At 77.1% G+C, this 55,945-nt stretch carries 58 protein-coding genes (2 of these 58 cut by a window edge); 26 read left to right on the top strand and 32 right to left on the bottom strand.

Translation table 11 applies throughout. From position 1 onward, the window contains the following. Positions 1–1,662, bottom strand: partial view of a carboxylesterase/lipase family protein gene (locus WA616_RS03305; protein WP_336027283.1) — the 5' portion only. Its footprint begins 12 nt before the window's first position; 1,662 of the gene's 1,674 nt are visible here — the first part of the coding sequence; its start codon is at positions 1,660–1,662; the stop codon falls past the left edge of the window. Positions 1,663–1,794: 132 nt separating this feature from the next. On the opposite strand from WA616_RS03305, the gene WA616_RS03300 reads away from it, so the two are divergent. Next, positions 1,795–2,970, top strand: coding sequence for an MFS transporter (locus WA616_RS03300; RefSeq protein ID WP_336027282.1), 1,176 nt, complete (start codon positions 1,795–1,797; stop codon positions 2,968–2,970). 7 nt (positions 2,971–2,977) lie between these two features. Here WA616_RS03300 and WA616_RS03295 read toward each other — a convergent pair whose 3' ends face one another. Beyond that, positions 2,978–4,048, bottom strand: a complete 1,071-nt coding sequence (locus WA616_RS03295) for a DUF3616 domain-containing protein (protein WP_336027280.1) — start codon at positions 4,046–4,048, stop codon at positions 2,978–2,980. A 63-nt stretch (positions 4,049–4,111) separates the two neighbouring features. Here WA616_RS03295 and WA616_RS03290 point away from each other — a divergent pair, with 63 nt between their 5' ends. The 4 genes from WA616_RS03290 to WA616_RS03275 all read left to right on the top strand — a co-directional run bounded on the left by WA616_RS03290 (position 4,112) and on the right by WA616_RS03275 (position 7,951). Beyond that, positions 4,112–4,582: a TFIIB-type zinc ribbon-containing protein gene (locus WA616_RS03290; protein ID WP_336027278.1), complete on the top strand. Its 471-nt coding sequence runs from the start codon at positions 4,112–4,114 to the stop codon at positions 4,580–4,582. 70 nt (positions 4,583–4,652) lie between these two features. Then, positions 4,653–5,594 (top strand): ribonuclease Z, encoded by a 942-nt coding sequence (locus WA616_RS03285; RefSeq protein ID WP_336027276.1) that lies wholly within the window; start codon positions 4,653–4,655, stop codon positions 5,592–5,594. A gap of 32 nt (positions 5,595–5,626) precedes the next feature. Continuing rightward, on the top strand, positions 5,627–7,111 hold the full coding sequence (locus WA616_RS03280) for a mannitol dehydrogenase family protein (RefSeq protein ID WP_336027274.1): 1,485 nt from the start codon (positions 5,627–5,629) through the stop codon (positions 7,109–7,111). 9 nt (positions 7,112–7,120) lie between these two features. After that, complete coding sequence (locus WA616_RS03275; RefSeq protein WP_073420162.1) at positions 7,121–7,951, top strand: hypothetical protein; 831 nt, start codon at positions 7,121–7,123, stop codon at positions 7,949–7,951. Here WA616_RS03275 and WA616_RS03270 read toward each other — a convergent pair. Further along, entirely contained in the window at positions 7,948–9,114 is a 1,167-nt protein-coding gene (locus WA616_RS03270) for a 4-hydroxybenzoate 3-monooxygenase (RefSeq protein ID WP_336027273.1), read from the bottom strand. The two genes, WA616_RS03275 and WA616_RS03270, sit on opposite strands and share 4 nt — an antisense overlap. A 50-nt stretch (positions 9,115–9,164) precedes the next feature. Beyond that, positions 9,165–9,941, bottom strand: a complete 777-nt coding sequence (locus tag WA616_RS03265; protein ID WP_073420160.1) for an IclR family transcriptional regulator — start codon at positions 9,939–9,941, stop codon at positions 9,165–9,167. Positions 9,942–10,008: 67 nt separating this feature from the next. Between WA616_RS03265 and pcaH the strand changes: the two genes are divergently transcribed. The 5 genes from pcaH to pcaC are packed head-to-tail and all read left to right on the top strand — an operon-like array spanning position 10,009 to position 13,981. Continuing rightward, positions 10,009–10,755, top strand: coding sequence for a protocatechuate 3,4-dioxygenase subunit beta (gene pcaH / locus WA616_RS03260; protein ID WP_175562845.1), 747 nt, complete (start codon positions 10,009–10,011; stop codon positions 10,753–10,755). Further along, positions 10,752–11,411, top strand: a complete 660-nt coding sequence (gene pcaG, locus WA616_RS03255) for a protocatechuate 3,4-dioxygenase subunit alpha (protein WP_336027268.1) — start codon at positions 10,752–10,754, stop codon at positions 11,409–11,411. Before pcaH ends, pcaG begins: the two co-directional genes overlap by 4 nt. A 34-nt stretch (positions 11,412–11,445) precedes the next feature. Next, positions 11,446–12,777: a lyase family protein gene (locus WA616_RS03250; protein WP_336027266.1), complete on the top strand. Its 1,332-nt coding sequence runs from the start codon at positions 11,446–11,448 to the stop codon at positions 12,775–12,777. Next, positions 12,774–13,553, top strand: a complete 780-nt coding sequence (gene pcaD / locus WA616_RS03245) for a 3-oxoadipate enol-lactonase (protein ID WP_336027264.1) — start codon at positions 12,774–12,776, stop codon at positions 13,551–13,553. The genes WA616_RS03250 and pcaD overlap by 4 nt, the downstream gene beginning before the upstream one ends. Further along, a complete protein-coding gene (pcaC, locus tag WA616_RS03240; RefSeq protein WP_336027262.1) occupies positions 13,550–13,981 on the top strand; it encodes a 4-carboxymuconolactone decarboxylase in 432 nt (143 codons plus the stop codon). Before pcaD ends, pcaC begins: the two co-directional genes overlap by 4 nt. Before the next feature lie 7 nt (positions 13,982–13,988). Here the strand turns inward: pcaC and WA616_RS03235 are convergent, their stop codons facing one another. After that, positions 13,989–14,180: a hypothetical protein gene (locus WA616_RS03235; protein ID WP_073420156.1), complete on the bottom strand. Its 192-nt coding sequence runs from the start codon at positions 14,178–14,180 to the stop codon at positions 13,989–13,991. A 201-nt stretch (positions 14,181–14,381) separates the two neighbouring features. Then, the gene (locus WA616_RS03230) at positions 14,382–15,899 is read right to left on the bottom strand and encodes an HNH endonuclease signature motif containing protein (RefSeq protein WP_336027259.1); all 1,518 of its coding nucleotides are present in this window, start codon (positions 15,897–15,899) and stop codon (positions 14,382–14,384) included. Positions 15,900–16,049: 150 nt separating this feature from the next. Between WA616_RS03230 and WA616_RS03225 the strand changes: the two genes are divergently transcribed. The 4 genes from WA616_RS03225 (at position 16,050) to WA616_RS03210 (ending at position 21,432) form a co-directional block, all read left to right on the top strand. Further along, the gene (locus WA616_RS03225; RefSeq protein WP_336027257.1) at positions 16,050–17,510 is read left to right on the top strand and encodes a benzaldehyde dehydrogenase; all 1,461 of its coding nucleotides are present in this window, start codon (positions 16,050–16,052) and stop codon (positions 17,508–17,510) included. A gap of 114 nt (positions 17,511–17,624) precedes the next feature. Next, positions 17,625–19,379, top strand: coding sequence for an FAD-dependent oxidoreductase (locus tag WA616_RS03220; RefSeq protein ID WP_336027255.1), 1,755 nt, complete (start codon positions 17,625–17,627; stop codon positions 19,377–19,379). After that, the gene (locus WA616_RS03215; protein WP_336027253.1) at positions 19,376–20,359 is read left to right on the top strand and encodes an intradiol ring-cleavage dioxygenase; all 984 of its coding nucleotides are present in this window, start codon (positions 19,376–19,378) and stop codon (positions 20,357–20,359) included. Before WA616_RS03220 ends, WA616_RS03215 begins: the two co-directional genes overlap by 4 nt. Then, positions 20,356–21,432: a maleylacetate reductase gene (locus tag WA616_RS03210; protein ID WP_336027252.1), complete on the top strand. Its 1,077-nt coding sequence runs from the start codon at positions 20,356–20,358 to the stop codon at positions 21,430–21,432. The genes WA616_RS03215 and WA616_RS03210 overlap by 4 nt, the downstream gene beginning before the upstream one ends. On the opposite strand, the gene WA616_RS03205 is transcribed toward WA616_RS03210, so the two are convergent. From WA616_RS03205 to WA616_RS03195, 3 genes are read right to left on the bottom strand one after another with little or no spacing between them, the layout of a single operon-like run. After that, positions 21,429–22,259 carry a biotin-dependent carboxyltransferase family protein gene (locus WA616_RS03205; RefSeq protein ID WP_336027251.1) on the bottom strand — a complete coding sequence of 277 codons (831 nt, stop codon included), beginning with the start codon at positions 22,257–22,259 and terminating at the stop codon, positions 21,429–21,431. The genes WA616_RS03210 and WA616_RS03205 overlap by 4 nt on opposite strands. Continuing rightward, positions 22,253–22,861 (bottom strand): 5-oxoprolinase subunit B family protein, encoded by a 609-nt coding sequence (locus tag WA616_RS03200; protein WP_336027579.1) that lies wholly within the window; start codon positions 22,859–22,861, stop codon positions 22,253–22,255. Before WA616_RS03200 ends, WA616_RS03205 begins: the two co-directional genes overlap by 7 nt. Next, a complete protein-coding gene (locus WA616_RS03195; RefSeq protein WP_336027250.1) occupies positions 22,861–23,613 on the bottom strand; it encodes a LamB/YcsF family protein in 753 nt (250 codons plus the stop codon). The genes WA616_RS03200 and WA616_RS03195 overlap by 1 nt, the downstream gene beginning before the upstream one ends. A 115-nt stretch (positions 23,614–23,728) precedes the next feature. Between WA616_RS03195 and WA616_RS03190 the strand changes: the two genes are divergently transcribed. Together WA616_RS03190 and WA616_RS03185 are read left to right on the top strand one after the other, a co-directional pair. Then, positions 23,729–24,784: a chemotaxis protein CheB gene (locus WA616_RS03190; RefSeq protein WP_336027249.1), complete on the top strand. Its 1,056-nt coding sequence runs from the start codon at positions 23,729–23,731 to the stop codon at positions 24,782–24,784. 3 nt (positions 24,785–24,787) lie between these two features. After that, positions 24,788–26,773 (top strand): CheR family methyltransferase, encoded by a 1,986-nt coding sequence (locus tag WA616_RS03185; RefSeq protein WP_336027247.1) that lies wholly within the window; start codon positions 24,788–24,790, stop codon positions 26,771–26,773. A gap of 10 nt (positions 26,774–26,783) precedes the next feature. Here the strand turns inward: WA616_RS03185 and WA616_RS03180 are convergent, their stop codons facing one another. From WA616_RS03180 to WA616_RS03125, 12 genes are all read right to left on the bottom strand, one after another. Continuing rightward, positions 26,784–28,073, bottom strand: a complete 1,290-nt coding sequence (locus WA616_RS03180) for an ANTAR domain-containing protein (RefSeq protein WP_336027245.1) — start codon at positions 28,071–28,073, stop codon at positions 26,784–26,786. Beyond that, the gene (locus tag WA616_RS03175) at positions 28,070–28,459 is read right to left on the bottom strand and encodes a hypothetical protein (protein WP_336027243.1); all 390 of its coding nucleotides are present in this window, start codon (positions 28,457–28,459) and stop codon (positions 28,070–28,072) included. Before WA616_RS03175 ends, WA616_RS03180 begins: the two co-directional genes overlap by 4 nt. A 62-nt stretch (positions 28,460–28,521) precedes the next feature. Next, on the bottom strand, positions 28,522–30,024 hold the full coding sequence (locus WA616_RS03170) for an amino acid permease (protein WP_336027242.1): 1,503 nt from the start codon (positions 30,022–30,024) through the stop codon (positions 28,522–28,524). 45 nt (positions 30,025–30,069) lie between these two features. Then, a complete protein-coding gene (gene pdxY / locus WA616_RS03165) occupies positions 30,070–30,939 on the bottom strand; it encodes a pyridoxal kinase PdxY (RefSeq protein WP_336027240.1) in 870 nt (289 codons plus the stop codon). A gap of 5 nt (positions 30,940–30,944) precedes the next feature. Further along, on the bottom strand, positions 30,945–31,853 hold the full coding sequence (locus tag WA616_RS03160) for a beta-carotene 15,15'-dioxygenase, Brp/Blh family (protein WP_336027238.1): 909 nt from the start codon (positions 31,851–31,853) through the stop codon (positions 30,945–30,947). Beyond that, on the bottom strand, positions 31,850–32,794 hold the full coding sequence (locus WA616_RS03155; protein WP_336027237.1) for a bacteriorhodopsin: 945 nt from the start codon (positions 32,792–32,794) through the stop codon (positions 31,850–31,852). The genes WA616_RS03160 and WA616_RS03155 overlap by 4 nt, the downstream gene beginning before the upstream one ends. A 2-nt stretch (positions 32,795–32,796) precedes the next feature. Beyond that, complete coding sequence (locus WA616_RS03150; protein ID WP_336027235.1) at positions 32,797–33,216, bottom strand: phage holin family protein; 420 nt, start codon at positions 33,214–33,216, stop codon at positions 32,797–32,799. A gap of 186 nt (positions 33,217–33,402) precedes the next feature. Further along, positions 33,403–34,164 (bottom strand): phosphotransferase, encoded by a 762-nt coding sequence (locus WA616_RS03145; protein ID WP_336027234.1) that lies wholly within the window; start codon positions 34,162–34,164, stop codon positions 33,403–33,405. Positions 34,165–34,235: 71 nt separating this feature from the next. Continuing rightward, on the bottom strand, positions 34,236–34,430 hold the full coding sequence (locus WA616_RS03140; protein WP_336027233.1) for a hypothetical protein: 195 nt from the start codon (positions 34,428–34,430) through the stop codon (positions 34,236–34,238). Between the two features lie 94 nt (positions 34,431–34,524). Beyond that, positions 34,525–34,695: a hypothetical protein gene (locus WA616_RS03135; RefSeq protein WP_336027231.1), complete on the bottom strand. Its 171-nt coding sequence runs from the start codon at positions 34,693–34,695 to the stop codon at positions 34,525–34,527. Positions 34,696–34,775: 80 nt separating this feature from the next. Continuing rightward, complete coding sequence (locus tag WA616_RS03130; RefSeq protein WP_336027230.1) at positions 34,776–36,017, bottom strand: RNA polymerase sigma factor; 1,242 nt, start codon at positions 36,015–36,017, stop codon at positions 34,776–34,778. Next, positions 36,014–36,421, bottom strand: coding sequence for a YciI family protein (locus WA616_RS03125; RefSeq protein WP_336027227.1), 408 nt, complete (start codon positions 36,419–36,421; stop codon positions 36,014–36,016). The genes WA616_RS03130 and WA616_RS03125 overlap by 4 nt, the downstream gene beginning before the upstream one ends. A gap of 154 nt (positions 36,422–36,575) precedes the next feature. Here WA616_RS03125 and WA616_RS03120 point away from each other — a divergent pair, with 154 nt between their 5' ends. Next, positions 36,576–37,649: a zinc-binding dehydrogenase gene (locus WA616_RS03120; protein ID WP_336027225.1), complete on the top strand. Its 1,074-nt coding sequence runs from the start codon at positions 36,576–36,578 to the stop codon at positions 37,647–37,649. Positions 37,650–38,181: 532 nt separating this feature from the next. On the opposite strand, the gene WA616_RS03115 is transcribed toward WA616_RS03120, so the two are convergent. The 3 genes from WA616_RS03115 to WA616_RS03105 form a co-directional block, all read right to left on the bottom strand. Beyond that, complete coding sequence (locus WA616_RS03115) at positions 38,182–38,970, bottom strand: hypothetical protein (RefSeq protein ID WP_336027222.1); 789 nt, start codon at positions 38,968–38,970, stop codon at positions 38,182–38,184. Between the two features lie 231 nt (positions 38,971–39,201). Continuing rightward, a complete protein-coding gene (locus WA616_RS03110) occupies positions 39,202–40,986 on the bottom strand; it encodes a glycosyltransferase (RefSeq protein ID WP_336027220.1) in 1,785 nt (594 codons plus the stop codon). 16 nt (positions 40,987–41,002) lie between these two features. Further along, the gene (locus WA616_RS03105; protein WP_336027218.1) at positions 41,003–42,259 is read right to left on the bottom strand and encodes a glycosyltransferase; all 1,257 of its coding nucleotides are present in this window, start codon (positions 42,257–42,259) and stop codon (positions 41,003–41,005) included. Positions 42,260–42,336: 77 nt separating this feature from the next. Here WA616_RS03105 and WA616_RS03100 point away from each other — a divergent pair, with 77 nt between their 5' ends. Beyond that, positions 42,337–43,398, top strand: coding sequence for a glycosyltransferase family 9 protein (locus WA616_RS03100; protein WP_336027216.1), 1,062 nt, complete (start codon positions 42,337–42,339; stop codon positions 43,396–43,398). Then, on the top strand, positions 43,395–44,435 hold the full coding sequence (locus tag WA616_RS03095; protein WP_336027214.1) for a glycosyltransferase: 1,041 nt from the start codon (positions 43,395–43,397) through the stop codon (positions 44,433–44,435). Before WA616_RS03100 ends, WA616_RS03095 begins: the two co-directional genes overlap by 4 nt. Before the next feature lie 97 nt (positions 44,436–44,532). Here WA616_RS03095 and WA616_RS03090 read toward each other — a convergent pair whose 3' ends face one another. The 4 genes from WA616_RS03090 to WA616_RS03080 all read right to left on the bottom strand — a co-directional run bounded on the left by WA616_RS03090 (position 44,533) and on the right by WA616_RS03080 (position 46,665). Further along, positions 44,533–44,946, bottom strand: a complete 414-nt coding sequence (locus WA616_RS03090) for a rhodanese-like domain-containing protein (protein ID WP_336027212.1) — start codon at positions 44,944–44,946, stop codon at positions 44,533–44,535. Beyond that, entirely contained in the window at positions 44,943–45,515 is a 573-nt protein-coding gene (locus WA616_RS03085; RefSeq protein ID WP_336027210.1) for a cysteine dioxygenase, read from the bottom strand. The genes WA616_RS03090 and WA616_RS03085 overlap by 4 nt, the downstream gene beginning before the upstream one ends. Positions 45,516–45,588: 73 nt before the next feature. Next, positions 45,589–45,669, bottom strand: a complete 81-nt coding sequence (locus WA616_RS24440) for a putative leader peptide (protein WP_425283680.1) — start codon at positions 45,667–45,669, stop codon at positions 45,589–45,591. Positions 45,670–45,756: 87 nt separating this feature from the next. After that, complete coding sequence (locus WA616_RS03080) at positions 45,757–46,665, bottom strand: hypothetical protein (RefSeq protein ID WP_336027208.1); 909 nt, start codon at positions 46,663–46,665, stop codon at positions 45,757–45,759. Between the two features lie 77 nt (positions 46,666–46,742). Here WA616_RS03080 and WA616_RS03075 point away from each other — a divergent pair, with 77 nt between their 5' ends. Beyond that, the gene (locus WA616_RS03075) at positions 46,743–47,714 is read left to right on the top strand and encodes a sulfotransferase (protein ID WP_336027206.1); all 972 of its coding nucleotides are present in this window, start codon (positions 46,743–46,745) and stop codon (positions 47,712–47,714) included. 3 nt (positions 47,715–47,717) lie between these two features. Here WA616_RS03075 and WA616_RS03070 read toward each other — a convergent pair whose 3' ends face one another. Continuing rightward, the gene (locus WA616_RS03070) at positions 47,718–48,284 is read right to left on the bottom strand and encodes a dihydrofolate reductase family protein (protein ID WP_336027205.1); all 567 of its coding nucleotides are present in this window, start codon (positions 48,282–48,284) and stop codon (positions 47,718–47,720) included. Between the two features lie 87 nt (positions 48,285–48,371). On the opposite strand from WA616_RS03070, the gene WA616_RS03065 reads away from it, so the two are divergent. From WA616_RS03065 to WA616_RS03045, 5 genes are all read left to right on the top strand, one after another. Continuing rightward, positions 48,372–48,869 (top strand): Chromate resistance protein ChrB, encoded by a 498-nt coding sequence (locus tag WA616_RS03065; RefSeq protein WP_336027203.1) that lies wholly within the window; start codon positions 48,372–48,374, stop codon positions 48,867–48,869. Beyond that, positions 48,866–49,297: a chromate resistance protein ChrB domain-containing protein gene (locus WA616_RS03060; protein WP_336027200.1), complete on the top strand. Its 432-nt coding sequence runs from the start codon at positions 48,866–48,868 to the stop codon at positions 49,295–49,297. The genes WA616_RS03065 and WA616_RS03060 overlap by 4 nt, the downstream gene beginning before the upstream one ends. A 17-nt stretch (positions 49,298–49,314) precedes the next feature. Further along, positions 49,315–50,739 carry a chromate efflux transporter gene (chrA, locus tag WA616_RS03055; protein WP_336027199.1) on the top strand — a complete coding sequence of 475 codons (1,425 nt, stop codon included), beginning with the start codon at positions 49,315–49,317 and terminating at the stop codon, positions 50,737–50,739. An 82-nt stretch (positions 50,740–50,821) separates the two neighbouring features. Continuing rightward, complete coding sequence (locus WA616_RS03050) at positions 50,822–52,243, top strand: NADP-dependent succinic semialdehyde dehydrogenase (RefSeq protein WP_336027198.1); 1,422 nt, start codon at positions 50,822–50,824, stop codon at positions 52,241–52,243. A 147-nt stretch (positions 52,244–52,390) separates the two neighbouring features. After that, positions 52,391–52,981 carry a hypothetical protein gene (locus WA616_RS03045; protein ID WP_336027196.1) on the top strand — a complete coding sequence of 197 codons (591 nt, stop codon included), beginning with the start codon at positions 52,391–52,393 and terminating at the stop codon, positions 52,979–52,981. A 38-nt stretch (positions 52,982–53,019) separates the two neighbouring features. On the opposite strand, the gene WA616_RS03040 is transcribed toward WA616_RS03045, so the two are convergent. From WA616_RS03040 to WA616_RS03030, 3 genes are read right to left on the bottom strand one after another with little or no spacing between them, the layout of a single operon-like run. After that, positions 53,020–53,940 carry a hypothetical protein gene (locus WA616_RS03040; protein WP_336027194.1) on the bottom strand — a complete coding sequence of 307 codons (921 nt, stop codon included), beginning with the start codon at positions 53,938–53,940 and terminating at the stop codon, positions 53,020–53,022. After that, the gene (locus tag WA616_RS03035; protein WP_336027193.1) at positions 53,937–54,725 is read right to left on the bottom strand and encodes an MEDS domain-containing protein; all 789 of its coding nucleotides are present in this window, start codon (positions 54,723–54,725) and stop codon (positions 53,937–53,939) included. Before WA616_RS03035 ends, WA616_RS03040 begins: the two co-directional genes overlap by 4 nt. Then, positions 54,722–55,420 carry an ANTAR domain-containing protein gene (locus tag WA616_RS03030; protein WP_336027192.1) on the bottom strand — a complete coding sequence of 233 codons (699 nt, stop codon included), beginning with the start codon at positions 55,418–55,420 and terminating at the stop codon, positions 54,722–54,724. The genes WA616_RS03035 and WA616_RS03030 overlap by 4 nt, the downstream gene beginning before the upstream one ends. A 199-nt stretch (positions 55,421–55,619) precedes the next feature. Between WA616_RS03030 and WA616_RS03025 the strand changes: the two genes are divergently transcribed. Further along, a protein-coding gene (locus WA616_RS03025) for a sensor domain-containing protein (RefSeq protein ID WP_336027190.1) crosses the window boundary here: on the top strand, positions 55,620–55,945 show its 5' end (the start). The gene runs 1,303 nt beyond the window's last position; 326 of the gene's 1,629 nt are visible here — the first part of the coding sequence; its start codon is at positions 55,620–55,622; its stop codon lies off the right edge, out of view.

Genomic DNA, 55,945 nt, shown 5'->3' with positions numbered 1-55,945 from the left:
CCAGAACGCGCAGTTCGCGTCCGCGGCGACGTCGACCGGCCCGATGCCCCCGGCGGAGGCGAGGTCGAGGCCCTGGACGTCGGACGGGTCGGAGTACCGGTGCCAGGCCGGCACGCCGCGGCCGTTGGGGTTGCCGGTGGCCGCGAAGTTCGTCCAGTACCGCACCATCGCCGTCGACAGCTCCTGCTGCTCGGCGGTCAGGCCGTCCCCGAACAGCCCGGGGAACAGGAAGGGCAGCTCGCCGGCGTGCTGGGCGCCCTCGTCGTAGAGCCCCGCCGGGAAGGAGAACGGCGGCCGCGAGAAGTCCAGCAGCGGGTCCGCCGTCTGGTCGCGGAACTGGTAGGCGTAGACCCGGTCGCGCCGCGGCCGCTGGTCGAGCGCCTCGTAGGCGTCGACGTGCTCGCAGGTCGACAGCGCGCTGCCGGTGTCGCTGGCGATCGCGGCGAGCACCCGCAGCGGCGAGCCGTACTCCGCCAGCGGGTAGCGCGCCGCGACCTCGCCCGCCCGGGCGCCGTAGCGCTGCGCCAGCACGGTGTCGTAGTTGCGCGGGTCGAGCAGCGTCGGCAGCTGCGCCGAGGGGACGCCCAGCGGGGTGAACAGCGTGTTCTCGTCCTGCAGGTTGCCGTGGATCACCGGCACGCGGTTCCAGGTGCCCGAGGTGATCGCGTCGGCCGGCTGCACCGGCAGCGACGACCCGCCGACGACGAACGAGCCGCCGCCGGCCGGCCACGCGCGCAGCAGGTCGGGCACCGGGACCCGCTGCAGGCACGCGACGACCGCGGCACCCTCCCCGGTGCACCCGACGGCGGTGGACACGCCCTCGCCGACGGTCTCCGCCTCGTCCAGGGACGCGTAGCGGGTGGTGCAGCTGTAGCTCTGCGCGATGGCCTTGTCGAACAGCCCGGCGGCCGTGGGGGAGGCCAGCTGGGCGCAGACCGACGACGCCCCGGCCGACTCGCCGAAGATCGTCACGTTGCGCGGGTCGCCGCCGAAGGCCGCGACGTTGCGCTCCACCCACCGCAGCGCGGCCTGCTGGTCGAGCAGGCCGGCGCTGCCGGAGCCCGCGTCGCCGATCGCCGCGGACAGGTCGTCCTGGGCGAGGAAGCCGAACGGGCCGAGCCGGTAGTTGACGGTCACGACGACGGCGTCGCCCTCGAGGGCGAGCTCGCTGGCGTCGTAGCGGTCGCCGCTGCCGGTGCGCCAGGAGCCGCCGTGGATCCACACCATGACCGGCAGCCGGTCGCGGCGGGCGTCCAGGCCGGCGGGCGTCGTGACGTTCAGGTAGAGGCAGTCCTCCTCGGTGGAGGACGTCGGGTTGGTCAGGCTGGACACCTGCGGGCAGGCGCTGCCCGGCTGCGTGGCGTCGAGCGTCTCCTCCCACGGCTGCACCGGCTGCGGCGGGCGGAACCGGAGGTCCCCGACCGGCGGGGCGGCGAACGGGATGCCCTGGAAGAGGCGGTGGTCGCCGGGGCGGGAGCCCGCGACGGCCCCCTCGGCGGTCTCGACCACCAGCGGCGCGCGGTCGGGCGGGCCGCCGGGACCCGCTGTGCCGGGACCCGCTGCGGCGGGGGACGCGGTGGCGAGGACGCCCGCGGTGAGCGCGGCGCCGGTGGCGGCGGCGAGCAGCGACCTGCACGCCCGCCGGGGGAGGGAGAGGGGCACGGGGACCTCCAGCGTTCCGGCCCGCCACGTCGGTGTGAGCTGGGCCACGGACGGGTGGGACACTAGACGCAGGTGTTCCACGACCGGCGGCCGCCCCCCGGGTGCCGGTACCGCCGGGAGCAGGATGTCCCGGTGCCCGGGGGGAACCGCCTGCTGCTGGCCGCGGTCCTCCTCACCGCGGTCAACCTGCGCGCCGCGATCGCCGCCGTCGGGCCGGTGCTCGACGACGTCCGCGCGGACACCGGCCTGTCCGCCGCGGCCGCCGGGCTGCTCACCACGCTGCCGGTGCTGTGCTTCGCCGTGCTGGCGCCGGTGTCGGCCGCGACGGGACGGCGGCTGGGCGCGGGGCGGGCGGTGCTCGCGTCGCTGCTGCTGCTCGCGGCCGCCCAGGCGCTGCGGGTGCTCGACGGGCCGCCGGTGCTGCTCGCCGGCACCCTCGCGGCCGGCGCGGCGATGACGGTCGGCAACGTGCTGCTGCCGGCGGTGGTGAAGGCCGGGTTCGGCCGGCGGGCGGGCACGGTCACCGGCCTCTACACCGCGGCGCTGGTGACCGGGGCCGCCGCGGGAGCCGCGTTCACCGCCCCGCTGGCCTCCGTCCTGGGCTGGCGCGGCGCGCTCGCCGCCGAGGGCGTGCTGGCCCTGGTCGCCGCGGTGGTGTGGGCGCGGGCCGCCCGGGGCGCCGACGCCACGGCCCCGGCCCGCACGGCACCCGGCGGTGCGGCGCCCGGCGGCTCGGCGCCGGTGTGGCGCTCGCCGGTGGCCTGGGCGGTGACCGCGGTGCAGGCGCTGCACTCGACGCTGTACTTCTCGCTCACCGCCTGGCTGCCCACGCTGCTCGCCGACCGCGCCGGCACCGACGCGGCCACCGGGTCGCTGGCCGCGTCGGTCTACCAGGTGCTCGGCGTTGCGGGCAGCCTGCTGGTGCCGGCCGTGCTGGCCCGCGCGCGCGGGCAGTCGGGGCTGGCGCTGGGGGTCGCCGCGCTGTGGGTGGTGCCGGTGGCCGGGCTGCTCGCCGCGCCGGGCGCGTGGCCCGCGTGGGCGGCGGTCGGCGGGCTCGCGCAGGGCGCGGGCATCGCGCTGGCGGTGACCCTGGTGGTGCTGCGGTCGGCGGACGCGGGCGTGGCCGCCCGGCTGTCGGGGATGAGCCAGCTCGTGGGCTACGCCGTCGGCGGGCTCGGCCCCGTCGTCGTCGGGGCGCTGTCGGAGGCCACCGGCGGCTGGACCGTGCCGCTGGTGCTGCTGCTCGCCGTCGGCGCCGGGCTGGCGGCGGCCGGCGTGGCCGCCGCCCGCCCGGTGCGGATCGGCTGAGCCGGGGTCAGGGCAGCTGCACGACGTCGGCCACCACGCCGCCGTCGTCGGTGAGCCGCTCGGGGGCCGGGCTGTCGTAGACGACGAGCAGCCGGCCGCCGGCCGGGTCGCCCAGCAGGCCGATGCCCTCGGGGTGGTCGTCGCCGTCGCCGAAGGGGAGCGCCAGCTCGCGGGTGAGCTGGTCGCCGCGGACGACGGCCGGCTCCTCGCAGACCACCGCGCCGTGCCAGCGGTAGACGTACACCGGGCCGTCGAGGTCCATGGTCGGGCCGGCGAGCACCAGCAGGTCGTCGCCCTGCGGGCACAGGTCGCGGACGCCGAGCCCGGCCAGCCGCAGGACGTGCTTGCGGTAGCGACGGCCGTCGGGGAACTTCCGGAGCCGCAGGCGGGCGGGGTCGCGCTCGTCGACCTCGGGCCGCAGCTCCAGCACCACGGCCCAGCCGCGCAGCACCGGCCCGCGCAGGCCGAGGTAGACCCGCTCGCCCGCGACCGCGATGCCCTCGACGTCGAGGCCGTTGTCCTTGCTCGGGATGCCGAGGAACGGGCCGAGGTGCTCGTCGTCGGCCAGCAGGTCGCGCAGGTCCTTGCCGCGGGCGCCGAAGACGGCGGCGCTGCGGGTGCCGTCGTCCTTCACCAGGGTGGGCAGCCCGTCGACGTCGACCACCGGGATGCGCGCGATGATCTGCCGCCGCGGCTGCCCGGTGATGGTGGCGAGCCGGCGCAGGGCCTTGGCGCCGTCGTGCTCGTCGCGGATCCGGCGCCGGCGCAGGCTGTGCGACCCGACCGCCCACACCGCGCCGTCGTGGCGGGCGATGCCCTCGATGTCGGCCTCCTCCTCGACGTCGGGGCCGGTGCCGCCGGGCAGGGGGACCAGGTCGGCGAGGGAGAAGGTCGTCTGGTCGCCGTAGGCGGCCGGGTCGGCGGGGTCGTCGGCGACGAGCCGCTCGATGGTGGCGGTCTCGTCGCCGGCCACCCAGAGGACCGGCCCGTCGCTGCGGACGGCGGAGAGGTTGGTGTGCGTGCGGCTCTCGCGCGAGGCCGTGCCGAACCGGAGGGTCACCGTGCGGGTCGTCGTCACGGGCGGGCACTGTGGCACGGTCCGCCGCTGTCCGGGGGCCTCGGCGTCGTCGTACCGTGCGGCATGGATCTCGTCTGTCCCAAGTGCCAGGGCGCGATGCGCACCTACGAGCGCAACGGCGTGCACGTCGACCAGTGCACCGAGTGCCGCGGCATCTTCCTCGACCGCGGGGAGCTCGAGCGCCTCATCGACGCGGAGAACACCTGGCACGGCGCCGCGGCCGGCGGCCAGCACGCCCAGCCCGCGGCCCAGCAGCAGTACGGGGCGCCCTCGCACGGCCAGCAGCACGGCCAGCAGCACGGGCAGCAGCAGTACGGGGCGCCCCAGCACCAGCAGCAGTACGGCCAGCAGCAGTACGGCCAGCAGCACGGCGCGCAGTACCCGGCCGCGGCGGGCGGGGCCGGCCTCGGCGCCGTCGTCAACGAGGTGCTCGGGGCCGTCCGCGGCTCGCAGGGGCACTCGTCGTCGCACGGCTCCCACGGCTCGCACGGGAAGAAGCGCAAGGAGTCGTTCCTGTCCGACCTGTTCGGCTGACGCGCGGTCGTGCTCTGCCCACCGTGGTGTGCAGAGCACGACCCGCCGAGGGACGGCTAGCGTGCCCTCCGTGGCGGCGCGCGAACTGGTCGTGCTCGGCACCGCGAGCCAGGCGCCCACCCGCACCCGCAACCACAACGGCTACCTGCTGCGCTGGGACGGCCGCGGCTTCCTCTTCGACCCCGGCGAGGGCACCCAGCGGCAGATGCTGCTGGCCGGCGTCCCGAGCAGCGCCGTCCACCGGATCCTCGTCAGCCACTTCCACGGCGACCACTGCCTCGGCCTGCCCGGCGTCGTCCAGCGGATGTCGCTCGACGGCGTCGCCCACCCGGTCACCGCGCACTACCCGGCGTCGGGTCAGCAGTGGTTCGACCGGCTCCGCCACGCGTCGGTGTTCGCCGACCGCGCCGAGATCCGCGAGGAACCGGTGCACGACGACGGCGTCCTGGCGGAGGACCCCGCCGGGACGATCGAAGCGCGTCGGCTGGAGCACCCGGTGCCCTCGGTCGGCTACCGGCTCGTCGAGCCCGACGGCCGGCGGATGGTGCCCGACCGGCTCGCCGCAGCCGGGGTGGCCGGCCCCGACGTCGGCCGGCTGCAGCACGAGGGCGTCCTGCGGGTGGGGGAGACGACGGTGCGCCTGGAGGACGTCAGCGAGCCGCGGCGCGGGCAGGTGTTCGCCTTCGTCATGGACACCCGCATGTGCCTCAACGTCGCGGCGCTGGCCGAGGGCGCCGACCTGCTCGTGATCGAGTCGACCTTCCTGGCCGAGGACGAGGCGCTCGCCCGCCGGTACGGCCACCTCACCGCCCGGCAGGCGGCGCGGGTGGCGGCCGACGCGGGCGTCCGGCGGCTGGTGCTCAGCCACTTCTCCCAGCGCTACCCCGACCCGCGCGCGTTCGAGGAGGAGGCGCGGGCCGAGTTCGACGGCGACCTCGTCGTCGCCGAGGACCTCCAGCGGGTGGCGGTGCCCGCCCGGGCCCCGGCGGGTGAGAGCGCCGCGGACGGGTAGCCCCCGCGCACCGCACCCGAGGAGGACCGCCGATGCCCCGGCTCGACGCCACGACGCTGCCCCACCTGAGCCCCTCGGTGTGGACGCCGCGCTACGACCGGTCGGAGGTCGGCGTCGGGATCGTGCACCTCGGCGTCGGCGGCTTCCACCGCTCGCACCAGGCGGTGTACGTCGACCGGCTGCTCGAGTCCGGGCAGGTGGACTGGGGCATCTGCGGCGTCGGCGTGCTGCCGTCGGACCGGCGGATGGCCGAGGTGATGGCGGCGCAGGACCGGCTCTACACGCTGGTGGTCAAGCACCCCGACGGCTACCTCGACGCGCGGGTGGTCGGCTCCCTCGCCGAGTACCTGCTCGCCCCCGACGACCCGGACGCCGTGGTGGAGCGGATGGCGGCGCCCGGCACCCGGATCGTGTCGCTGACGGTCACCGAGGGCGGCTACAACACCTCGCACGAGACCGGCCGCTTCGACACCGGGGCGCCCGCCGTCGTCGCCGACCTGCGGCCCGGATCCCCGCCGCGGACGACGTTCGGCCTGGTCACCGAGGCGCTGGTGCGCCGGCGCGAGCGGGGGCTGCCGCCGTTCGCCGTCGTCTCCTGCGACAACATCCCCGGCAACGGGCACCTGGCCCGGGAGGCGTTCGCCGCCTTCGCCGGGCTGCGCGACCCGGCGCTGGGGGAGTGGGTGGCCGGGGAGGTGGCCTTCCCGAACTCGATGGTCGACCGGATCACCCCGGTCACCACCGACGCCGACCGCGAGCAGGTGGCCGCCGCGATCGGGGTCGAGGACGCCTGGCCGGTGGTGTGCGAGCCGTGGACGCAGTGGGTGCTGGAGGAGTTCGCGGGCGGGCGGCCACCGCTGGAGGACGTCGGCGTGCAGGTGGTCGCCGACGTCGCCCCGTACGAGCTGATGAAGCTGCGCCTGCTCAACGCCGGCCACCAGGTGCTGGCCCACCTCGGGCGGCTGGCCGGCCACGGGTACGTGCACCAGGCCAGCCAGGACCCGCTGTTCCGCGAGTTCCTGGCCGGCTACCTCGACGAGGAGGCCACCCCGACGCTGCCGCGGGTGCCGGGCATCGACCTGCGCCGCTACAAGGCCGACCTGGTGGGCCGCTTCGCCAACCCCGCCGTCGCCGACACCCTGGCGCGGATCTGCGAGAACGCCTCCGACCGCATCCCGCAGTTCCTGCTCCCGGTGATCCGCGCGGACCTGGAGGCCGGCCGCGACGTCCGCCGGTCGGTGGCGGTGCTGGCCGGGTGGGCGCGCACCGCGGAGGGCGCCGACGACGCCGGCCGGCCCCTCGAGCTGTCCGACCCGCGAGGCGAGGCGCTGGCCCGCCGGGCGCGGGACGCCGACCCGCTGGAGTTCCTCCGCGAGCGCGACGTCTTCGGCGACCTCGCCGACGACCCGCGGGTGGCGGAGCCCTTCGTCGCGACCCGGGTCGCGCTGCGCGAGCGGGGCGCCCGCGCGACCGTCGAGGACCTCGTCCGCGGGCGGCGGCGGCGCCGGGCCGGGTAGAACGGGAGGGTGTTCGACGGCACGGGGTTCGCCCCCGACTGGTTCGCCCTCCTCGGCCGCGAGGTGCTGCGGGAGCGCCGCGCCGCGCTCATCGCGGAGGCGTGCGCGTGGACCGTCGGCCTGTCCGACCGGCCGCACCACACCCGGCTGCGCGGCCGGCTGGTGGCCACCGGCTCCACGATCGGCGACCGCGCCGCCACCGGGCAGGCGCTGTCCGGGGAGGAGGACGGCCGCATCGAGCTCGGCGACGCCCGGCCCGGCAGCTTCCAGGACGCGCTCAACGCCGTCGACGCCGACGGCACCGTGTTCGCCGACCGCTTCGACCGCGAGGTGATCGAGCCGTTCGTGCTCGACACGTGCGTGGCCGCCGCCGACCGGGCCCGCCGCACCCGGCCCGCGCAGTGGGCCGACCTGCTCGACGACCTCGGTGAGGACCCCGCCGACGCCGATCCGGCCGACGTCGTCCGCGCCGGGGAGTGGGAGCAGCCGCTGCGCACCGAGGCGGAGCACCTGGTGCTCGCCGCCCTGGGCCGCACCCCGCTGCTGGAGGTGGAGGCCGAGGGGCTGCCGCTGTCGCTGGTGCGCGCCGCCGAGGCCACCGCCCGCGCCGCCGTTCGCGCTGCGGCCCCGGAGCCGGAGGAGGACCTCTCCGCCGCGCTGTTCCTCGCGCTGGCCGCCGTCCGGGAGTCCGGGCTGCCCTCACCGGTGCCGCCGGGCGAGGCCCCCCGCCTGACCGGGGTCCTGCTCGAGCAGGGCCTGGAGCCCGCCGAGGTGACCGGCGTGCTGCCGCACCTGCCGCTCGCGCCCGGCACCGCCGACCGGGTGCGCGACCTCCTCTAGTACGGCAGGCCGGTGTAGTTCTCGGCAAGCTCGCGCGCCGCGGCCTCCGACGAGCACACCCGGCGCAGCTGCGAGAGCTGCAGCTCGGCGTCGAACGGGTCGCCCGTGGTGTGCAGCATCGACGTCATCCACCAGGAGAAGTGGGTGGCCCGCCAGACGCGGCGCAGCGCGGTGTCGGAGTAGGCGTCGGCGAGGTCGGTCTCCTTCTCCTGCAGCAGGCGCACCAGCGCGCGGGAGAGCAGGACGACGTCGGCGACGGCGAGGTTGAGGCCCTTGGCGCCGGTGGGCGGCACGATGTGCGCGGCGTCCCCGGCGAGGAACAGCCGGCCGCGGCGCATCGGCGCGCTGACGAAGGAGCGCATCGGCAGGATCGACTTCTCCAGCACCGGCCCGGTGCTGATCTCCCACCCGTCGAGCGCGAAGCGGGTGGCCAGACCCTCCCAGATCCGGTCGTCGGACCAGTCCTCGATCTTCTCCGACGGGTCGACCTGCAGGTACAGCCGCGACACCGACGGCGAGCGCATCGAGTAGAGGGCGAAGCCGTCGGGGTGCCAGGCGTAGATGAGCTCGTCGGTGGCGGGGGCGGCCTCGGCGAGGATGCCCAGCCACGCGTAAGGGTAGGTGCGCTCCCACAGCTGCTGCCGCGTGCCCTCGGCGACGACGGCGCGCGAGGGGCCGTGGAACCCGTCGGTGCCGGCCACGACGTCGCACTCGAGCACCTGCGGGGTGCCGTCGGCGTCGGTGAACCGGATGCGCGGGCTGTCGGTGTCGACGTCCTCGATCGCGAGGTCGGAGACCTCGAAGTGCAGCGGCGGGCCGTCGGCGAGCTGGGTGGCGACGAGGTCCTTGACCACCTCGGTCTGGCCGTAGACCCACACGCGGCGGCCGCACAGCTCGGGGAAGTCGAGGGTGTGGCGCACCCCGGGGTACTGCAGGTGGATGCCGCGGTGCTCGAGGCCCTCGCGGTGCAGCCGGTCGCCCATGCCCGCCTCGGTGAGCACGTCGACGGTGTTCTGCTCGAGGATGCCGGCGCGGATGCGTGCCTCGACGTACTCGCGGGAGCGGTTCTCCAGCACGACGGAGTCGATGCCCTGCAGGGCGAGCAGCCGCGACAGCAGCAGGCCGGCCGGGCCGGCGCCGATGATCCCCACCTGGGTGCGCATGGCCCGAGTGTGACCCGGGCTACGCGCCGGTGGACACCTCGTCCTCCCGCTCAGCGGAAGACGGGTGTGGTGGCCAGCGCCCGGCCGATGCCGCGCGCGGCGACCTCGAGGACGGGCACCAGCCGGGGGAGGTCGCGCCGGTGGCTGGGGACGACGATGCCCAGCGCCGCCGCGACGACGGTGCTGCTCCCGCGCTCCACGCGCACCGGCACCGCGACCGACAGCGTGCCCAGCGACATCTCCTCCGCGGTGCGCGCCCACCCGCGCCGGCGCACCTCGGTGAGCTCCCGGCGCAGCCGGCCGGGGTCGACGACGGTGTGCCGGGTGGCCCGGGACGGCGCCGCCAGCACCTCGGCGACGACCTCGTCGGGCGCGGAGGCGAGCAGCACCTTGCCGACGCCGGTGGCGTGCAGCGGCAGCCGGCTGCCCACCTGGCTGACCACCGGCGCCGACTCCCGGCCGGAGATCCGCTCGACGTAGAGGGCGCACAGCCCGTCGCGGACGGCGAGGTGCACGGTGTCGCGGGTGGCGGTGTGCACGTCGAGCAGGAACGGCGAGGCGACCTGGCGGAGCTCGAGCTGCACCGGCGCGAGCAGGCCGAGGTCCCAGAGCTTGCGGCCGATCTCGTAGCGTCCGTCGGCACGCCGGGCGAGCGCGCCCCACCCGGTGAGCTCGGCGAGCAGCCGGTGCGCCGTCGTCAGCGGGGTGCCCGACCGCTCGGCGATCTCGCTCAGCGACAGCCGGGGGGCCGAGGCGTCGAACGCGTCGAGGATCGCCAGCGCCCGCGAGGTCACCGACCGCCCCGGGGCGGCGCTGCCACCGGCCATCGCCGTCCTTCCTCCCAGTGGAAAGCCCGGCTTGGGAGGGTACGCGGCCGGCCGTACGTTGCCCGGTATGACCGGGACCACGTCCGAGGGCGGGCTGCTGCTGCCGCGCTACCTGCCCGAGCCCGACGCCACGCGGACCCCCGTGGGCTTCCCCGAGTACCGGAGCACCGGGCTGCGTGCGCCGCTCCGGACGCCGGTGGACCTGCCGCACCGGCTCACCGAGGTCACCGGCCCGGTGCTCGGCGAGGACCGCGTGCTGCCCACCGACGCCGACCTGACGTGGCGCAACGGCGGCGAGGCCGTCGGCCAGCGGGTCCTCGTGCACGGGCGGGTGCTCGACAGCGGCGGCCGCCCGGTCCCGGGCGCGCTGGTGGAGGTGTGGCAGGCCAATGCGGCGGGCCGCTACCGGCACGTCGTCGACAACTGGCCGGCCCCGCTGGACCCGCACTTCGACGGGCTCGGCCGGGTGGTCACCGACAGCCTGGGCCGCTACGAGTTCCTGACGATCAAGCCCGGCGCCTACCCGTGGGGCAACCACCACAACGCCTGGCGGCCGGCGCACATCCACTTCAGCCTGTTCGGCCGGGCGTTCACCCAGCGCCTGGTCACCCAGATGTACTTCCCGGACGACCCGCTGTTCGGCCAGGACCCGATCTTCAACGCCATCCCGGCGGCGGCCCGGCACCGGGCGATCAGCCGGTTCTCCCTCGAGCGCACCCAGGACAACTGGGCGCTCGCGTTCGAGTGGGACGTCGTGCTGCGCGGCGCGGACCAGACCCCCTTCGAGACCGACGACGACGGAGACGTGGCGTGACCGCGAGCGTGCCGGACCCCCTCGACGTCCCGCCGAACCCCTCGGAGCCCTTCCAGCCGCGCTCCGGCCAGCGGGGCAGCGGCTTCCTCACCGGACCGCTCCGGCTGGGGACCACCCCGAGCGCCACCGTCGGCCCCTACCTGGCCATCGGCCTGACCTGGCCCGACGGCGTGTGGGCCGCGGCCGAGGGCACCCAGGGCGGCGTCTGGATCCGCGGCCGGGTGCTCGACGGCAACGGCGACGTGGTGCCCGACGCGATGGTCGAGACGTGGCAGGCCGACCCCGACGGCCGCTTCCCGTCGCCGGAGGACCCGCGCGGTGCGTCCACGTACCCGGGGTTCCGCGGGTACGCGCGCGCCTCGACGATCACGGGTGAGTTCGCCGTCTTCACGCTCAAGCCCGGGCGGGTGCCCGACGGCGAGGGCGGGCTGCAGGCGCCGCACGTCGACGTCTCGGTCTTCGCCCGCGGCCTGCTCGACCGCGTCGTCACCCGGGTCTACTTGGCCGACGAGGCCGACGCCAACGCCGAGGACGTCGTCCTGCGCGGGCTGACCGAGGAGCAGCGGGACACCCTGCTGGCCACGCCCACCGACGACGGCTACCGCCTCGACGTCCGCCTGCAGGGCGAGCGCGAGACTGTCTTCTTCGCCGTCTGAGCGCGCCCGGCCCGCCGCCGGTAGGAAGAGAGCCGTGACAGGTCTGTTCGCCGGCACGTTCGCGCGCGGCGGTGCGGCGTCGGCCGTCTCCGACGACGCCTGGTTCCGCGCGCTGCTGGCGGTCGAGGCGGCGCTGGCGCGGGCCGCGGCGTCGGCGGGCCTGGTACCCGGGACCGCCGCCGACGCGGTGACGGCGGCCTGCGCCGACCCCTCGCGGCTCGACCTCGCCCGCGTGGTCGCCCGGGCCGCCGACGCCGGCAACCCGGTGCCGCCGCTGGTGCGCGCGCTGCAGGACGCCGTGGGCGAGCGCGACGCCGTCGCCGTGCACGTCGGGGCCACCAGCCAGGACGTGCTCGACACCGCGCTGCTGCTGCTCGCCCGCTCGGCGGTGGCCGCGCTCGACGCCGACCTCGCCGCCGCGGCGGAGCTGTGCGCCGGGCTGGCGCGGGCGCACCGCGACGACGTCGTCATGGGCCGCACGCTGATGCAGCAGGCACTGCCCACCACGTTCGGGCTCAAGGCGGCGACCTGGCTGGCCGGCCTCGACGGCGCGCGGCTGCGGCTGGCGGAGGTGGTGGTCGGGCTGCCGGTGCAGTACGGCGGGGCGGTGGGCACGCTGGCGGCGTCGTCCGGCGCGGGGGTCGTCGTCCGGGAGGCGCTGGCCGCCGAGCTGGGGCTGGTGACCACCGCTGTCCCGTGGTTCACCGTGCGGCTGCCAGTGGCCGACCTCGCCGGGGCGCTCGGCGCCGCGGCTGGGGTGGTGTCCACGGTGGCGCTCGACGTCGTGCTGCTCGCGCAGTCGGAGGTGGCCGAGGCCGCCGAGGTGGGCGAGGGGCGCGGCGGCTCGTCGGCCATGCCGCACAAGCAGAACCCGGTGGCGGCCGTCTCGGCGCGGGCGTGCGCGCGGCGGGCGCCCGGCCTGGTGGCCACGCTGCTCGGCGCGATGGAGCAGGAGCACGAGCGGGCCGCGGGCGCCTGGCACAGCGAGTGGCCCACGGTGACCGACCTGCTGGTCACGGTCGGCTCGGCGGCGGCGTGGCTGGCCGAGAGCCTGCGCGGGCTGCGGCCCGACCCCGCCCGGATGGCCGCCACGGTGGCCGCCGCGGCGGAGGGGTCGCTGGCCGCTGCGCTGGCCGAGGCGCTGACGCCGTCGCTCGGCCGCGGGGCCGCCCACGACGCCGCCGCCGACGCCGCGCGCACGGCGCGGGAGACCGGCCGGACGCTGGCCGAGGTGGTGGCCGGGCGCTCCGACGTCGACGTCGCCGCGGTGCTGGCCGCCGCCGCGCCGGACGTGGGGGAGGCCGGCACGCAGGTGGACGCGGCGCTGGCCGAGCACGACCGACTGATCGAGGGGGAGCGCGGATGACCGCCGTCGAGGTGTCCTACACGGAGGACGGGCCGGCCGACGCGCCGGTCGTCGTCCTGTCCAACTCGCTGGGCGCCACCCGCGGGATGTGGGACCCGCAGGTGCCGGCGCTGGCCGAGCGCTACCGCGTCGTCAGCTACGACACCCGTGGGCACGGGGAGTCGCCGGCGCCCGCGGGCCCGTACACGGTGGACGACCTGGCCGACGACCTCGTCGCGCTGCTCGACCGGGTCGGCGCGCGCCGGGCGCACGTGGTCGGGCTGTCCCTGGGTGGGATGACGGCGATGCGGCTGGCCGCGCGCGAGCCCGCCCGGGTGGACCGGCTGGTGCTGGTGGCGACGTCGGCGAAGCCGGACCCGCAGGGCTTCCTCGACCGCGCGGTGCAGGCGCGCTCCGGCGGGACGGCGCCGCTCGCGCCGGCGATCGTGGGCCGCTGGCTGACGCCCGCGTACGCCGCGGAGCACCCCGACCTGGTCGCGCGGCTGGAGGCGATGATCGCCGGCGCCGACGACGAGGGGTACGCGAACTGCTGCGAGGCGGTCGGCCACTTCGACGCCCGCGAGGACCTCGCCCGGATCACCGCGCCGACGCTGGTGGTGTCCGGCGCGGAGGACCCGGCGCTGCCGCCGCCGCACCAGCAGGCGATCGTCGAGGGGATCGCCGGCGCGACGCTGCTGACGGTCAGCCCGGGGGCGCACCTGCCCAACCTGGAGCAGCCGCTGGAGGTCACCGGGGCGCTGCTGGCGCACCTGGACGCCGCGGGGGGCCACGCGTGAGCGACGCGCCGCTGGACCCGGACGGCCTCTCGACGGACGACCTCTCCACGGACGACGCCCGCCGCGCGGCGGGGATGCGGACGCGGCGCGAGGTGCTGGGCGACGCCTGGGTGGACCGCGCGGTGGCCGGCACGACGCCGTTCACCGCGGGGTTCCAGGACTTCATCACCCGGGTGGCGTGGGGCGACATCTGGCAGCGGCCCGGCCTGGAGCGCCGCGAGCGCAGCATCGCCACGCTGTCGATCTGCATCGCGCTGCGGCACTGGGACGAGTTCGCGCTGCACGTCCGCGCGGCGGTGCACAACGGGCTGAGCGAGGACGAGATCGCCGAGGTGGTGCAGCACGCGGCGGTCTACGCCGGGGTGCCGGCCGCCAACCACGCGTTCAAGGTGGCGGCGGGCGTGCTCGCGGAGATGCGCGAGGGCTGACCCCGGGTCACGCCCGCGGGACGGTCTCCCGCGGACTCGGCACGAGCGCCACGCACAGCGCCGTGACGACGCCGACCAGCACGGTCGCGGTCATGTCGTCGTCGAGCCAGTGCAGCAGGAACGCGGCGCCGACGCCGACGAGCACCGCCAGCACCGCCCGCCGCTGGACACCGTCGCGGTAGCTCTCGCCGGGTCTCATGCCGGGCGACGCTAGGCGGCGGCCGCGCGGCTCCCGGCTCGTGCGAGGAGTCGTCCCCCACGTGTCCGGGCCCGGAGGCGCGTCGTCACGATCCGGTGTCGGGCCCGTACGCGACCGGCGGCGGCCGGCGGGCCCGCGTCGCGGCTCACGGCGTGGTCGACCCGGCGGCGCACCTCCGCGGTGCGCCGCCGGGGACGGGTGTCAGAACGGTGGCGGGTCGTCGGCCGGGTCGGCCGGTGGGGATGTCCCGGTCGCGCCGGGTGGTGGGTCTCGCTCGGGCGGTGGGCGCATGCCGGGTGGGCGGGTGGTGCGGGTGATGCCGGACGGGGTGGTCACGGTGAGCACCCCGTCCGGGCTCATGACGAATCGCCAGCCGCGGGCGAAGGTCTTGAGGCGGTGGTGGCTGCGGCACAGGCAGCAGAGGTTGGCGCAGTCGGTGCGGCCGCCGGAGGCGTGGGGGATGACGTGGTCGGCGTCGGCCCAGCCGGCGCGTTGGCCGCAGGTGGGGAAGCGGCAGGTGCGGTCGCGGGTGCGCACGAACCGCTGCTGGGGCCGGGTGGGCGCGTAGCGGTCGGTGGGCTCGGGTTCGTCGAGGACCGGGCACTGGCACTCGCCGTCGGGGTGCTCGTTGGTCGGCGGGTGGTCGGGGCAGCCACGCTTCGCCAGGCGACGGGCCTGGTCGAGGGGAGTGGTGGCGCGCAGGGTGCCGTCGTCGTCGGTGACCGCGAGGGTGACCGACCCGCCGGCGGGCACCCCGACACCGAGGGCGTCGAGTTCGCGGAGCAGCGCCCGCAGCACCGCGGCGGTGATCGGGATGCCGTTGACCTCGCCGGGCTCGACCGACCGGCCGGTCAGCGCGGCGAGGGTGGCGATGATCTGCAGGTGCGCGGTGACCGGCGGCCGGGCCGGGTCGCCGGCGCCCAGGAACAGGGCGGTGAACACCTCGGTGCGGATCAGCCCGATCGGCCGCGGGTCACCGGTGTCCACGGCCAGCCGGGCGAGCCGCTCCAGCACCTCCATGCACATCGCGGCGACCTCGGCGGGCAGCTCGGCGATCAGCACGGCCATGCCGTCCTGCGCCGAGGGGACGATCCGGACGTCGGCGGTGCGCTGCGCGTCGTCCTTCTTGCGCTCGACGGCGTCGGGGTCGAGTTCCAGCAGCGCCTCGACCGCCCGCGTGCGCAGCGTCCGCACGGTCCAGCCGGTGGCGTGCGGGAGTAGCCGGGCCTCGACCCGCCGCGCCAGCGCCGGGTTGGTCCACTGCAGCACGTCGACCAGCACCATCGCCCGGCGCTCGTCCAGCTGCCCGGCGGCCAGGGCGGCCCAGGTGGCGGGCAGCGACTCCCGGTAGGTCCAGGCCCGCTTGGCCAGCGTCGAGGCGGTGGGCCGGCCGACGTTGAGCACGACCGCCAGCTCGGCGGTGAAGAACTCCGACACCCCGGGCAGCTCCGGGTCCGGCGCCCACGACCCCGACCGCGCACCCGGGGTGCCGGGCGGCGGGTCGTCGTCGTCGGGGGAGTCGTCGGCCAGGCCGAGGACGAGTTCCGCCTCGTAGGCGGCGGTCTGGGCCTTCAGCGCGGCCAGGCGCTGCAGCTCACGCGCCTTGTGCTCACGCGAGAGCAACGTCACCGGCAGCCGGCGGAACGTCAGGGGCTGCTCGGCGAGCAGCGCGGTGAGCGCGAGCTCGATCGGCGACACGTACTGCCCGCCCGCCGACATGGACCGAACCTACGACCGGGGTACGACAGTTCTCGCAGGTCAGCGGCACAGGAGGAAGGGCGATCTCAGGCGCGGGAGGGCCGCCTTTCGCGCGCGAAAGGCGGACCGGCGAGACTCGGCGGGCACCGGAACGACGACGAGAGGGACGACGTGGCACTCCTGGACGACGGCGCGTGGCAGGGCAGGATCTGGACGGGCACCTGGACCGACGGGTCCGCTGGCACCTACGACGCGGTCGAGCCGGCCACCGGCGACGTCATCGCGCCGGTCGGCAAGGCGACGCCGGAGGACGTCCTCGCGGCGGCCGAGCGGGCCGCCGACGCGCAGCGCGCGTGGGCCGCCACCCCGTTCGAGGAGCGCGCCCGGGTGCTGCGCCGCGCCGGGCAGGTGCTCGAGGAGCACGCCGACGAGATCAAGGGCTGGCTGGCCCGGGAGTCCGGGGCGATCCAGCCCTTCGGCGACTTCCAGGTCCACACCAGCGCCCAGGAGTGCTACGAAGCCTCCGCGCTGCCGAGCCACCCCTACGGCGAGCTGCTGCGCACCGGCTCCCCGCGGCTGAGCTTCGCCCGGCGCGTGCCGGCCGGCGTCGTCGGCGTCATCGCGCCGTTCAACGTCCCGACCATCCTCGCGATCCGCGCGATCGCCCCGGCGCTGGCGCTCGGCAACGCCGTCGTCCTCAAGCCCGACCCGCGCACCGCCATCTCCGGTGGCGCCGTCTTCGCCCGCGTCTTCGAGGAGGCGGGGCTCCCGGCCGGCGTCTTCCAGGTGCTGCCCGGCGGGGCCGACGTCGGCGAGGCGCTGGTGACCGCGCCGCAGGTGCGGGTGATCGCCTTCACCGGCTCCACGAAGGCGGGCCGGATCGTCGGCGCGCTCGCCGGCCAGCACCTCAAGCGGGCGCACCTCGAGCTCGGCGGCAACTCCGCGCTGATCGTGCTGCCCGACGTCGACGTGACCGCGGCCGCCAGCGTCGGCGCCTGGGGCACCTTCGCCCACCAGGGCCAGATCTGCATGGCGACCAGCCGGCACCTGGTGCACGAGTCGATCGCCGAGGAGTACACCGCCGTCCTCACGGAGAAGGTCGAGAAGCTCCCGGTCGGCGACCCGTTCCGCGAGCAGGTGGCGATGGGCCCGCTCATCGACGCCGGCCAGCGCGACCGCGTGCACGGGCTGGTCACCGCCAGCGTCGACCGGGGCGCCACCGTGCGCACCGGCGGCACCTACGAGGGCCTCTTCTACCGGCCGACCGTGCTCGGCGGCGTCGCGGTCGACCACCCGGCCTACCAGGAGGAGATCTTCGGCCCGGTCGCCCCGGTGACGCCGTTCTCCAGCCTCGACGAGGTCGCGCGCCTGGCCGCCGGCACCGAGTACGGCCTGAGCCTGGGCATCCTCACCCGCGACGTCTACGCCGGCCTCGAGCTCGCCGAGCGCATCCCGTCGGGCCTGGTGCACATCAACGACCAGACGGTCAACGACGAGGCGGTCGCCCCGTTCGGCGGCGTCGGCGCCTCGGGCACCGGCTCCCGGCACGGTGGCCCGCAGGCCAACATCGAGGCCTTCACCGAGACGCAGTGGGTGACCGTCCGCGGCGACCTGCCCGCCTACCCGTTCTGACCGGCGCCGGCCGGGCCTCGACCACGGGGCCCGGCCGGCCGTAGCGTCCGGCCGTAGCGTCCGGGCGTCGGTGCCGCCGCCGGACCGTTCCCCGCCGAAGAGGAGCCCGCGCGCATGCCCACCGTCGAGACCGACGTCCTCGTCATCGGCACCGGCCCGGCCGGGTCGGCCGCCGCGCTGGCGCTGGCCACCTACGGCGTCCGGACCACGGTCATCACCAAGTACGGCCGGCTCGCCGACACCCCGCGGGCGCACATCACCAACCAGCGCACCATGGAGGCGCTGCGCGACCTCGGCGTCGAGGAGGAGGTGATGGCCGAGGCCACCCCGCAGCACCTCATGGGCAACCTCGTCTACTGCACCTCGATCGCCGGCGAGGAACTCGGCCGGCTGCACAGCTGGGGCACCCGGCCCGACCGGCTCGCCGACTACTCCGCGGCCAGCCCCTCCCGCATGTGCGACATGCCGCAGGACCTCATGGAGCCGGTGCTGCTGCACAACGCGCAGTCCCGCGGTGCGCACGTCCGCTTCGACACCGAGTACCTGTCCCTCGAGCAGGACGACGACGGCGTCACCGTGCACGTGCGCGACCGGCTGCGCGGCGACGAGTACGACATCCGCGCGCGCTACGTCGTCGGCGCCGACGGCGGCCGCAGCCTGGTGGCCGAGCACGTGGGGCTCCCGCTGCGCGGGCAGATGGGCGTCGCGGGCAGCATCAACATCGTCTTCGAGGCCGACCTGTCCCACCTGGTCGCCGACCGGCCGTCGGTCCTGTACTGGGTGCTGCAGCCGGGGGCCGACGTCGGCGGGATCGGCGCGGGCCTGGTCCGCATGGTCCGGCCCTGGCACAAGTGGCTCATCGTCTGGGGCTACGACATCGACGGCTCCGCGCCCGACCTCTCCGAGGAGTACGCGCTCGGCATCGTGCACCGGCTGATCGGTGACGACTCGGTGCCGGTGACGATCACCTCCAGCTCGGCCTGGACGGTCAACCACCTCGCCGCGGAGCGGTACTCGGCCGGCCGCGTCTTCTGCGCCGGCGACGCCGTCCACCGGCACCCGCCGTCGAACGGCCTGGGCTCCAACACCTCCATCCAGGACGCCTACAACCTGGCGTGGAAGCTCGCACTGGTGGTCCGCGGGCAGGCCGGGCCGGGGCTGCTGGAGAGCTACTCGGCCGAGCGCGCGCCGGTGGGCCGGCAGGTGGTGGACCGGGCGAACCAGAGCATCGCCGACACCGCGCGGATCTTCGACGCGCTCGGGCTCACGAACACGGCCGACCCGGAGCTGATGGTCGCGCACATGGCCGCCCGCAAGGAGGCGACGCCGGAGGCGGAGAAGCAGCGGGCGGCGCTGCGGGAGGCCATCGCGTTCAAGGACTACGAGTTCAACTGCCACGGCGTGGAGATGGACCAGCGCTACGAGTCCACCGCCGTCGTGCCCGACGGCACGCCGCCCGAGGAGCCGGTGCGCGACCCCGAGCTGTACTCGCACCCCACCTCGCGGCCGGGCGCCAAGCTGCCGCACGCCTGGGTCACCGCCGACCGGCGCCGGCAGGTGTCCACGCTCGACCTCGGCGGGCACGGGCGCTTCACCGTCTTCACCGGCATCGGCGGCGAGGCCTGGGTGCGCGCGGCGCAGGAGGTGGGGGAGCGGCTCGGCGTCGAGGTGGCCGCCGTCGTCATCGGCCCGGGCCGCGAGTACGACGACCTCTACGGCGACTGGGCGCGGGTGCGCGGCACCGACGACGGCGGCGCGCTGCTCGTCCGCCCCGACAACTACGTCGCCTACCGCTCGGCGGGCGCGGTCGCCGATGCCGCGACCGCCCTCGAGGACGCGCTGCGCACCGTCCTGGACAGGGCCCTGTGACCGGCGGGGTGACCGGCGGGGTGACCGGCGAGGTAACCGGCGGGGGAACCGGGGAGCTGTTCAGCGAGGAGCGCTCGGCCGACGTCGTCGCGGCCAGCTTCGCGGGCACCCCCGATCCGCGGCTGCGCCAGGTGATGACCTCGCTGGTCCGCCACCTGCACGCGTTCGTCAAGGACGTCGAGCTCACCGAGGAGGAGTGGGCGTTCGCGATCGACTTCCTCACCCGCACCGGCCACACGAGCGACGACGTCCGGCAGGAGTTCATCCTGCTGTCCGACGTCCTCGGGGTCTCGATGCTGGTGGAGACGATCAACCACCGCTCGGGCGGCACCTCCACCGAGTCGACCGTGCTCGGCCCGTTCCACATGGTGGAGTCCCCGCCCCGGCAGCTCGGCGACGACATCGCCCTCGACGGCAAGGGCACCGCGTGCCTGGTGTCCGGGCAGGTCACCGGCCCGGACGGCGAGCCGCTGGCCGGCGCGACCGTCGACGTCTGGCAGACCAACGAGGACGGCTTCTACGACGTCCAGCAGCCCGACGTGCAGCCGCCGGGCAACCTGCGCGGGTTGTTCACCGCCGACGACGACGGCCGGTTCTGGTTCCGCTCGGTCGTGCCGCGCTTCTACCCGATCCCCGACGACGGCCCGGTCGGGCAGCTGCTGGCCGCCACCGGCCGGCACCCGAACCGCCCCGCGCACCTGCACTTCATCGTCGCCGCGCCCGGCTACCGGCCGGTGACCACACACGTGTTCGTGGCCGACTCCCCGTACCTGGACTCCGACGCCGTGTTCGGCGTCAAGGAGTCGCTGGTGCGCGACGTGCCCGAGGTCGACGACCCGGCCCGCGCCGCCGAGGTCGGGCTGGCCAACCCGTTCCGCACGCTGACCTTCGACCTGACCCTGCTGCGGGAGGGCCAGGCGCCGCCGGCCGCCTCACCGGCGCAGGCGCAGCCGACCGTGGTGCGCGGGGCGCCGGCGTGATCGCGCCGTTCACCTACCAGGCGCTGCCGATGCGGGTCGTGTTCGGCCCCGGCGTCGTGGCGCGGCTGCCCGACGAGGTGGCCGCGCTCGGGCTCACCCGGGTGCTGGTGCTGTGCTCCCCGGAGCAGGAGGACACCGGCCGCGCTGTCGCCGCCGCGCTGGGGGACCGGGCGGCCGGGGTGCTCGCCGAGGCGCGCATGCACGTGCCCGTGGAGGTGGCCACCCGCGCCCGCGAGCTCGCCCGAGAGCTCGGTGCCGACGGCTGCGTGGCGGTCGGCGGCGGCTCGGCCGTGGGGCTGGGCAAGGCGATCGCGCTGGAGCACGGGCTGCCGGTGGTCGCCGTCCCCACCACCTACGCCGGCTCGGAGATGACCCCCGTGTGGGGGCTCACCGAGGCGGGGGAGAAGCGCACCGGCCGTGACGTCCGGGTGCTGCCGGTGAGCGTCGTCTACGACCCCGAGCTCACCCTCGGGCTGCCGCCCGGGATGTCGGCCACGTCCGGGCTCAACGCCGTGGCGCACGCCGTCGAGGGCCTGTACGCCCCCGACGCGACGCCGATCGTGTCGCTCATGGCCGAGGAGGGCGCCCGGGCGCTGGTCGCCGCGCTGCCCCGCGTCGTGGCCGACGGCGCCGACCTCGACGCCCGCGCGGAGGCCCAGTACGGCGCCTGGTTGTGCGGCGCGGTGCTCGCCGCCACCACCATGTCGCTGCACCACAAGCTCTGCCACACCCTCGGCGGCACGCTGGACCTGCCGCACGCGCCCACGCACGCCGTCGTCCTGCCGCACGCGCTGGCGTTCAACCAGCCCGCGGCGCCCGGCGCGGTGGCCGCCCTGTCGCGGGCGCTCGGCGGGGCGCCGGACCCGGCGCGGGCGCTGTGGGAGCTGGCCGGCCGGCTCGGCGCCCCGCGTTCGCTGCGGGAGCTCGGCATGGCGGAGGGCGACGTCGACCGGATCGCCGACCTCGCCGTGGCCAACCCGTACGCCAACCCGCGTCCGGTCACCCGCGACGGCGTCGCCGCGCTGCTGAGGGCCGCCTGGGCCGGCGAGCCCCCGGAGCCGCTGCCGGTCTAGCGGCGCAGGCGCAGCGTCTGCCCGGGGCGGAGCTGCGCGCAGCGGTCGACGTCGGCGTCGTCGACGTAGCCGGCCACCGGGTAGCCGCCGGTGACCGGGGCGTCGGCGAGGAAGAGCACCGGCTGCCCGGCCGGCGGCACCTGCACCGCCCCGCGGACCAGGCCCTCGCTGGGCAGCTCGGCGTCGACCGCGCGCTCCAGGCGCGGGCCGGCCAGCCGCAGGCCCACCCGGTTGCTCTCGGCGGTGACCGTCCAGGGGCCCGCGAGCGCCTCCCGTGCCGCGGCGGTCAGCCAGTCCGCGCGCGGGCCGGGCAGCAGCCGCACGGTCACCTCGCCGCCGGGCGGGTCGGCTCCCGGCGCGAGGTCGACGGCGGGGAACGGGCCGGCGTCGCCGCCCACCGGCAGCACGTCGCCGGCGCGCAGCACCGGGGGCCCGAGGCCGGCCAGCACGTCGGTGGACCGCGACCCGAGGACCGGCGCGACGGCGATCCCGCCCCGGACGGCGAGGTAGGTGCGCAACCCGGCGGGCGGGGTGCCGAGCGCGAGCGTGGCGCCGGCCCGCAGCGGGCCCGGGGCGGTGTGCACCGGGCTGCCGGGGCAGCGCGCGCCGGTGGTGACGACGAGCAGGTCGGCGTCCGCACGCACGGCCAGCCCGCCGAGCGTCGCCTCGAGCACCGCCGCGCCGGGGGCGTTGCCCACCAGCCGGTTGGCCAGCTCCGCCGCGGCCCGGTCGGCCGCCCCGGACCGGCCGACGCCGATCCCCGCCAGCCCGGGCCGGCCGCGGTCCTGCACGGTGGTGAGCAGGCCGGGCGCGAGCACCGTCAGCACGGCACGAACCGCACGCGCACGCCCGGCCGCAGCAGCGCGGCCGGGTCGCGGGCCAGGTCGAACACGGCGACGTCGGTGCGCCCGACCAGCTGCCAGCCGCCCGGCGACTCCCGCGGGTAGACGCCGGTGAACCCGCCGGCCACCGCCACCGAGCCGGCCGGCACCCGCGTGCGGGGCGTCGCGCGGCGCGGCACGTCCCAGCCACCGCCGGCCGGGGTGAGGTAGCCGAAGCCGGGCGCGAACCCGGAGAACGCCACCGTCCACTCCGTGCCGGCGTGCCGGGCCACGACCTCCTCCGGCGCCACGCCCAGGTGCGCGGCGACGTCGTCGAGGTCCGCCCCGTCGTAGACGACCGGCAGCTCGACCAGGCCCGCGTCGGCGCGGCCGCCGGGCCGCGGCGTCACCCGCCGGAGCGCCGCCTCGACGGCGCCGAGGGAGGTCACCCCGGGATCCACGACCAGCAGCACCGTGCGCGCCGCCGGCACCAGGTCGACGACGCCCGGCGGCCGGTCGGCCTCCAGCGCCGCGTGCAGGGCGAGCACCGCGTCGAGGTCGGCGACCTCCACGAGCAGCGCGGCCGACCCGCTGGGCAGCACCCGCATCACGCGGCGAAGGGCGCGAGGTCGACCCCCGCGTCGGTGAGGGCCGACCGCACCCGGCGGGCGATGTCCACCGCGCCCGGGGTGTCGCCGTGCACGCAGATCGAGTCCGGCGCGAGCCGCAGCCGGCCGCCGTCGACGTCGCGGACCTCCCCGCCGGTCGCCATCGCCACGCAGCGGCGGGTGATCTCGCCGGCGTCGGTGAGGACGGCGCCGGGCAGCCGGCGGGACACGAGCGTCCCCTCCGGCGTGTACGCGCGGTCGGCGAAGGCCTCCGCCACCGTGCGCAGGCCGGCGTCGGCCGCCAGCCGCAGGAACGCCGAGCCGCGCAGCCCCAGCACCGGCAGCGTGCGGTCGTAGTCCACGACGGCACGGACGACGGCCGCCGCCTGCTCCTCGTGGGCGACGATCGCGTTGTAGAGCGCACCGTGCGGCTTGACGTACCGCACGCGTGTGCCGGCCGCGCGTGCCAGCCCGTCGAGGGCGCCCAGCTGGTAGAGGACGTCGGCGGTGAGCTCGTCGGGCGCGGCGTCGAGGAAGCGGCGGCCGAAGCCCGCGAGGTCGCGGTAGCCCACCTGCGCGCCCACGGTCACGCCGGCCGCGGCGGCGCCCTCGCACACCCGGCGCAGGGTCAGCGGGTCGCCGGCGTGGAAGCCGCACGCCACGTTCGCGCTCGTGACGACCCGCAGCATCGCGGCGTCGTCGCCGAGGGTCCACGCACCGAAGGACTCCCCGAGGTCGGCGTTGAGGTCCATGCCGTCCATCCTGGCGTTCGCCGCGCCGTCGGGCGGATCGGCTCCGGCCCGGACGCCTAGGCTGACGCCCATCGCCGCAGGGACCCTCCCACCCGGCGGACGAGGACAGGCCGCGATGACGACGCGCGACCTGGTGGTGATCGGGGCCTCCGCCGGGGGCGTCGAGGCGCTGCGCGAACTGCTCGCCGGCCTGCCCGCGGACCTCCCGGCGGCCGTGCTGGTGACGCTGCACATCCCGTCGTCCGGCCGCAGCGCGCTGGCGGCCGTCCTCGGCCGGGTCTCGGCCCTGCCGGTGCGTTCGGCCGAGGACGGGATGCCACTGACGCCGGGGACGGTGACCGTCGCCGTCCCCGACCGGCACCTGCTCGTCGTCGACGGGCACCTGTCCCTCTCCCGCGGCCCGCGGGAGAACGGGCACCGCCCGGCGGTCGACGTGCTGTTCCGCTCGGCAGCCCGCGCCCGGGGGCCGCGCGTGGTGAGCCTTGTCCTCTCCGGCGCCCTGGACGACGGGACCGCCGGCACCATCGCCGTCCGGGCGCGCGGCGGCGTCGGGCTCGCGCAGGACCCGGAGGAGGCCCTGTACGCGAGCATGCCCCTGCACGCCGCGGAGGTCGGCGGCGCCGACCACGTGGTCCCGCTCGCCGGGATGCCCGCCCTGCTCGACCGGCTCACGCGCGAGGCGGTCGATGCCGCGGACGTGCTGCCGCCCACCGACCTCATGACGACGGAGACGGAGATGGCCCAGTTGGACCCCGGCGCGATGGACGCCGACGAGCGCCCGGGTACGCCCTCGGGGTTCGGCTGCCCGAGCTGCCACGGGTCGCTGTTCTCGATCACCGAGGGCGGCATGGAGCGCTACCGCTGCCGGGTGGGACACGCCTGGTCGCCGGAGGCGCTGGCTGCCGAGCAGGCCCAGGCGCTCGAGGGGGCGCTGTGGATGGCGCTGCGCGGCCTCGAGGAGCGCGCGGCGCTCAGCCGGCGGATGGGTGACCGGGCGGCGGCCAACGGGCACCGGCACAGCGCGACCGCCTTCCGCCGCCGGCACGACGAGGCGCTGCGGGCCGCCGGCCTGCTGCGCGGGATGCTCGAGCGCGGGACGCTCGACGGCGGGGACGTCCCCGACGACGCCGACGACGCGCTCGGGGACCCCGCCGACCGGCAGGGGGCCTGACCGATGGCACAGGACGGGCCGCGGGCCGCGGACGGGCCGGCCGACGACCTGCGAGCCGACGATCCCGGGGCCGACGAGCTGCTCGACGACGCGGAGTACGGCGCCGAGGACGGCGCCGGCGACGCGGAGGCCCCCGACCTGTTCGCCGACGCCGCCGCCGGGCTCGACCCGGACTTCGAGGCGCTGCTGGTGTACCTGCGCGAGCGGCGCGGGTTCGACTTCACCGGCTACAAGCGGCCCAGCCTGGTCCGCCGCGTGCTGCGCCGCATGGGCGAGGTGGGCATCGAGTCGGTCGCGGAGTACCAGGACTTCCTGGAGGTCCACCCCGAGGAGTTCGCCCCGCTGTTCAACACGATCCTGATCAACGTCACGAGCTTCTTCCGCGACCGGCCGGCCTGGGACCACCTGCGCGAGCGGCTGCTGCCGGACCTGCTCGCCGGCGCCGGCCCGGTCATCCGGGTGTGGAGCGCGGGCGCGGCCTCCGGGCAGGAGGCCTACAGCCTGGCGATCCTGCTGGCCGAGACGCTCGGCGTGGACGAGTTCCGCGAGCGCGTGAAGATCTACGCCACCGACGTCGACGAGGAGGCGCTGACGCAGGCCCGGCAGGCGCTGTTCACCGAGCGGGAGATGACCGGCCTGACGCCCGAGCAGGTGGAGCGGTACTTCACCCAGGAGGGCAGCCGCTTCGCGTTCCGCAAGGACCTGCGGCGCTCGGTGATCGTCGGGCGCAACGACCTGGTGCAGGACGCGCCGATCTCGCACGTCGACCTGCTGCTGTGCCGCAACACCCTCATGTACTTCAACGCCGAGACGCAGAACCGCATCCTCGGCCGGCTCCACTTCGCCCTGGCCCCGAACGGGCTGCTGTTCCTCGGCAAGGCGGAGATGCTGCTCTCCCACGCCCAGCTGTTCGTCCCGGTCGACCTGACCCGCCGGTTCTTCCGCAAGCGGGAGACCGGGACGGTGCCGGAGCGCCGCGCGCTGCCGGCCACCGTCGACGGCGGGGCGCAGTCCGGGACCGGTGACCTCGCGCGGCTGCGCCGGGCGGCGATGGTGTCCTCCCCGGGCGCGCAGCTCGTCCTCGACGCCGACGGCCGGCTGGCCATGGTGAACACCCACGCCGAGCGGCTGTTCCGGGTGGAGGAGCGCGACGTCGGCCGGCCCTTCCAGGACCTCGAGGTCTCCTACCGGCCGGTGGAGCTGCGCGCGGCCATCGCCGAGGCGGTGGCCACCCGGCGCACCGTGTGGCTCCGCGGCGTGGAGCGCCACCAGCCCGGCGCCGAGGCGCTCGTCTTCGACGTCCAGGTGGTGCCGCTGACCCGGGAGGACGGCAGCCCGCTCGGCTGCACCGTCGTCTTCGAGGACGTCACCCACTACCGGCGCCTGCAGCGGGAGCTCGAGTACGCCAACCGGCAGCTCGAGACCGCCTACGAGGAGCTGCAGTCGACCAACGAGGAGCTGGAGACCACCAACGAGGAGCTCCAGTCCACGGTCGAGGAGCTGGAGACCACCAACGAGGAGCTCCAGTCCACGAACGAGGAGCTCGAGACGATGAACGAGGAGCTCCAGTCGATGAACGACGAGCTCCACACGACCAACGAGGAGCTGCGCGCCAGCACGGAGGAGGTCGCCACCCTCAACGAGTTCATGTCCGGCGTGCTGTCGAGCTTCCGCGCGGGGGTGGTCGTCGCCGACCAGGACCTGCGGGTGCTCGCCTGGAACGCCGCGGCCGAGGACCTGTGGGGCCTGCGGCAGGACGAGGTCGTGGACCAGTACCTGCTCAACCTCGACATCGGTCTGCCCATGTCGGAGCTGCACGCGCTGCTGCGCCGGCAGGTGGCCGGTGACGGGCCCGCCCACGAGACCGTCACGCTGCAGGCGGTGAACCGCCGGGGCCGCGCGGTGCAGATCCGGGTCACGGTGAGCGCGTTCACGCCGGGGACCGGGGGGCGCAGCGGCGCGGTCGTCCTCATGGACCCGGCCGACTGACCGCGCGCCGTCAGGAACCGGCGGCGATGACCTCGTCGGCGTGGCCCTCGACCACCAGGTGGGCGAGGTCGCGGACCTTGACGTTGAGCCGGTTGCTCAGGGTCACCAGCCGGGCGAAGGCCTCGTCGGCGCCCACGTGCAGCCGGGCCATGAGCACGCCCTTGGCCTGGTCGATGACGGCGCGCGAGGCGAGCGCCTGCTCGAGGTTCAGCGTCAGCCGGCGCAGCGACTCCCGCTCGGCGGCCTCGTCGAGGACGGCCGCGATCGCCGTCGCCACCAGCTCGGCGATGCGCCGGTCCGCCTCGGTGAACGCCTCGGCAGCCGCCGCGTAGACGTTGAGGACGCCGGTGGGCTCGCCGGAGACCGCGAGCGGGACGGCCAGCACGCCGCGCACCGGCCCGGCCGCGGCGATCCGGGCCAGCGCCGGCCAGCGCGGATCGGCGCGCAGGTCGCCGGTGACCACGACCTCCTGCAGCGCCGCGGCGTCCCGGCACGGCCCCTCCTCGGTGCGCAACTGCCGGCCGTCGACGTCCTGGGCGGCGGCCGAATCGCTGCCGATCGCCCGCGGTGCCGCGGGGCGGCCGACGGTGACGCTCACCCAGTCGGCGGCCGGCACGGCCCGCTGCGCGAGGACGGACATCCGCAGCAGCAGCTGCCGGCGGTCGGCGTCCGTGCCGGCGAGGCGGGTCAGCTGGGTGAGCGCCTCGGCCACGGAGACCGGGGCGCCGTCCCCGGGGGGGCCGGTCCCCGCGGGCCGGGCGGCCTCCTGCTCGCCCGGCCCGGCCGGCGGCAGGCCGTGCTCGTCGGTGACGAGCACCCAGCGGATGCGGGCGCGCCCCGCGTCGGCGTGGACGACGTCGGGCGCGCCGAACAGCTGACCGGTCACGGCGGCCCCGCGGCCGCGGATCGTCACCGGGGCGCGGTAGTCCGCGGACCTCCCCGCGCCCAGGGCCCGCAGCGCCCAGCGCAGGCCGCGGACGTCCTCCGGGTCGAGGTAGACCGACAGCGGCTTGCCGCCGAGCCGGGGGAGGGCCACGCCGACGAGCGCGGCCATCGCCGGGTTCGCCTCGAGCACCTGGCCGGTGCCGTCGGTGACGAAGAGCCCCACCGGTAGCACGGCCGCGACGTGCTCCTGCCAGCGGCGCTCCCGGTCGACACGCGAGACCAGCCGGGCGATCTCCTGCTGCTGGACGCGGAGCTCCTCCTCGGCGACCTGGAGCTCCTCGCGGGCCACCTCGAGCTCGGCGAGCTCGCCGACGAGGTCGGCGGGCGGGGGGCGTCGCTCGTCGCCGGCGCTCACCGGGCACCTCCCCCGGCCGCGTCGTCGGCGGCGGCCTCCCGGTGCCCGGCGGCCTCCCGGTCGGCCGCGGCGCCCTCCCGGTGCCCGGCGGCCTGGCGCCGGTGCCGATCGGGATCGCCGACGCCCATGTCCGCCGCGTCGTCGTGCAGCCGGGCGGCGGCCTCGTGGGCCTGCGCCGCCTGCTCGTGCCGGGCGGCCGCCCGCTGGTGGGCCTCCTCGGAGTGGGTGGCGGACTGCTCCGCGGCCTCGTGGGCGGCACGGACGTCGTCCTCCGACGACGGCCATCCCGACGCCAGGCGGGTGAGCCGCTCCGACAGCTCCCGCGTGCGCCGGCCCGCCGACTCCGCGCGTTCCGCCGCCCGGCTCCCCGGGTCGTCAGCCGTCATGCCCCGACCCTGGCCCCCCGCGGGCCCGGGTGCGAGACGGCCCGACCCGGTGCGGCCCGGCGTCACCCCCGGTCGACGAGGCCGCTGCGCGCCGCCTGCCGCACGCGGGAGTGCCGGTACCCGTACGCGACGTAGACGACCATCCCGAGCGCCAGCCAGGCCAGGAACCGCAGCCACGTCTCGATGCTCAGGTTGAGCATCAGGTACAGGCAGGCCACCGCGGCGAGGACGGGGACCACCGGCGAGAACGGCACGCGGAACGGCCGCGGCAGCTCCGGGCGGGTGCGGCGCAGCACCGGCACGGCGATCGCCACCAGCAGGAACGCGAACAGCGTGCCGATGCTCACCAGGTCGGCCAGCGTGCCCAGCGGCACGAAGGCGGCGAGCACGAGCACGAGGACGGCGAACAGCAGCGTCACCCGCGCCGGGACGCCGGTGCGCGGGCTGACCCGGGCCACCGCCGGCGGCAGCAGCCCGTCGCGGCCCATGGCGAAGCCGATCCGGCCGATGGTGATGAGGTCGACCAGGATCACCGACGTCAGGCCGGCCACCGCCGCGATCGACACCAGCGACGACGCCCAGCCGAGCCCGACCTGGTCGAAGGCGTCGGCGATCGGGGCGCCCTCGTCGATGTCGGTGTACCGCACCATCCCGACCACGACGAACGCGACGCCGACGTAGAGCGCCGTCGCGAGGCCCAGGGTGCCGAGCAGGCCGAGCGGGACGTCGCGCGCCGGGCGGCGGGTCTCCTCCGAGAGGTTGGCCACCGCCTCGAAGCCGGTGTAGGCGAAGAAGACGACGGCCGCGGCGGTGACCACGCCCCCGACGCCGAACGCCGCCGGCTCGAGCCCGGCGATCGCCTCGATGAGCGGGCGGGTGAGGCCGCTGCCGCCCTCGGCGGGCTCCGACGGGGGCACGAACGGGCTGAGGTTGTCGCCGCGCACGAACCAGGCGCCGACCCCGATCACGAAGACGCAGACGGCGACCTTCACCACGACCAGCAGCCCGGTGACCCGCGCGGACTCCTGGATGCCGAGCACCGCCACCAGCGTCAGCACGACGACGATCGCCGCCGCGCCGACGTTGACCGTCGCGGTCTCGCCGAACAGCGACGGCGGGAGGTCGAACAGGTTGCCCACGTAACCCGACCAGCCGCGGGCGACCACCGCCGCGCCGAGGGCGAACTCGAGGAACAGGTCCCAGCCGATGATCCAGGCGACGACCTCGCCCACGGTGGCGTAGGTGTAGGAGTAGGCGCTGCCTGCCGTCGGCACGGCCGAGGCGAGCTCGGCGTAGCAGACCGCCGCCAGCAGGGCGACCAGCCCGGCGAGGGCGAAGGAGACGACGACCGCCGGGCCCGCGGTGTTCTTCGCGGTGACGCCGGTGAGCGTGAAGATGCCCGTGCCGATGACGATCCCGATGCCGAACCCGACGAGGTGCCGGGCCGACAGCCGCTTGCGCAGGTGCCCCGCGCCGGGCGCGCCACCGGCCCCCTCCCCGGCGCCGTCCCCGTCGCCCGCGTCCGCGCGGACGGCCTCCACCGACTTCGTCCGGAACAGGTCCACGCGGGGACGCTAGGTCGGGTCGCGCGGTCCCGCTCGGTGACGGGACTAGACCTCCTCGACCGGGAAGGCCCGCGACGGCGACACGAACTCCTCCTGCGCGGCGACGAGCAGGATCTCCCGGGAGCCGGCCTCCTCGGTGCGCCGCAGCAGCCCCCACACGCTGGCCGCCGCCCGGCCCAGCGCCTCGCCCGCGGAGCGGGTGTCGAGCCAGTGCGCGAGGAACAGCGCGGCGATCGCGTCGCCGGCGCCGTTGACCGCCACCGACAGCCGCGGGGTGCGCACCCGGAAGTGCCGGCCGCCCTCGGAGGCCAGCAGGTCGACGGAGTCCTCCGGGGTGTCCTCGGCGACCAGCGAGGTGGTCAGGACCACCCGCGGGCCGAGCCCCTGCACCGCGGCCACCGCGTCCTTCACCGAGCCGAGCGAGCGCGTCGTCATCTGCGCCAGCAGGTCGAGCTCGTAGTGGTTGGGCGTCACCAGGTCGGCGGCGGGGACGGCGACCTCGCGCATGAGCTCCTCGATGCCGGGCCGCACGAACACGCCGCGGCCCACGTCGCCGATGACCGGGTCGCAGCAGTAGACGGCGTCGGGGTTGGCCGCCCGGACGCGCCCGACGGTGCCGACGACGGCGTGGCCGATGTCGGCCGAGCCCAGGTAGCCGGACAGGACGGCGTCGGCGGTGCCGAGCACGCCGCGGTCGGCGATGCCGTCGACGACCTCCTCGACCGCCTGCCCGTCGAAGACCCGGCCGGTCCACGCCCCGTAGCCGGTGTGGTTGGAGAACTGGACGGTGTGCACCGGCCACACCTCGATCCCGAGGCGCTGCAGCGGGAAGACGGCCGAGCTGTTGCCGACGTGGCCGAAGGCGACGTGCGACTGGATCGAGAGGACGTTGACCATGGCCGCACAGGCTGCCATGCGGCTCAGCGCACCGGCCGCGGCGTCCCGGCCGGCCGGGGGCCCCGGGCGCGGTCGAGCCGGGCGACCACCAGCGCGTGGGGGACGGTGAGCGCCGCCAGCAGCGGCACGGCGGCCACCAGCAGCCCGTGCGGGCCGTCCGTGGCGATCCACAGCACCGCGAGGAGGGCGAGCGCGGCCGCCGCGGGCAGGGCGGCGACGGCGGCGAGCCGGCGCGGCGGCAGCCCCGGGTGCTCCTCGTCGCCGGCGACCAGCCGGGCGGCGTGCCGCACGGCGTGCCAGGTGCCGAACCACACCCCGAACGCGGCGAGCGGCGGCGCGACCAGCACGAGCAGCAGCAGGACGGCGACCTCCGCGGCCTCCAGCCACGCCGCCGCCAGCAGCCGCTCCACCAGCAGCGCGCCCGCCGCGGGGACCACGGTCACGAGGACGGCGGTGACGACGGCCTCCGGCACGGTCCCGCCGGAGCCGGGGACCAGCGCGGCCAGCACCGGCGCCGCGTCCTGCGCGCCGCGCGCCAGCGGGACGAGCAGCACCAGGGCGCCGAGGACGACGGCCGCCGTCGCCCGGCGCTGCACCGGCCGCCCGGCGCGCAGGTCGGCGACGGCGGTCTCCCCGGTGCCGAAGTGCCAGACCGACAGGAGCACGAACACGAGCAGGGCCGGGCCGGGCGCGGCGCGGAAGGCGAGCCACGCGGCCACGGCGAGCACCGCGTAGCCGAGCGCGACCAGGACCGGGCGGCCGGTCCGCCGCGCGGCGACGACGTGGTCGGCGGCACCGTGCGGGATCCCGAGCAGCAGCCCGGCCACCAGCAGCAGGCCGTCGAGGTCGCCCCAGCCGACGGCGACCTCGACGGCGACGACGGCGCCCGCCGCGGCCAGCGAGACGGCGGTGGCGACGCGGTACGGCGTCACGGGGAAGAGGGCGCCGCCCGGGTGGCGCCGTGCTCGTGCCCGTGGTCCCCGTGCTCGTCGTGGTGGTGGTCACCGGCCAGGCGGGGCAGCACGCCGTCGCTCTCGTGCACGGTGCTCACCCACACCGGCTCGGGGTGGGTGTCCTCGCCGGCCCGGACGTCCTCGGCGGTGCGCAGCAGCGCCACCTTGTGCACCAGCAGGCCGAAGCCGACCTTGGCGACGACGTCGGCGGCGCTGTAGGCGACCTGCATCGTCACCGACCAGGCGGGCGTCACGTCGGCGAGGACCGGGATCGCGTACACCAGCGGGTACACGCCGAAGCTGCCCAGCAGCACGATCGTGGCGTTGCGCAGGCTGACGGCCGCCTCCCGGCCCATGCGCGGCAGCGATGCCCGGACCGCGCCGATCAGCGCGACGTAGAGGTAGCCGAAGAAGGCGGTGCTGAGCAGCCCCCACACCACGAGCGCGGTGCGGTCGCGCCCGTCGGCGACCAGCTGGGCGCCGACGTAGCCGGTGGCGATCATGAGGAACGCGGCGGCCATGGTGCTCGCCCGCAGGTTCCGGGCCCGGGCACCGGTGAGCGAGCAGACGGCGAGCAGCTCGACGGTGAGCAGCGGGACGGTGACCGCCCAGTCGGGATAGCGCGTGGAGCCGGTGAACCGCGCCTCCTGGTTCGGGACGTACACGCCGTCGGTGAGCGTGAAACCGCTGTCCCACTTGAGGAACAGCACGAGGTAGCTGACCGTCGCGACCGCGGCCAGGCACATCCCCGCGTGGATCGCCGGCCGGTAGCGGCGCCCGACCTCGTTCCTGCTGGCCGCGTTGTAGAGGAGGTAGGCGAACAGGCTGAAGCCCGCCGCCATGAGCGCGAAGTGCACCAGGTCGTACTGGGCGAGCGTGAGCGTCTGCGACTCGGGAGCCGGAGTGTCGACGACGTCCACGGTCAGCGGGCCGGCGGCGTCGGGCCGGCGCCGGGCGTGGCGGCCCGGACGTCCTCGCGGACGCTCGCCGCCGTGCGCCGCGGCAGCAGCGACCCGACCCGGCGCAGCTCCTCGCGCGCGGTGGCCGCCAGCGCGGCGGCGCCGCCGCCGTAGAGGACGGTCGCCACGGCGGCCGCGGCGGGAGGCGACAGCCGGCGCTCGAGCAGCCGGACCAGCAGCGCGCTGGAGCTCCCGACCGCCAGGACGCCGAGGCCGGCCGCGCCGCCGAGCATCGCGCCGGCCCGCCCCGCGCGGCGGGCCCGGTCGGTCAGCTCGGCGCGGGCCTGCTGCAGCTCGTCGCGCACCAGGGTGGTCAGGTCCTCGGTCAGCGACTGCAGGAGGTCGGCGGTGGACGCGCCGGTGGGTGGCGTGCTCTGGGTCATGGGTCCTCGCAGTGCTCGGGTCGCCGGGACCGTCGGGCCCGGCGCAGCCGGGCTACCCGCGGCGTCCCCGGTCAACCCGGCCGCCGTCCGGGGACGCGACCGACAGCGTGCGCGGACGTGCAGCCCGGAGGCCCCGGGCTGCACTCCTGTGCACGCTGTCAGGCGATCCGCCGGCCGCGGGCCGGCTCAGGCCGGAACGGCGCCGTCCAGCGGGCCCGGGGCGGCGGACTCCGCCACCCAGCCGGGCACGCTCGCCTGCCACCGCGCGCGGTCGTCCGGGTGCACGGCGCGCAGGATGCGGTGCCAGGTGAGAGCCCGCGCGAGCGGGGCCACCCGCAGCGCCAGGCCGGCCAGCTCGCGGAGCACCGCCGTCCCGGCGAACTCCCGCCACGGCTCCAGGTAGGCGTCGCGCAGCCGCAGCAGCACCGGGGAGCCGGGCGGCACGGCGAGCGCGGCGGCGGCTCCGCGCAGCGGCACGAGCAGGGTGAGGAAGCGATGGGCGACCGAGGCGTCGCCCCAGTCGAAGAAGCGGAACCCGTCGCCGGTGACGAAGACGTTGCCGTCGTGCAGGTCGTCGTGCTGCACCGACGCCGGCACCGGCCCGGCGACCAGCGCCCGGCACAGCTCGGCGTACGCGCCCGTCGAGCCGCGCAGCCGCTCGCGCAGGGCGGGGTCGAGGCCGTCGGGGGTGCCGGTGAGCAGCGCGTCGTCGTCGGCCAGCAGACCGGCGGCGAGGTCCGGCAGTCGCTCCGGGCGCAGGTCGGGCACGCCGAGCGCCACCATCTCGTCCGCGCGCGCCGCGACCTCCACCTGCAGACGGGCGTGGTCGGCGAGCAGCGCCTCCCACGCCGCGGCGTCGCCGCCGTGGCCGCTCGCCCGCAGCGTCGTCCCGCCGTCGGGCAGGAGCAGCAGCCGGCGGCCGGCGTCGACGGCCAGCGGGACCAGCACACGGTCGGGCGCCCACCGGCCGAGCGCCGCGGCCAGCGGCGGCTCCTGCGCCGACCCCGCGCCGACCGACGTCAGCCAGACGACACCGCCGTCGGTGGGATGCGGACCGCCGTCGACCAGGCGCGCACGTGCACCTGCTCGGGCGGGCCGACGACGATGCGCCCGGCCACGGCGAGGCGCCCGCGCGCCCACGCCAGCGCGGGGTCGAGCCACACCGGGTCACGCCAGGTGGCGGCCCCGGTCACGTCCGACGCGGAGGGGTCCACGCGCCGGACGCCAGGGCACCGTCGGCCCGGTGCGCCGGACGGCGCCACCCGCCGTGCTCCACGACCGCCGCCGCGGGAACCCGCCCCGGGGCGGTCAGCGCCGCGTGCGGTTGAACTCGTCGACCTCGTCGCTGCGCCCGAAGATCCCCGGGCTGCGGCGGGCGAGGTTCCCGTTCCGCTTCGTCCACCGGACGGTGTTGCCGATCCACACGCCGTAGACCGCGGCGATGGCGACCACGGCGACGACGATCCAGATCCAGGTCATGGGTTCTCCTCTCCTCGGGACCGAGGCGGGCCGCTCCTCGACCCGTCGCGCCCTACCCGGTCGTGCGCGACCTGAACCCGTCAGTGCCGGAGGAGGGTGTTCAGCCGGGCGGCCTGCCGCACGAGGTGGTCGCGCTCGGCGGTGTCGGTCGCCTTGCGGGCGGCCTGCGCGTAGAGGCGCGCCGCCGCCGCCAGGTCGCCGTCGCGCTCGTGCAGGTGGGCGGCCGCGGCGGTGTACCGCGGGAGGGCGGGGTCGAGCCCCGCCAGCGCCGCGAGCCCCGCGCGCGGGCCGTCGGCCTCCCCGACGGCCACCGCCCGGTTGAGCCGCACCACCGGGCTGCCGGTGAGCCGGAGCAGCTCGTCGTACCACTCGACGACCTGCACCCAGTCGGTCTCCTCCGCCGACCGGGCGTCGGCGTGCAGGGCGGCGATCGCGGCCTGCGCCTGGTACTCGCCCAGCCGGTCGCGGCCGAGGGCCGCCTGCAGCACCGCGACGCCCTCGGTGATCGCCGCGGTGTCCCAGCGGCCGCGGTCCTGCTCGGCCAGCGGCACCAGGCGGCCGTCGGGGGCGGTCCGGGCGGCGCGCCGGGCGGCGTGCAGCAGCATGAGCGCCAGCAGGCCGGCCACCTCGGGGTCGTCGACGGCGGCGGCGAGCTGCCGGGTGAGCCGGATCGCCTCGGCGACCAGGTCGACGTCGCCCGAGTAGCCCTCGTTGAAGACGAGGTAGAGGACGCGCAGCACGGTGCCGACGTCGCCGGGCCGGTCGAGCCGGACGCCGGCGACGGTGCGCTTGGCGCGGCTGATCCGCTGCGCCATCGTCGCCTCGGGGACGAGGTAGGCGCGGGCGATCTGGCGGGTGGTGAGCCCGCCGACCGCGCGGAGCGTGAGGGCCACCGCCGACGACGGCGTCAGCGACGGGTGGGCGCACAGGAAGTACAGCTGCAGCGTGTCGTCGGCGGCCGGCACCGGGCCCGGCTCCGGCTCCTCGTCCACGCGGTCCTCCCGCCGGCGCCGGGCGACGTCGGCGCGGGTGGCGTCGAGGAACCGGCGCCAGGCCACGGTGACCAGCCAGCCGCGCGGGTCCCGCGGCGGGTCGGCCGGCCAGGTCCGCAGCGCCTCCAGCAGCGCGTCCTGGACGGCGTCCTCGGCCGCCGCGAAGTCGGCCCCGCGGCGGACGAGGACGCCGATCACCCCCGGGACGAGGCCCCGCACGAGGGCCTCGTCCACGGCGTCGTCCAGGGCGTCGTCCAGGGCGTCGTCCACGGCGTCGTCCACGGCGTCGTCCACGGCGTCGTCCAGGGCGTCGTCCAGGGGCGCGCTCACTCGGTGACGAGGGGCGGCTCGCCGTACAGGGGCCGGACCTCGAGCCACTCGTGGATCGGCTCGCCGTTCTTCCCGGGCGCCGCCGACAGCTCTCCGGCCAGCTCGACCGCGCGCTCGCGGCCGTCGACGTCGATGAGCATCCAGCCGGCGATCAGGTCCTTCGTCTCGGCGAACGGGCCGTCGGTGACCGGCGGGCGGCCCTCGCCGTCGGACCGGATCCAGAGGCCCTCCGGCGCCAGGGCCTGGGCGTCGACGAACTCCCCGGTCCCGCGCAGCTTCGCCGCGAAGTCGTCCATGTACTGCATGTGCGCCGAGATCTCCTCCGGCGTCCACCGGTCCATCGGGACGTCGTTCACCGCCGCCGGCGCGCCGCGGTAGTGCTTGAGCAGCAGGTACTTGGCCATGGGGTCCTCCTCGGATCGGGCGACCGTCTCGGTCGCGGACACCCCGGGGACGGAGCCGCGCCCGCGTTCTCGACATCCTGCCGGGAGAGATCTCCGCGCGGGCCCCGGATTGCGGGGCGCGGGTGCCGACGGCACGGTGCGCAGCGTGAGGACCGTGCGCACGATCGGTGTCGTGGCCCCCGAGGAGCCGGCGGTCCTGGAGACCGAGGAACCCGACCCCGGGCCCGGACAGGCGTGGGTGCGCACCGAGTACAGCGGGGTCAGCGCCGGCACCGAGGTGGCGCTGGTGCGCGGCACCGACCCGCAGCACGCCGTCGGCTGGGACCCCGACCTGCGCGCGTTCGGCGCCGGGCCGGTGGCCGGCTACCCGGTGCTGCGGCTGGGCTACATGGAGGTCGGCGTGGTCACGGAGAGCCGGACGCCCGACCTGGCGGAGGGCACCCGGGTGGCCATGGCCTACGGGCACCGGACCGGACGTTGCGCCGACCCGTCCGCCGTCCCGGTGATCCCGGTGCCCGGCGACCTCGACCCGCTGCTCGGCGTCTACCTCGCCCAGATGGGCCCGATCTGCGTCAACGGGCTGCTGCACGCCACCGCGCAGCTCGCCGGGCCCGGCGGGGGCGTGGGCGACGGCGTCCGCGGCCGCTGCGTGCTCGTCACCGGCGCGGGCGTCATCGGCCTGCTCTCGGCGCTGCTGGCGGTGCGGCACGGGGCGGCCGACGTCGTCGTCGCCGAGCCCTCCCCGCAGCGGCGCGCGGTCGCCGAGGCGCTGGGGCTGGCCACCGTCGACGGCGACGCGTGGACGGAGGTCAAGCAGCGGTGGCGGCACGGCCCGGGCGACGCCGGCGCCGACCTGGTGCTGCAGTGCCGCGGCCACGACACGGCCCTCGCGACCGGACTCAAGGCGCTGCGCCCGCAGGGCGTGGTGGTCGACCTCGGCTTCTACCAGGGCGGGGCCGGCGCGGTGCGCCTCGGCGAGGAGTTCCACCACGACGGCCTGTCGGTGGTGTGCGCGCAGATCAGCCGGGTGCCGCGCGGGATGGCGCCGGCGTGGCCGCGGGCCGCGCTCGCCGCCGTCACCCTCGACCTGCTGCGCGAGCGCGGCGACGACGTCCGGCGGCACCTGGTCACCGACGTCGTCCCGTTCGACGAGGGGCCGGCGCTGCTCGCCGACCTCGCCGGACGGCGGCTGCCGGCCCCGCCGCTGCAGGCGGTGCTGCGGTTCTGAACCGACTTGTGGCGGAACGGGATCGGCGGGATCCTCCGGACACCTCCGCGGACGCCGGGGCACCGGGCTGCGCGGGGTGGCCAGGGGAGGCCGCCATGGTCTGGGTCGTCGTCAGCGTCGTCGGTTTCGTCGTCGTGACCGGGGCGGTAACCGCCATGGCACGCAGCAACACGGCGAGGTGGGAACGGGACCACCGGGCACCGCAGGCCGCTGTCCAGGCGCACCAGCGGGCCATCCGGCACGGGTGGATGACGACGCTCGCGCACTGGCAGGAACACGGGGACGCGGGGCCGGACGGGCGGCCGCACCTCCCCCTCCCGCACGTGCACCTGCCGGCCGGGCTCGTGGCGCGTCTGCCGCACCCGCACGTGCCCGCGCTGCACCTGCCGCGCGTCCACCTGCCGCACGTGCACCTGCCGGGGCGCGGCCGGGCCGCCGGGTCAGCGGATCCGGGGCCTCGGCCGGAGCCGGGGCCCCAGCCGCCCGGGCCGTCGTCCCCGGCCGGCGCCGACGACCGGACCGGCGTCCCCTCCTAGCCCGCGGCCGGGAACGGCAGCGTGCCGGTGCGCACGTCCCACGGCACCGCGCCGGTGCGCGACGACCAGCGCGCGGCCTGCCGGGCCGCCCGGCGCGCCGCGTCCTCCCGCGCCGCCGCCCGCCGCCCGTGCGCGGCGCGCGCCTCGGCCAGCCCGGGCGCCTCGACGCCGTCGGGGCCCACCCGGCAGGCGGACGCCCGGACCCAGCGGACGCCGCCCCCCGCGTCCCGGACGCCGATCAGCAGCCCCCGGTTCTGCCGGCGCAGGACGAGGGCCGCGCCGCGCACGCCGGCCTCGGTGGCAGCGGCGAGCTCGGCGCCGGGGCCGTGGAGCCAGGTGACCGAGCGGGCCTCCCGGTGCAGCCGGTCGTCGCGCGCCCGCCACGCCAGGTCGGACACCGGCGCGAGCTGCACCTCCAGCACCGCGCCGGGCAGCGCCACGTGCAGGCCGGTGCGCCCGGGCAGGGTGGACACCCACGGGTCGAGGCCCTGGCCGGCGAGCCAGGCGACGAGCGGGCGCCGGTAGCGCAGCGGCTCGTAGCCGCGCTCGGCCGCGCCCTCCCGCCGGACGAGCGCGCAGCGGGTGCCGCCCGTGTGCACGAAGGCGGGCCGGGCGCCGTCGGCGTCGACCGCGAGCCGCCCGCCGCAGCCGCCGGCCTCCCGCGCGCACCAGAACCCGCCGGGCGCCTGCTCGGCGAGCAGCCGCGACGCCGCCGCGTCGTCGGGCAGCGCGACCGCCGCCGTCCCGTCGGGTCCGTCGGTCACCGCCCACCGCAGCTCGGCCATGCCCGCACGCTAGGAGCGGGGTCCGACAGTCCCGGGGCAGCCAACAGCGCTACACAGGCCCGCCCTCGGCGCCGCCTGCGCGCGGGAGGCGGACCCCCGGGGGCCAATAGCGCTACAAAGGCCCGCCCCCGCCGCCGCCTGCGCGCGGGAGGCGAACTCATGGGGGACCAATAGCGCTACAAAGGCCCGTCCTCGGCGCCGCCTGCGCGCGGGAGGCGGACTCACGCGGGCTCAGAGGAGGGAGCGGAAGAGGTAGACGAGGCGGTCGGCGTGGGCGTCGAAGACGTGCCGCTCCCGGGCCGCCAGCGCCGCGCGGTGCCCGGCCCGGCCGGCCACCTCCTCGTGCAGCGCAGCCGCCACGTCGTCGGCGTCGCGGTAGAACAGGCCCGTCCCGTCCTCCCGCAGCACCCGCTCCACCGACACCGTCGAGCCGGGGTTGGCCTGCTGCAGCAGCGGCAGCCCCGCGGCCAGGTACACCGGCAGCCGGGCGGGGGAGTTGAGGTCGTCCCAGCTCGCCCGCCGCAGGTCGCCGCCGTTGGCCGAGTCGAAGCGGTGCAGCCAGCCGGCGTCGTGGCGGGACAGCTCGCGCACCCAGTCCTCCGGCCCCACGGCCGGGTGCACGTGCACGAAGCCGGGGGCGCGGGCCAGCGCCTCGTCGAGCCAGCCGGTCCACGAGCCGGTCGCGCCGGGCGCGCGCACCTGCCCGTAGAGGTGCACGTGCACGCCGCGGTCGGCCAGCGCCAGCACCCAGTCGAGGTCGAGGCCGGAGGGGCGGCCGGCGACGGCGGTGTGCGGCTGCCCGTCGGCGTCCGACAGCCGGGGTGAGGGCGGCGCGTCCAGCCAGTCGCGCTTGGGCAGGTCGCCGTCGAGGACGCCGAGCCGCGCGGGGTCGACCCGGCCGGCCAGCGCGAGGGCGAACCAGTCGCGCTCCTCCTCGGTGGCCAGCAGCACCGCGTCCGCGCCGCACACCAGGTCGGCCAGCAGCGGCCACTCGCCGCGGACGAGGCTGCGCTGGGGCGCCTCCTTGAACGTCCACACGAACGGAAGGGAGGGGAACGCCGCCCGCAGCCGGTGCGCCAGCGGCACCGCCCGCCAGTTGAGCTGCGCCCACACGACGTCGGGGTCGAGCTCCCGGACGGCGTCCGCCCAGCGGTCGCGGTCGAGGTCGGCGACGTGCCCGAACGGCAGCGGGCCGACGGTCGAGTCACCGAGCCCGTCGGCGGTCCAGAGCCCGGAGAGCCGGTGGCCCCGCTCGGCGAGCGCCAGCACCCGCTCGGGGTTGAACGCGAGCTCGCCCGCGAGCAGCACCGACAGCCCGTCGGCGGCCGGCTCGTACGGGCGCTCGCGGAACCGCGCGTAGCGGGCGACCTCGTCGACGTCGGTGCCGTCGGTGGAGGCGAACCGCAGCGGGTGCGGCACCCGGTAGCGGCTGCGGAAGACGTTGAGGCCGCCGTCGGACGACGCCCGGATCGCCCGCGACCGCTGCCCGGGGTGCCGGGTCCAGTCGCAGGTGACCCGGCCGGTGCCGGCCGTGGCGCCGCGCGCGGCCACCCGCGACCACATCAGCCGGTCGAGGTCGTCGGTCTCCAGCTCGGCGCGCTCGGTCCAGCGGTCGCCGGTGCGCCGGTGCGCGACCTGCACGAGCTGCGCGTACGGGGTGCCGGCCGGCTCGCCGAGCTCGGCGCGGGCGAGCACCACGGCGGGGTCGGACAGGGCGCCGAGCAGGGCGGCGAGGTGGTCCGGCGACCAGACGTCGTCGGCCGGGAGGTAGGCGACCACCGGCGCCGTGGTCTCGTCGAGCGCCCGGTTGAGCGCGGCGCCGAGCCCCCGGTTGTCCCCGGTGCGCACCAGCCGCAGCCGCGGGTCGGCGGGGACCGTCACCGGCTCGCGCGACCCGTCGTCGACGACGACCGCCTCCCAGCCGGTCACCTCCTGCGCGAGCAGCGACTCCAGCGCCCGGGGCAGGTACGCGGCCTGCTCGTGCACCGGCACGAGCACCGCGACCCGCGGGGTCACGCAGCGACCCGCGGGGTCACGCAGCGGGCTCGAGGTCGGGCGCCACGCCCAGCGTGCGGTCGTAGACGGCGGCCACCCGCGCGGCCAGCGCCGGCCAGCCGTACTCGGCGGACCGGGCCCGGGCGCCGGCCGCCAGGCGCGTGCGCAGGGCCGGCTCGGCGACCACCCGGTCCAGCGCCGCGGCGAGGGCGTCGGGGTCGCCCGGCGTCACCAGCAGGCCGGTCTGCCCGTGCCGGACCACCTCGGGGATGCCGCCGACGTCGCTGGCCACCACCGGCAGGCCGGCCGCCATCGCCTCGGTGAGCACCGAGCCCATCTCCTCGTAGGCCGAGGGCAGCACCAGCAGGTCGAGGGAGGCGAGCACCGCGGGCACCCGGGCGTGCTCGACGAAGCCGGCCAGCGTGATCCGCCCGGCCGCGGGGCTCTCGGCGGCCAGTCGGTGCACCAGCGCCCGGTCGGGCCCGTCGCCGACGACGACCAGCGACGCCTCCTCCCGCATCCGCCCGAAGGCGCGCACCAGCGTGGCGGGGTCCTTCTGCGGCGCGAGGCGCCCGACGTAGCCGATCCGCGGCCGCGGCGTGCCGGGGAAGACGTCGCCGCCGTCGCCGGTGAACAGCGCCGGGTCGAAGCCCGAGGGGATGGTGGACAGCCGGTCCGCCGCCACGCCGTCCTGGAGGACCGCCGCCGCCGTACGCCCGGTGAGCACGACGACGGCGTCGGCGCGCCGCAGCGTGCTGCGCTCGATCCAGCCGCCCACCGCCCGCAGCAGCCGCACGCGGGGACCCCGGCCGGTGAGCGTGTGCCCGACGCTGCAGTGCAGGGTCACCACCAGCGGCACGCCGTGCACCCGGGCGGCCAGCCGGGCCAGCGGGAGCGAGGCGAGGTCCTCGCCCTGGTGGGCGTGCACGACGTCGACCGGCGCCCGGCGGCCCGCCCGCAGCACGGTGCGCAGGCCCGACAGCGCCCACAGCTGGCGCAGCCGGGTCAGCCGCAGGCCGGTGCGGTGCACGCGGGCGCCGTCGCCCAGCGGCGTCACCCCGCGCGGCCCGGCGAGCCGGGAGGTCACCACGGTCTGGCGCAGCCCGCGGGCGTCGAGGCAGCGGGTGAGCGTGGCGGTGTGGTTCTGCATGCCGCCGATGGGGTCGAACCGCGCGGCCCGGGCGTCGAGCTCGCCGGGCAGGGCCCCGGGTGCCGTCGCGGCCCGGGCGGCCGGTGGTTCGAAGACGCTGCACAGGCGCAGCACGTGCGGGGGACCGGCGGCAGGGCGGGACACGCAGGGGACCTCCGTCTCGTGGGGGACTGGTAGTGCACCACGGGTTAGGGCACGGCACACACGGGAAGGGGGCGCGGGTGACCGCCCCGCTCGCCGACCCCGCCGTCCGCCGCCTCGCGCTGGTCCGGCTGCGGGTGGGCCTGGGCGACCTGCTCTGCACCGTGCCGGCGCTGCGCCGGCTGCGCGCCGCCCGCCCCGACGTCGAGGTGACGCTGGTGACCTTCGGCCGGATGGCGCCGGTGGTGCAGCGGCTCGGCGGCACCGTCGACGACCTGCTGGCCTTCCCCGGGGCGCCCGGGATCCCCGACGGGCCGGTCGACGAGGCCGGCTGGGCGCCGTTCACCGCGGCCGCCCGGGAACGCGGGTTCGACCTCGCGCTGCAGGCCTACGGCGACCGCCCGTCCGCCAACCGGGTCACCGCCGCGCTCGGCGCCCGGCTCACCGGCGGGTTCGCGCCCACCGGGTGGGACCCGCCGGCCGGGAGCGAGGCGCTGCACCTGCGCTACCCGCTGCACCTGCACGAGGCGCAGCGGCACGTCGCGCTGCTCGAGCACCTCGGGCTGCCGCCCGGCGGGGAGGCGGTGATGGGCTTCCCGCTCACCGCCGACGACGAGGCCGAGCACGCCGCCACCCTCGCCGCGCACGGCCTCGAGCCCGGCCGCTACGCCGTCCTGCACCCCGGCGCCTCCGCGCCCACCCGCCGCTGGCCGGTCGACCGCTACGCCGCCGTCGGCGACGCGCTGGCCGCCGACGGGCTGGCCGTCGTCGTCACCGGGGTGCCCGGCGAGCGGGAGATCTCCGCCCGCGTGGTCGCCGCCATGCGCGCGCCCGCGGTCGACCTCACCGGCGCCACGAGCCTGGGCGGGCTGGCCGCGCTGCTGCGCGACAGCGCCGTCCTCGTCGGCAACGACACGGGCTCCGCGCACCTGGCCGCCGCCGTCGGCGCCCGCAGCGTCACCGTCTTCCTGCCCGGCGACCCGGTGCGCTGGGCGCACCCCGGGCCGCGGCACCGCGCGCTCACCCCGACGGTCGCCTGCGCGCCCTGCCCGCACCTGGCCTGCCCCATCGAGTTCCGCTGCGCGCTCACCGTGACGCCCGCCGCGGTGGCCGGCGCGGCGCGCGAGCTGGCCGCCTCGTGAGGGTCTCGTTCGTCGCCGACTCCAGCGGGTGGGGCGGCGCGGAGGTGTGGCTGGCCCACCACCTGCGCCGGGCGGGGGAGCACGGCGCGACGGCGGCCCTGGTCGCCTCCGAGCCGGTGGCCGGCGGGTTCGCCGCCTTCCCCGTCGAGCGCGCCGTCGTCCCGCTGAGCCGGCACGCCGGCGACGCCCCGGCCGTGCGGGACGCGCTGGCCGCGCAGCGCCCCGACGTCGTGGTGGTCAACCTCGTCGACCCCGCCTCCAACGCCGCCGCCGTCGCCGCCGCGCAGGACGTGGCGCCCACCGTCGGCGTGCTGCACCTGGTCGGCGACACGCGCGCCGGGGAGGAGCGGGCGGCGCTACGCGACCTCTACCGGCGGATGGCGGGCGTGATCAGCCCGTCGACGGAGGGCCGCGACCAGCTCGTCGGCGACCTCGGGGTCGACCCCGCTCGGGCGCACGTGGTCCCCAACGGCGCCGACCTGCCCGCGGACCCGGCGGGCCCGGCCGGACGGGCCGTGCCGCGGATCGGGGCCTTCGGGCGGCTGACCGCGCAGAAGGGCTTCGACGTGCTGCTCGACGCGCTGCGCCGGCTCGACGTGCCGTACGAGGCGGTCATCGGCGGCGCCGGGCGCGACGGCGAGGCGCTGCGGGCGGCCGCCGCCGGACTGCCGGTCGCCTTCCCCGGCTGGGTCGACGACCCGCGCGCCTTCCTCGCGGACCTCGACCTGTTCGTCGTCTCCTCGCGTGTGGAGGCCGGGCCGCTGGTGCTCGTCGAGGCGATGGCCGAGGGGCTGCCGTGCGTCAGCACCGACGTCGGGGAGGTCCGGCGGGTGGCGGGGGAGGACGTCGTCGTGGTGCCGGTGGACGACGCCGCGGCGCTGGCCGGCGCGATCGGCGGGCTGCTCGCCGACCCGGCGCGGCGGGCCGACCTCGGCGCCCGGGCCCGCGCGCGGGCGGTGCGCGACCTCGGCGCCGGGCTCATGGCCCGGCGGACCTACGCCGTCCTCTCCGGCGTGGCGGGCGGCGCCCCGGGCTGACCCGCGTGGCACGGGCGGGGACGCCGGCGCCGTGTCCCGCGGGACGGTCCGGGGACGACGACGGCTCCGTCAACGCGCCGCCGTCCCCGGACCGGGCTCAGCCGGCGGACCCGCCGGTGGTGGGCAGCCCGTCGGCCACCCAGGCGCGGTGCCCGCCGATGACGTCGCTGGCCCGGGACAGGCCCAGCGTGCGCAGCGCGTCGGCGGCGAGGCTGGAGGTGTAGCCCTCCTGGCACAGCACGACGACGTCGACGTCGTAGCCGGTGGCCTGCGGCACCCGTGCGTCGCTCTCCGGGTCGAACCGCCACTCCAGGTGGTTGCGCTCGACGACGAGGGCCCCGGGCACCTCGCCCTCGGCCTCCCGCTGCGACTGCGGCCGGATGTCGACCAGCACCGCGCCCGCGGCGACCCGCTCGGCCGCCTCCGCGGGCGTCACCCGGGTGATCCGCGAGCGGGCCTCCTCGAGCAGCTGGTCGACGCTCCTGGCGCCCGGCGGGCGGGTGCCGCTCACCAGTCGACGCCGGCGCGCTCGGTGCCGGTGCGCAGCAGCACACCTCCCTCGAGCGCGTAGGTGCTCATCGAGGACAGGCGGGGGGTGTAGGCGTGCACGCTCACGGCGGGCAGCGTCCCCCGGTTGGTCACCCGGTGCACGTGGTGGGGGCCGAACGGGCGCACCCGCCCGGCCCACAGCTCCGTGGCGGCCTCCCGGACGGCGCCGACCGGCCCGCCGACGACCTCCTCGGTGAGCACCCCGCCGACGACGGCGAACGCCCCGGCCGACCCGCCGTGGTCGTGCAGCGGCGTGCCCTGGCCGGGCAGCCAGCTGAGCAGCCACACCTGGGCGGCGGCGAGGTCGTCGTGCAGGGACGGGTCCACGAGGGCGGCGGCCTCGTCGGTCGGGAGCAGCCCGGTCCAGCGGCTGGACGGCCGGTACTCGACGCGGGGCAGCCAGGCGTCGGCGGCGGCCAGCAGCGCGGCGGCGACGGCGGCGGCCGAGGTGGTGCGGGCGGTGGTGAGGGCGGCCGTGCGGGATGCCGCGAGCGAGGCGGTGCGGGCGGCGGAGGGCAGCAGAGCGGTCACGGGAGGTCTCCTGAGCAGGGCGCGCCGGGCCCGTCGGAGGGCGGCGCGAGGGAGTGGCGGGTGCGTCGGGCGCTCAGGCGGCCGGACACAGCGCGCTGGCCACCCGCAGCAGGTCCACGGCGGACCGGCGGGTGAGCGTCAGGGCGGGTGCCACGGGTCCATCCGACCCCGGATCCGCAATGTGTGTCAAGTCGACCGGTCTGGTAGGGATTGCCGCGTGCGAGCGGACCCCGGCGCCGGCTCAGGCGGGCAGCAGTACCGTGCGCAGCTCGTGCGCGCCGTCGGGCCGGGTGGCCTCGTAGAACCAGCGGGCGCCGCCGGGCACCGCGACGACGTCGGCGTACCGCAGCCCGTGCGGCGCGTGCGGGCTGGCCAGGTACGGCCCGTCCCCGGCCGCGCGGAAGCCGAGCTCGCCGTCGTGCACGGCGAGGCCGGTGCGCTCCTCCCAGTTCTCCTCCGCGGTGGCCCGGCCGTCGTAGAGCGCCCAGGTGCGCGAGCCGTCGAGGACCACCGTGCTGAACCGGGTGCCGCGGGCGTCCCAGGTGCCGGGCGTGCCGGCGAGCGCGGTGCCCCGCCAGGTCCAGGTGACGCCGTCGGGGCTCGTGGCGTGCTCGGTGGTCATGCGGTCGGTGGCGTCGGGGTCGTCGAGCGGGTGCACCGATGCCCACAGGTGCCACTGCGTGCCGTCCCAGCGCACGACCGGGTCCTTGGGCGCCTCGGTGGCGCTGCCGGGGAGCACGGTGCGGGCCTCGGCCGTGGCCAGCTCCTCGACGGTGGCGGCCTCGAGCAGGTCGACCCGCCAGTGCTTGGTGCCGGGCGTCGCGCAGCTGACGTAGAGCCGCCAGCGGCCGTCGGGGGTGTGCACGAGCGCGGGGCGCTCCAGCGACTCGGCGCCGAAGCGGTCCTTGCCGACGGCGACCACCGGTGCGAAGTGCACCCCGTCGTCGGAGCGGGCCACCACGTTGCCGAAGCCGCGCCCCTCACCGACCGGGCGGCGCAGCCGGTACGCCAGCCACCAGGTGCCGTCGACGAGCTGCGCGGACGGGCCGCCGGCCCACGAGCCGGGGCGCGGGTCCTCCGGCTCGACGACGACGGCCGCGTCCGACCAGAAGGGGCCCGGTGCGGGCGGGCGGGGCGCGGACGCGGTCACGCGGCGGCTCCGTTCGGGGGAGGGGGCAGGCCTCCCCGTGTGTACACCGCGGTCCGCCGCGGGCAGGGAGGGGACCGATGAGCACAGACGCCGACCGGCTGCCGCAGTTCGTCATCGCCGGCGCGCCGAAGGCCGGGACGACGGCGCTGCACGCCGCCCTGGCCACGCACCCGGGGCTGTACCTGTCCCCGGTCAAGGAGCCGAAGTACTACCTGACCGATGGCCGCCCGCCGCCGCGTGGGCGCCAGCGCGGGCCCGGGGACGCGCACAGCGCCCGGGAGTGGATCTGGCGGCGGGAGGAGTACCTGGCGCTGTTCGACGGCGCGCCCGCCGGCACGGTGCGCGGCGAGAGCACGCCGTTCTACCTGCACGACCGGGCCGCGCAGCGCCGGCTGGCCGCGGACGTGCCGGGCGTCCGGGTCGTGGCGGTCGTGCGCGACCCGGTGGACCGGGCGTGGTCGAACTGGGTGCACCTGCGCGCCGACGGCCTGGAGCCCGAGGCCGACTTCGCGCGGGCGGTCGAGCTGGAGGAGCGGCGGGTGGCGGCCGGGTGGGCGCCGTTCTGGCACTACCGGGGCCTCGGCCGCTACGGCGAGCAGCTGCGCGACCTCTACACCGTGCTGCCCCGCGAGCAGGTGCTGGTGCTGCGCTACCGGCAGCTCGTCGACAGCCCCGACGAGACCCTGGACCGGGTCAGCGACCACCTGGGCGTCGAGCGCGGCGTGGCGCACGCCGTGCCGCCGGAGAACGTGAAGCCGTACGTCGCCGACACCGCGCGCCACCGGGTGCTGTCCCGGCTGGCGCGGGCCGGCGCGGCGCTGGGCGCGTACGCGCCGCCGCGGGTGTGGCGGCAGGCCTCCCGGCCGCTGCTGGCCGCGTTGCACGCCGGCCGGGCGCCGCGCCCGCCGATGCCGGTGGAGGTGCGCCGCGCGGTGCTCGCGCCGCTGCTGGCCGACATCGCGCTGCTGGAGGAGGTCACCGGCGAGTCGTTCGACGACTGGCGCCGCGACACCGGCCGCGGCGACTTCCGCTCGCGCCGTCCCGCGTGAGGCTCAGCGGTCCACCCGGTAGGTGAGGTGGGTGCACACCGGGGAGACCTCGACGGCTGTGCGGGTGAGCCGGTGCCGGCCGACGCCGGCGAACAGCGGCGTCCCCGCGCCGAGCACCTCGGCCGCCACGTGCAGGCGGAGCTCGTCGAGCAGCCCGTCGCGCAGGCACGAGCCGACGAGCGTGCCGCCGCCCATGACGAACACGTCGCGGTCGGCGGCGGCCGCGCGGGCCCGCTCGACCGCCGTCGCCGGGCCGCCGGTCACGAACGTGAAGGAGTGGCTGTCCTGCAGCCGGTGGGCCGCCGGGGGGTCGGTGGTGACGACGAAGAACGGCGGCCGGGCGTCCTCGGCGGCGCCGTAGCCCATCCCGTCGGTCCACCCCTGCTCGACGTCGTCGAAGGTGCGCCGGCCCATGACCACCGCGCCCGAGGCCGCGGCGTGCCGGCGCAGCACCCCCCGGTCGACCGGGTCGGTGCTCTTGAGCGCCCAGGCGTGGATCGCCTCGACGCCGTCGGGGCCGGTCACGAGGCCGTCGAGGGAGACGGTGATGTCGCCGATGACGAGGGTCATGCGGTACCGACCGCTCCGGCGCCGCGGAGTCATCGGCGGGTCCGGCACGGGTGGACACGGTCGGTGCAACCGTGGTTGCATCGCCGCATGGCGGCCGTGGGGGAGTGGGTGCTGCTCGCCTACCGCCTCCCGCGGGAGCCGTCGGGGCCCCGGACGACGCTGTGGCGCCGGCTGCGCCGCCTCGGCGTCGCCCAGCTCGGCGACGGCGTCGTGGCCCTGCCCGCCGACGCGCGCACCCGCGAGTCGCTCGAGTGGCTGGCCGACGACGTCCTCGCCGCCGGCGGCACCGCCGGCATCTGGACGGCGCGGCCCGGCACCGCGGCGCAGGAGCGGGAGCTCGCGGCCGGGATGGCCGCGGCGCGGGCGGAGGAGTACCGGGCGCTGACCGGGGAGTGCGCCGCCGCGCGCACCGCCCCGGCCGCCGAGCGGGCCCGCGCGCTGCGCCGGTTGCGGACCGAGTGGCGGGCCGTCGGCCGGCGTGACTTCTTCCCGCCGCCCGAGCGGGAGGCCGCCGCGGCGGCGCTGCGCGCGCTGGCCGAGGCAGCCGGCGAGCCGGCGGCGGCCGGGCGGGGGAGCCGGTCGTGAGGTGGGCGACGCGCGCGGGCATCCACGTCGACCGGGCCGCCTGCGCCTGGCTCATCCGCCGCTTCCTCGACCCGGACGCCGAGTTCGTCTTCGTGACCGACCCGGCCGACGTCCCCGCCGACGCCACGCCCTTCGACATGCGCGGCGTCGCGCTCGGTCACGTCGGCGGCGACTGCTCGTTCGAGACGATCCTGCGCGTCCACGGCCTCGACGACCCCGTGCTCGAGCGGATCGGCGAGATCGTGCACGAGGCCGACCTCGACGACGGCCGCTTCGACGCCCCCGAGGCGCCCGGCCTCGACGTCCTGATGCGCGGCCTGTCGATGACCGGCGACGACGAGCGCACGCTCGCGGTGTCCGGCCCGCTCCTCGACGGCCTCTACGAGTTCATCCGCCGCCGCCTGCTGCTCGGCCGCGAACCGGCCTGACCCCGACGGAGACCCGTGTGACCGACCCCGCGACCCACCCCGCCACCGACCCCGTGCCCGCCGCCGGGCCCGTGCCCGCCGCCGCCGCCGCCTCAGAGCAGCGCGGCGTCCCGTTCCGCACCGCCGTCCGTGCCTGGTTCCTCATCTCGCTGCAGACCTTCGGCGGCCCGGCCGGCCAGATCGCGGTCATGCAGCGGACGCTGGTCGACGAGAAGCGGTGGATCGGCCAGCGCCGGTTCCTCCACGCGCTGAACTACTGCACCCTGCTGCCCGGCCCGGAGGCCCAGCAGCTGGCCACCTACGTCGGCTGGCTGCTGCACGGCACCCGCGGCGGGCTGGTCGCCGGCGGCCTGTTCGTGCTCCCCGGCGTCGTCGCGCTGCTGGTGCTCTCCGCGGTCTACGTCGCCTTCGGCGACACCACGGCCATCACGGCCCTGTTCACCGGGCTGGCGGCGGCCGTGCTCGCCATCGTCGTGCAGGCCGTCATCCGGGTCGCGAAGAAGGCGCTGGACAGCCGCGCGCTGGTCGCGATCGCCGTGGCCGCCTTCCTCGCGCTCGCCCTGTTCGGCGTGCCGTTCCCGCTCGTCGTCGCCCTCGCCGGCGTCGCCGGCTGGGCCCTGGGCCGGTGGCGGCCCGCGGCGCTGCCGCAGAAGGCGGGCGACGGGCCCGACGCCGGCCCGCCGCCGGTGATCTCCGACGACGTGCTGCACCACGAGGCGCCCACGACCCGCCGCACGCTGCGGGTGCTGGTCGCCGGCCTGGTCGTGTGGGGGCTGCCGGTCGCGGCGGTCGCGCTGCTCACCGGGACGGGGAGCGTCCTCACCGAGCAGGGGCTGTTCTTCTCCGGCGCGGCGGTGGTCACCTTCGGCGGCGCCTACGCGGTGCTGGCCTACGTCGCCCAGCAGGCCGTCGACGTCTACGGCTGGCTGCAGCCGCGGGAGATGGTCCGCGGCCTCGCGCTGGCCGAGACGACGCCCGGCCCGCTGATCATGGTCGTGCAGTTCGTCGCGTTCCTCGGCGCGTACCGCGCCCCCGGCGCGCTCGACCCGTGGGTGGCGGCGGTCCTCGCCTCGCTGCTGGTCACCTGGGTGACGTTCGTGCCGAGCTTCCTGTTCGTGCTGCTCGGCGCCCCCTACATGGAGCGGCTGCGCGGCAACCGGTCGCTGTCGGCGGCGCTGACCGGGATCACCGCCGCCGTCGTCGGGGTCATCGCGAACCTGTGCCTGTACTTCGCCGTCCACACGCTGTTCTCGGAGACCGTGACCGCCGGGCCGCTCGCGCTGGAGCTGCCCGACCCGGGGACGCTGCGCTGGGTGCCGCTGGGAGTCGCCCTCGTCGCCGCGGTCCTGCTGTTCCGGGTGAAGTGGTCGGTGCTGCGCACCCTCGGCGTCTGCGCCCTCCTGGGGCTGGCGGCGGGCCTGGCGGGGCTGCCGCTCGGCTGAGCGTGAGCACGGCGGGTCCGGGTAGGGCCTCCTCCCGGAGAGGCGCGCAGCCCGCGCGCGCCGACGACGGGAGGGAGCCGACATGGCCATCGCGACGATCAACCCGGCCACCGGCGAGACGGTGAAGACGTACGAGCCGCTGTCGGAGGAGGCCCTCGAGGAGAAGCTCGGGCGGGCCGCGGCCGCCTACCGCTCCTACCGGCTGACCACCCCGGAGCAGCGGGTGGGCTGGCTGCGCGCCGCCGCCGACGTCCTCGAGGCCGACACCGACGCCATCGCCGAGCTCATGGTCACCGAGATGGGCAAGACGCTGGCCGCGGCCAAGGCCGAGACGGGCAAGTGCGTCAAGGCGCTGCGGTACTACGCCGAGCACGGCCCCGCGATGCTCGAGCCGAGGCCCGCCGACGCGGGCGCCGTCGGCGCGGAGCGGGCGTTCGTCGTGCACCAGCCGATCGGCGTCGTGCTGGCGATCATGCCGTGGAACTTCCCGCTCTGGCAGGCGATGCGCTTCGCCGCCCCGGCGCTCATGGCCGGCAACGTCGGCCTGCTCAAGCACGCCAGCAACGTGCCGCAGACCGCGCTCTACATGGAGGAGCTGTTCCGCAGGGCGGGCTTCCCGGCCGACGTCTTCCAGACCCTGCTCATCGGCTCCTCGACCATCGAGCGGGTGCTGCGCGACGACCGCGTCGCCGCCGCCACGCTCACCGGCAGCGCGCCGGCCGGGCAGTCGGTGGCCGCCATCGCCGGCGACGTGCTCAAGAAGACGGTGCTCGAGCTCGGCGGGTCCGACCCGTTCATCGTCATGCCCTCGGCCGACCTCGACCGCGCCGCCGAGGTGGCGGTCACCGCGCGCTGCCAGAACAACGGCCAGAGCTGCATCGCCGCCAAGCGGTTCTTCGTGCACGCCGACGTCGCCGAGGAGTTCACCCGGCTGTTCGCGGAGAAGCTGTCCGCGCTCGTCGTCGGCGACCCGATGGACGACGCGACGAAGGTGGGCCCGCTCGCGACCGAGTCCGGCCGGGAGGACGTCGAGCGCTACGTGCAGGACGCCGTCGACAAGGGCGCCACCGTCGTCGTCGGCGGCACGCGCCCCGACCGGCCGGGCTGGTACTACGAGCCGACCCTGCTGACGGACATCACGCCGGAGATGGACCTCTTCGACGAGGAGGTGTTCGGGCCGGTCGCCGCGCTGTGGACGGTGCAGAGCCTCGAGGAGGCGCTGGAGATCGCCAACAGCCACCCGTACGGCCTGGGCGCGAACCTGTGGAGCGAGGACGAGGACGAGCGGGCCACCTTCGTCCGCGACGTCGAGAGCGGCATGGCCTTCGTCAACGGGATGGTCACCAGCTACCCCGAGCTGCCCTTCGGCGGCGTCAAGCAGAGCGGCTACGGCCGCGAGCTCACCGAGCTCGGCATGTACGAGTTCATGAACGCCAAGACGGTGTGGGTCGGGCCGCGCAGCAGCGAGCAGTCGCAGGGGGACACGGCGACCGCGTCGGAGTGACCGCGCCGGGGTCGGCGGGGGCGGCGTGACACCGCGCGGGTGGCGGGCGCGCGGTGCGGGTAGCGGCAGCGGACGGCCGCCTCCCCAGCAGCGGGGAGGCCCACGGCCGCTGCGACGGGTGCCCCCGGCACCCGGACGGGAGCACTCGTGACCTCGACGACGACGGACAACCACTTCCTGGCCCAGGCCGTGCACGACCTCGGCACCGCCCTGTGGTTCGGCGGCTCGGTGATGGGGATCGCCGGCGTGAACAAGTCCGGTCAGGAGCTGACCACCGGCATCGACAAGGTGCGGGTGGCCAGCTCCGCCTGGGGCCGGTTCGCGCCCGCCCAGTGGGGCGGGATCGCGGCCACCCTGGTCACCGGGCTGCAGCTGACCAACTCCAACAAGGGGCGGCTGGCCCTGCAGGAGGGCTACGGGCGCGTGGGCGCGGTCAAGGCGGCGCTCACCGTGGCCGGCGCGGGGGCCACCGCCTTCGCCGCCTACTCGGGCGCCCAGATCGGGAAGCTGGCCGAGCAGCAGGCGGGCGCCGACGGCGCCCTCGACGTCAAGGACGCCACCCTGCCCTCGTCCGGCACGCCGGCGGAGATCCGCACCTGGCAGGCACGGCAGCGGTTCACCCAGGCCGCGGTCCCGCTGCTCGCCGGCGGGGTGGTCGTCTGCAACGCCTGGCTGGTCCAGGCCTACCGGCCGGCGTCCACGGTCAGGGGGCTGCTCGGGAAGCTGCTGCCCTCCTGACGGCACGCGGCCGGGTCCCCACCCGGGGGCCCGGCCGGTCAGCCGCCGTCGAGGGGCTCGGCGCGGACCACGATCCGGCAGCCGCCGGGCGCCGGCTGCAGGGCGAGGGTGACGGCGGGGGAGACCTTCTCCGCCAGCCACAGCATGAGCAGCCGGCGGTCGTCGGGCACCGCCGACGGGCGCAGCGACGGGCACGGGGCGCCGACGGCGACCTCGCAGCGCAGCGCCGCGCCGTCGCGGGCCACCCGCACCGGCACGGCGGCCGGCCGGCCGGTGAGCGCCGCGGCGGTGCCGACCGCCTCGTGCAGCACGAGCACGAGTTCGTCGCGCCGACCGTCGGCCAGCCCGGCGGCCCCGAGCACCTCAGCCCACCAGGCCCGGTTGCCCGCGGCCGCCTCCGGGTCGAGGACGCCCTCGGCGAGCGTGTCGCCGCATCGACCACCCCGGTCCTCGCCGGGCGGCGGCGGCTCCAGGTCCGGGTTCGGCAGGTCGGCGCCGTCGCACCACAGCACCGGGTGGGTCGCGCGCGCCATCGCGACGTCGGCGGGCGGCACCGCCGCGGTGTCGACCAGGCAGGTCACCTCGACCGGCCGCCCGGCGAGCGCGGCCGTGGTGGCGAACTCCGCGGCCCGCCACCGCTCGACGTCGGGCAGCAGACCGAAGGGCTGCTGGCAGAGCACCGCGACCCGCGCGGCGGAGGTCGACGCCAGGTGCCGGGTCCAGTCGGCCACGAGGTCCTCCGGGGTGGCCCCCGCCAGGGCCTCGTGGGACGCGAACGCCACGGCCCCGCGCGGGAGCCGCCCGGTCAGCGCCCGCCGGAGGTCGTCGTCGACGTGCGCCACCACCGGGCAGCCGGCGTCCAGCGCGCGCCGGGCGAGCGCGACGGCCAGCGCCGCGGCCTCCCCGGTCCCGGCGTGCAGGGCGCACCGGTGCACCGGCGACGCGGGCGGTCCGCTCACGGGGAGGCGGTGTCCCCGTCGGACTCGGCGAGCACCACCGCGCGGCCGGGGTACCGGTCGGCGACCAGGCCGACCAGACGCCCGGTCAGCCGCGACGCGCCGCGCAGTGTCAGCCCGGGCGGTCCGGCCGCCGCGGCGACCAGCGCGTCGGCCGCCCCGACGTCGAGGAAGCGCAGGTCCGCGACGTCCCAGGTGGCGGGCGCGCCGTCGGACCGCAGGCTGGAGCGCAGCACCGCCCGCAGCGCGTCGGCGTTGCCGGAGTCGAGCTCGCCGGCCAGGTGCAGCACGTCGCCGTCGCGGACGAGCCGGAAGACGCCGTCGTCGTACTCCGCGGTCGCGTCGACCTCGCCGTCGTGCATCGGCTCCAGCAGTTCGCGGTCGCCCGGCCCGAGCAGCCGGCGGAAGTAGGGGCACAGCACGGTCAGCGGGACCGGCGGGTCCAGCTCCGCCACGACCGCCTCGAACGGGGCGACGCCGGGGCCGGTGAGCGCGCCGGAGACCCGGATGCCCGGCCAGCCCTCGGCGACCGCCCGCGCCACCTCGCCGGGCAGCCGCTGCGGGTCGGGGGGCACGACCCACACCGGCGTGGTGGCCGAGGGCGTCCAGCCCTCCCCGACCAGGCCGGCGCGGCGCAGCCGCGACCACAGCCGCTCCTCGCGCGCGCCCAGTCCGGCGAGCAGCACGACCTCGCCGCGGCGCACGCCGTCGGCCACGAAGTCGCCCACCACCTGCGCGTGCGCCTCCTCGCTGTCGAGCACGACCCAGTCGTGCCGTCCTCCGGTCATGGCACCACCGGCCCCGGCGCGACCCCCGTCTCGGTCACGAGCTCGGCCACCTCGCGCACCTTGCGGTGCGTGTCCTGCGACGCGCGGACCAGGATCCCGAAGGCGGTGTCCGCGGTGACCCGGTAGCGCTCCATGAGCACGCCCTTGGCCTGGCCGATGACGTCGCGGCTCTCCAGCGCGACGGCGAGGTGGGCCGTCCGCCGCACGGCGTCGATCGCCAGCGCGGCGTGCCCTGCGGCGGCGGTGAGCAGGGCCCGGTCGGCGCACGGGCCGCTCCCGGTGACGTAGACCGACAGAGCACCCAGCACCCCGCGCGCGGTCTCCAGCGGCAGGCACGTGGCCGCCCGCACGTCGAGCCCGTCGGCGACCACGGCGAGGGCCGGCCAGCGCGCGTCACGGAGCAGGTCCGCGCTGCCGGAGGGGGTGCCGGCCAGCGCGGCGGTGAGCGGGCCCTCCGTGCGGCGCACCTGGACGGCGTCGAGGTCCGTGGCCGGGCGGGCGCCGGCCGGGGCACCGGGCCGGCGCCCGGTGCCGAGCAGGGTGACCGACGCCGAGGCGGAGGCCGGCAACACCGTCGCGAGGTCGGTGAGCACCGCACGGACGGCGGCGGCGGTGTCCTCGGCGGCGTGCCAGCGCCGGGCGGCCGGCAGCAGCCAGCCGCCGAGGTCGGTGCGGGGACGGGGGACGGTCGTCACGGGGAGCACGGCGGCACCTCCAGCCGGGGCGGCCCCGGCGTGGGGGAGGACGCGGCGCCCCGTGGTTCGAGGCGCCGAGCTCTCGGTGCCGCCGATGGTGCCACTCTCCCGGGCGACACGCCCACGGGTGACCCGGTGGAGTGAGCCGGCCGCATCCCCGGCGCTCAAGTCCCGGCCCGGACCTGCCGACCGCACGGGTGTGTCCGCCATCCCGAGAACGCAGGCCGAGCGCGAGGACGTGCTGGCCTCCCTGGTCCGGCTGCCCGACGCCGTGCTCGCCGCGATCGCCTCCGACGGCGTCCTGGTCCCCGTGCCGGCCTCGGTCGGCGTCCCGCCCGGCCGCGTGATGGCCCCGCCGGCCGACCGCGCCACGATCCTCGACGCGATCGTCCCGGCCGAGGCCATGACGGTCATCGGCGCGTGGGAGCGCGCCCGCGCCAACGGCGTGGGGCTGGCCACCGTGCACGGCCGCCGCGAGCCGGAGGTGCCGCTGTCGCTGACCTTCGTCGACGTCCGAGAGAGCCA

Origin of the sequence: Geodermatophilus sp. FMUSA9-8 (assembly GCF_037034165.1) — a bacterium.
In the GTDB taxonomy this organism is placed as follows: domain Bacteria; phylum Actinomycetota; class Actinomycetes; order Mycobacteriales; family Geodermatophilaceae; genus Geodermatophilus; species Geodermatophilus nigrescens.
The sequence above is the reverse complement of the archived record's forward strand: the minus strand, read 5'-3'. Positions and strand labels throughout refer to the sequence as shown.

Coding starts and splice junctions, on each gene's coding strand:
- WA616_RS03290 (WP_336027278.1), top strand. CDS start 4,112: ATGGATCTCGTCTGTCCCAAGTGCCAGGGCGCGATGCGCACCTACGAG.
- WA616_RS03280 (WP_336027274.1), top strand. CDS start 5,627: ATGCCCCGGCTCGACGCCACGACGCTGCCCCACCTGAGCCCCTCGGTG.
- WA616_RS03270 (WP_336027273.1), bottom strand. CDS start 9,114: ATGCGCACCCAGGTGGGGATCATCGGCGCCGGCCCGGCCGGCCTGCTG.
- WA616_RS03265 (WP_073420160.1), bottom strand. CDS start 9,941: ATGGCCGGTGGCAGCGCCGCCCCGGGGCGGTCGGTGACCTCGCGGGCG.
- pcaH (WP_175562845.1), top strand. CDS start 10,009: ATGACCGGGACCACGTCCGAGGGCGGGCTGCTGCTGCCGCGCTACCTG.
- pcaD (WP_336027264.1), top strand. CDS start 12,774: ATGACCGCCGTCGAGGTGTCCTACACGGAGGACGGGCCGGCCGACGCG.
- WA616_RS03235 (WP_073420156.1), bottom strand. CDS start 14,180: ATGAGACCCGGCGAGAGCTACCGCGACGGTGTCCAGCGGCGGGCGGTG.
- WA616_RS03230 (WP_336027259.1), bottom strand. CDS start 15,899: ATGTCGGCGGGCGGGCAGTACGTGTCGCCGATCGAGCTCGCGCTCACC.
- WA616_RS03220 (WP_336027255.1), top strand. CDS start 17,625: ATGCCCACCGTCGAGACCGACGTCCTCGTCATCGGCACCGGCCCGGCC.
- WA616_RS03200 (WP_336027579.1), bottom strand. CDS start 22,861: ATGCGGGTGCTGCCCAGCGGGTCGGCCGCGCTGCTCGTGGAGGTCGCC.
- WA616_RS03195 (WP_336027250.1), bottom strand. CDS start 23,613: ATGGACCTCAACGCCGACCTCGGGGAGTCCTTCGGTGCGTGGACCCTC.
- WA616_RS03190 (WP_336027249.1), top strand. CDS start 23,729: ATGACGACGCGCGACCTGGTGGTGATCGGGGCCTCCGCCGGGGGCGTC.
- WA616_RS03185 (WP_336027247.1), top strand. CDS start 24,788: ATGGCACAGGACGGGCCGCGGGCCGCGGACGGGCCGGCCGACGACCTG.
- WA616_RS03175 (WP_336027243.1), bottom strand. CDS start 28,459: ATGACGGCTGACGACCCGGGGAGCCGGGCGGCGGAACGCGCGGAGTCG.
- pdxY (WP_336027240.1), bottom strand. CDS start 30,939: ATGGCAGCCTGTGCGGCCATGGTCAACGTCCTCTCGATCCAGTCGCAC.
- WA616_RS03150 (WP_336027235.1), bottom strand. CDS start 33,216: ATGACCCAGAGCACGCCACCCACCGGCGCGTCCACCGCCGACCTCCTG.
- WA616_RS03135 (WP_336027231.1), bottom strand. CDS start 34,695: ATGACCTGGATCTGGATCGTCGTCGCCGTGGTCGCCATCGCCGCGGTC.
- WA616_RS03125 (WP_336027227.1), bottom strand. CDS start 36,421: ATGGCCAAGTACCTGCTGCTCAAGCACTACCGCGGCGCGCCGGCGGCG.
- WA616_RS03115 (WP_336027222.1), bottom strand. CDS start 38,970: ATGGCCGAGCTGCGGTGGGCGGTGACCGACGGACCCGACGGGACGGCG.
- WA616_RS03075 (WP_336027206.1), top strand. CDS start 46,743: ATGAGCACAGACGCCGACCGGCTGCCGCAGTTCGTCATCGCCGGCGCG.
- WA616_RS03070 (WP_336027205.1), bottom strand. CDS start 48,284: ATGACCCTCGTCATCGGCGACATCACCGTCTCCCTCGACGGCCTCGTG.
- WA616_RS03065 (WP_336027203.1), top strand. CDS start 48,372: ATGGCGGCCGTGGGGGAGTGGGTGCTGCTCGCCTACCGCCTCCCGCGG.
- WA616_RS03050 (WP_336027198.1), top strand. CDS start 50,822: ATGGCCATCGCGACGATCAACCCGGCCACCGGCGAGACGGTGAAGACG.
- WA616_RS03035 (WP_336027193.1), bottom strand. CDS start 54,725: ATGACCGGAGGACGGCACGACTGGGTCGTGCTCGACAGCGAGGAGGCG.